This window comes from Pseudomonas fluorescens (genome assembly GCF_902497775.2).
GTDB classification, from domain to species: domain Bacteria; phylum Pseudomonadota; class Gammaproteobacteria; order Pseudomonadales; family Pseudomonadaceae; genus Aquipseudomonas; species Aquipseudomonas putida_F.
The window spans coordinates 4,974,127-5,030,835 of record NZ_OZ024668.1 but is presented as its reverse complement, the minus strand read 5'-3'; the positions used below and the strand labels follow the sequence as shown (position 1 = coordinate 5,030,835).

The following is a 56,709-nucleotide window of genomic DNA, read 5'->3' as shown; positions in this document are numbered from 1 at the left end:
AGCAACTCCGGCGGCAAGTCGCCGATATGCACTTCGCGCCCCGAGGCCATCACCGTGATCCAGCGGCAGGTGTTCTCCAGTTGGCGCACGTTGCCCGGCCATGGCAGGTTGCGGATGAACTCCTCGGTTTCGGCCTTGAGCAGTTTGGGCTCTACCGCCAGCTCCTGGGCGGCGCGGCCGAGAAAGTGCCGGGCCAGGGTCGGAATGTCTTCGCGACGATCGGCCAGGCGCGGGATGTGGATGCGGATCACGTTCAGGCGATGGAACAGGTCTTCGCGGAACTTGCCGGCCTGCACCAGGGTTTCCAGGTTCTGGTGGGTGGCGGCGATGATCCGCACATCGACCTTGACCGGCACATGGCCGCCCACCCGATAGAACTCGCCATCGGCCAGCACCCGCAGCAAGCGGGTCTGGGTGTCGGCTGGCATGTCGCCAATCTCGTCGAGGAACAGCGTGCCACCATCGGCCTGCTCGAAGCGGCCGCGGCGCAGGTTGGCGGCGCCGGTGAAGGCACCTTTCTCGTGGCCGAACAGTTCCGATTCCATCAGGTCCTTGGGAATCGCCGCCATGTTCAAGGCGATGAACGGCGACGCCGCCCGCGGGCTGTGGCGGTGCAGGGCGTGGGCGACCAGTTCTTTACCAGTACCGGACTCGCCGTTGATCAGCACGGTGATGTTGGAGTGGCTCAGGCGGCCGATGGCGCGGAACACCTCCTGCATCGCTGGCGCTTCGCCGATGATTTCCGGAGTGCGGGTCAGGCTGGGTGCGACGTCCAGGCCTTGCTGCTCCTGGGCGTGCTGGTTGGCGCGCTTGACCAACGATACCGCTTCGTCGACGTCGAACGGCTTGGGCAGGTATTCGAAGGCGCCACCCTGATAGGACGCCACCGCGCTGTCCAGGTCGGAATGGGCGGTCATGATGATCACCGGCAGGCGCGGGTGCTGCTCGCGGATCTGCGCAAGCAGATCCAGGCCACTGGCACCGGGCATGCGGATATCGGAAATGATCACGTCCGGCTGTTGCCGGGCCAGGCGGCTCATGACCCCGTCGGCGCTGTCGAAGCTCTGGGTGGTCATGCCTTCCTGTTGCAGGGCCTTTTCCAGCACCCAGCGGATGGAACGATCATCGTCGACGATCCAGACAGTTTCACTTCGGCTCATGAGGCGGTGGCTCCTTGTTCCAGCGGCAGGAAGATCGAGAAGGTGGTGTGGCCAGGGTGGCTGTCACATTCGATCAGGCCCTGGTGCTGGCTGATGATGTTCTGGGTAATGGCCAGGCCCAGCCCGGTACCGTCGGGGCGGCCGCTGACCATGGGGTAGAAGATGGTTTCCTGCAGCTCGGCAGGAATGCCGGGGCCGTTGTCGATGATTTCGATGCGGGCCACCAGGCGATGTCGGGTGTGGCCAATGGTGAACTGGCGCATGGCCCGGGTGCGCAGGCTGATGCGGCCCAGGCGCAGTTCGTTCTGGCCGCTGATGGCCTGCATGGCATTGCGCACGATGTTCAGTACCGCCTGGATCATCTGTTCGCGGTCGATCAGTACGTCCGGCAGGCTCGGGTCGTAATCGCGCACCAGGGTGATGCCGCCCTGGCTTTCGGCCTCGACCAGGCTGCAGACCCGCTCCAGTACTTCGTGAATGTTGGTCAGGGCCAGCGATGGCAGCTTGTTCGAGCCGAGCATGCGGTCGACCAGGTTGCGCAGGCGGTCGGCCTCTTCAATGATCACATTGGTGTAATCCTTCAGGCCTTCTTCCGGCAGCTCACGGGCCAACAACTGGGCGGCGCCGCGAATGCCACCGAGCGGGTTCTTGATCTCGTGGGCCAGGCCGCGCACCAGCATCTTGGTAGTTTCCTGCTTGGACAGCTGCGCTTCTTCCTTGGTGATGCGCAGCAAGCGGTCGCGCGGATGCACTTCAAGCAGCAGCAGGGTCGCGCCCTTGCTGAGGATCGGTGTCACCGCGTAGTCGACGGTCTGGGTCTGGCCGGTCAGCGAGGTCAGTTGGGCCTCACGCTTGGTAAACGGGTGCGCGTGTTCTACCGCCTGGCGCAGGGAGTTCAATGCCTCGGGCGATTCGGTGAACAGCTCGCTGATGAATTGCCCATGGCTGCGCTGGCCGCTGATGGCCAGGAGCATCTCCGCCGCCGGGTTCATGTACTCAAGGCGCAGTTCGGCGTCGAGCAGGATGGTGGCGGTGGTCAGGTTGTCCAGTAGCAGTCGGTGCAGTGCATCGCTGATGGTCATGGGGCGTCGTTGACCTCTTTTGGCTCATACAACCTTGGCGCAGGGCAAGATCGCGGGCGCTGGTAATCCGCTGGTACAAATGAAAATGCAAAAAACAAACCAAGGCTCCGAAAAGAAGCGGAATTTCCGGATTAAGACCTGTATTTGCACGAAAAAGGCCTGGAAAGTCCTGAGTCGGTGCTTTTCATGAACCAAAATGGGTTGAGTTGCTCAGCTGTACGCGCTGACGTGCACCAATATAGAGCATAGAGCAAGTATCAGTCGGCGCGGCACAATTGGCCGGTAGCGCGGATCAGCGCCAGGGTGCGAGGCGGGTTTTGCGTGCGATGGGTGATCGCCTGGGCCAGTAGTGTCCGGCAGTCTTGCGGTCGGCTTCGGTCGAATTCGGCCAGTTGGCTCAGCAATACGTGTTGCAGGCGGTCGAGTTGCGGGCGCAGCTGAGTCTGCAGATCGGTACGTGGCGTTGGCGGGGCATAGCCCTGCGCCTGCCAGCGTGACAGCGCGCTGTACTGGAGCAGCTTGTTGGCTTCGATCTGGTCGGCAAAGAAGTCGCCGGCCCGCTGCTCGCTCAGGCCAAAGCGGTCGGCCTGGCTTTGGGCCTTGGCAATGACTTGCTGTTCGCGGTCAGTGGCCTGTACCGCTTGGCCGGAGTCCCATTTGCTCAGGGCGACGGCCGTGGCGAGGTCCAGTCGCCGGTCGACGCTGTCGAGCAGTTGCGACAAGGGGCTGGGCGGAGCAATCGGGGTGCAGCCTTGTAGCAGCAGGGCGGGGGCAAGCAGCAAGGCTGAAAGACGTGTGCGCATGTCAGTGATCCACCGCAGGTAAGGGGATCAGTGTGCATATTCCTGAGACATTTGCCTGTCGGCAGATACGCACAATAGCGTCGGAAAAACAAAAGGCCTCCCGAAGGAGGCCTCTTGTCTGGTTACGCCGCTTGCGCGAGCGGCACTGGCTTAGCAGCTGTAGTACAGCTCGTATTCCAGTGGGTGTACGAAGGTGCGGACCTTGATTTCTTCTTCGCTTTTCAGCGCGATGTAGGCATCGATGAAGTCGTCGGAGAACACGCCACCCTTGGTCAGGAACGCACGGCCCTTGTCCAGCTCTTCCAGGGCTTCTTTCAGGCTGCCACACACCTGTGGGATCTCTTTCGCCTCTTCAGGCGGCAGGTCGTACAGGTTCTTGTCGGCGGCATCGCCTGGGTGGATCTTGTTCTGGATACCGTCCAGGCCGGCCATCATCAGTGCGGCGAAGCACAGGTACGGGTTGGCAGCCGGGTCCGGGAAGCGCGCTTCGATACGGCGGGCTTTCGGGCTGGAAACGTACGGGATGCGGATCGAGGCGGAACGGTTGCGCGCCGAGTAGGCCAGCATTACCGGTGCTTCGAAGCCTGGTACCAGACGCTTGTAGGAGTTGGTAGCCGGGTTGGTGAAGCCGTTCAGGGCCTTACCGTGCTTGATGATACCGCCGATGAAATACAGGGCGGTGTCGGACAGGCCGGCATAGCCTTCGCCAGAGAAGGTGTTCTTGCCATCTTTGGAGATGGACATGTGCACGTGCATGCCCGAGCCGTTGTCGCCGTACAGTGGCTTAGGCATGAAGGTAGCGGTGCGGCCGTAGGCGTCGGCAACGTTGTGCACGCAGTACTTGAGGGTCTGAACTTCGTCAGCCTTCTTCACCAGGGTGTTGAACTGCACGCCGATTTCGTTCTGGCCGGCAGTTGCCACTTCGTGGTGGTGTACTTCGATGACCAGGCCCATTTCTTCCATGGCGTTGCACATGGCAGTACGGATTTCGTGGTCGTGGTCGAACGGAGGTACTGGGAAGTAGCCGCCTTTGACGCCTGGACGGTGGCCTTTGTTGCCGCCTTCTACGTCCTGGTCGGACATCCACGAGCCTTGTTCGGAGTAGATCTTGAACATCGAGCCGGAGATATCGGACTTGAACTTCACTTCGTCGAAGATGAAGAATTCAGGCTCTGGACCGACGAAGACGGTGTCACCGATACCGGTGGTCTTCAGGTACTCTTCGGCGCGGCGGGCGATGGCGCGTGGGTCGCGGTCGTAGCCTTGCATGGTCGACGGTTCGATGATGTCGCAGACCAGGATCAGAGTCGGCTCTTCGGTGAACGGGTCGAGCACGGCGGAGGAATCGTCCGGCATCAGGATCATGTCGGAAGCTTCGATGCCTTTCCAGCCAGCGATGGAGGAACCGTCGAACATCTTGCCGGCTTCGAAGAAATCTTCATCCAGCGCATCACGAGCTGGCATGGTCACGTGGTGCTGAGTGCCTTTGGTGTCAGTGAAGCGCAGATCAATCCATTTAACGTCATGATCTTTGATGAGTTGAACCGACTTCGACATAGTGTCCTCCGGGTGGGGTAGAGCTTGCCTGTGCAGCCCTTTAATTTGGGTGATGCCGGGCGCGAATAGTCGGCCAAGGCAACCTGCCTCACAAGGGAGCAAATTGCATGCCAGTGCCCCGAGTTGGGATTTTTGCCCCAAACCCAAGCGTTTTCGACCGATTTGGCAAATCCACGGCTTTTTTCTGCACTCTAAAGATGCGCTGAGCGAGCATGGTGCATCATTTTGGTGCGAAGAAAACCTTCTGTACAAAAGTTGCTCAAAGCTTGAGCAATTTCCGCTATAATCCGCGCCCCACTTTTTTAGTCGGCACCTCGCGCGCTGTTTTTCATGAAACTAATCGTAAAAGTCTTCCCAGAGATCACCATCAAGAGCCGGCCGGTTCGCAAGCGCTTCATCCGCCAACTGGCCCGCAACATCCGCAACGTGCTCAAGGACCTTGATCCTGCGCTCGCGGTTAACGGTGTCTGGGATAACCTCGAAGTGATCACTCACATCGAGGACGAGAAAGTCCTGCGCGAGATGACCGAGCGTCTGACCTGCATGCCGGGCATTGCCCACTTCCTGCAGGTCGACGAATACCCGCTGGGTGATTTCGACGACATCGTCGCCAAGTGCAAGCAGCACTTCGGTCACCTGCTGGCCGGCAAGCGCTTCGCCGTACGCTGCAAGCGCGGCGGCCACCACGACTTCAGCTCGATGGACGTCGACCGATACGTCGGCAGCCAGCTGCGCCAGCAGTGCGGCGCCGCCGGTATCGACCTGCGTACGCCGGAAGTCGAGGTGCGCATCGAGGTGCGCGACAAGCGCCTGTACGTCATCCACAGCCAGCACAAAGGCATCGGCGGTTACCCGCTGGGCGCGCTGGAGCAGACCCTGGTGCTGATGTCCGGCGGTTTCGACTCCACCGTCGCCGCCTACCAGATGATGCGCCGTGGCCTGATGACCCACTTCTGCTTCTTCAACCTTGGCGGCCGCGCCCACGAACTGGGGGTGATGGAAGTCGCCCACTACCTGTGGAAGAAATACGGCAGCAGCCAGCGCGTGCTGTTCGTCAGCGTGCCGTTCGAAGAAGTGGTCGGCGAGATCCTCGGCAAGGTCGACAACAGCTACATGGGTGTGACCCTCAAGCGCATGATGCTGCGCGCGGCGACCAATATCGCCGACCGCCTGCAGATCGACGCCCTGGTGACCGGTGAAGCCATCTCCCAGGTGTCGAGCCAGACGCTGCCTAACCTTTCGGTGATCGACTCGGCCACCGAGAAACTGGTGTTGCGCCCCTTGCTGGCCAGCCACAAGCAGGACATCATCGACCAGGCCCAGCAGATCGGTACCGCCGAGTTCGCCAAGCACATGCCTGAATACTGCGGCGTGATCTCGGTGAACCCGACCACCTGCGCCAAGCGTCATCGTGTCGACTACGAAGAAAAGCAGTTCGACATGGCCGTGCTCGAGCGTGCCCTGGAGCGTGCCCGCCTGATCTCCATCGACCATGTGATCGATGAACTCAGCGAAGATATCCAGATCGAAGAAGTCAGCCAGGCGCTGGCCGGGCAGGTGGTGATCGACATTCGCCACCCTGATGCCCAGGAAGACCAGCCCCTGGAACTGGACGGCATCGAGGTCCAGGCCTTGCCGTTCTACGCCCTGAACAGTCGCTTCAAGGAGCTGGATGCCGCGCGCCAGTACTTGCTGTATTGCGACAAGGGAGTAATGAGTCGCCTGCATGCCCACCATCTGCTCAGTGAGGGACATGCCAATGTGCGCGTTTATCGTCCGACATAAGACGCCGGGGCTATATGGCGGGAGCATCCGCCATCGCCCTCCCGACCACCGGGCCGTTTGAGCGCCATTCATTCATATTCGCCGCCTAGACTGGGCGGCAACCCGAATCCTCTGATCGAGATACACACGTGATCGAAAATCTGCGTAACATCGCCATCATCGCCCACGTTGACCATGGTAAAACCACCCTGGTCGACAAACTCCTGCGTCAGTCCGGCACTTTGGAGCGTAACGAGCTCAACGACGAGCGCGTCATGGACTCCAACGACCAGGAAAAAGAGCGCGGTATTACCATTCTGGCGAAAAACACCGCCATCAACTGGAACGGCTACCACATCAACATCGTCGACACCCCCGGCCACGCCGACTTCGGTGGCGAGGTTGAGCGTGTAATGTCGATGGTTGACTCCGTGCTGCTGCTGGTCGACGCCCAAGACGGCCCTATGCCGCAAACCCGTTTCGTGACCAAGAAGGCTTTCGAAGCCGGCCTGCGTCCAATCGTGGTGATCAACAAGGTCGACCGTCCGGGCGCGCGTCCTGACTGGGTTCTGGACCAGATCTTCGATCTGTTCGACAACCTCGGTGCCACCGAAGAACAGCTGGACTTCAAAGTCGTCTACGCCTCGGCCCTGAACGGCATTGCCGGTCTGGACCACACCGAAATGGCCGAAGACATGACCCCGCTGTACCAGTCGATCATCGACAACGTACCAGCGCCGGCTGTTGACCGTGACGGTCCGTTCCAGATGCAGATCTCGGCTCTGGACTACAACAGCTTCCTCGGTGTTATCGGCGTTGGCCGTATCGCCCGTGGCCGCGTCAAGCCAAACACCCCGGTTGTCGCCATCGACACCGACGGCAAGAAGCGCAACGGTCGTATCCTCAAGCTGATGGGCCACCACGGCCTGCACCGCATCGACGTTGAAGAAGCCCAGGCTGGCGACATCGTCTGCATCAGCGGTTTCGACGAGCTGTTCATCTCCGACACCCTGTGCTCCCCGGACGCAGTTGAAGCGATGAAGCCGCTGACCGTTGACGAACCAACCGTTTCGATGACCTTCCAGGTCAACGACTCGCCGTTCTGCGGTAAAGAAGGCAAGTTCGTGACTTCCCGCAACATCAAGGAACGTCTGGACAAAGAGCTGCTGTACAACGTTGCACTGCGCGTTGAAGAAGGCGACTCGGCTGACAAGTTCAAGGTTTCCGGCCGTGGCGAGCTGCACCTGTCGGTTCTGATCGAAACCATGCGTCGCGAAGGCTTCGAAATGGGTGTTGGTCGTCCGGAAGTGATCATCCGTGAAGTCGACGGCGCCAAGCACGAGCCGTTCGAAAACGTCACCATCGACATCCCTGAAGATTCCCAGGGCAAGGTCATGGAAGAAATGGGTCTGCGTAAAGGCGACCTGACCAACATGGTTCCGGATGGCAAGGGCCGTGTACGTCTGGAATACAACATTCCAGCCCGTGGTCTGATCGGTTTCCGTAACCAGTTCCTGACCCTGACCAACGGTGCAGGCATCCTGACCTCGATCTTCGACCGTTACGCTCCGATGAAGTCCGGCCACATGTCCGGCCGTCAGAACGGCGTACTGGTTTCGGTTGAAACCGGCAAGGCCCTGACCTACTCCCTGGAAACTCTGCAGGCGCGCGGCAAGCTGTTCGTCGAGCACGGCCAGGAGATCTACAACGGTCAGATCGTTGGTCTGAACAGCCGCGACAACGACCTGGGCGTCAACCCTACCAAGGGCAAGAAGCTCGACAACATGCGTGCTTCGGGTAAAGACGAAACCATCGCCCTGGTTCCACCTGTTCGCTTCACCCTGGAACAGGCTCTGGAATTCATCCAGGACGACGAGCTGTGCGAAGTCACTCCTAAGTCGATCCGTCTGCGCAAGAAGATCCTCGACGAAGGCGAGCGTACCCGCGCTGCCAAGAAAGCCAAGAACTGAGTCTTAGTTCCGGCTGAATGAAAACGCCCCCGGTCGCAAGGCCGGGGGCGTTTTTGTTTGTGCGTGGAAAGTTTGAATCAGCCGGCGAGTTGCTGCCGGAGATGGCCAGCAGCATAGGGTTGACGGTTGCCACTTTGGCCAGGCGATTGCGCAGTTGTTCCAGTACATAGCCTTCGGGAAGGTTCATCTGGAAGATCGGATGAAGGTCCCTGGACACGTACTCCTCGCGGCGAGGAGGCATGGTCATGCTCACCGCAATGGAGGCCGAAGCGGTGTCGGCGTAGCGAAAGGCGTAGTCGCCGTTTGGGTGCTGGAAAATCTGGCCGCTGACGCCTTGCGGCGTTGCTACAAGACAGCTCGTCTGCCGCGCTCATCGGAACACGTCCTCAAGCTCATCCAGGGTGGGTAGGGACTTTGCCACGACCTTGACTTCACAGCCCAGGGCATCCAGTGCCCTGCTGTAAAACGAAATGGCGACGGTGCTTGAGCCCTGCTCGATCTCACTGAGCTTCTGCCGAGTGATGCCGATACGTTCCGCCAGTTGTACTTTGGTCAAGCCACGGCGCTTTCTCATCTGTTCGATGCTGTGGCCGATGCGCAGGGAAATCAGTGTGGTCTCCATGTTACGTATCCATAACATTAATTGACTAATGTCAGGTAAACATAACATGGCGCCATCGTCAAACGCCCAGTTCGCTTCAGTCGGGCGTGCCGATCAGTGGTTCTCGCTTAGCGCGAGCGCGCCGCAGGCTTGGGGATGTACGCGCAATACCCCGGTCGCGGACCGATCCGCGGATGGTTGCGACAGGTGTCCGGGCGCTTGTCATAAATGGTGCACATGCGACTTTTACGATCCAGGTACAGGCAATCGTCGTTGCTCATCTGCGCCAGGGTGAAAATTCCCGACTTCTGGTTGAATCGCTGGATGATCCCGTCCTTCTGCAAACGCTTGGCAATGTTCTTCGGCGGCTCACCCACCTCGAACTCATCCACCACGCCCATGCGGATCAGGTCTTTGATTTTCACTTCCGTCGGCAAGGTGCAGCAGGTGGAGTTGCAGCCTCCGCACATATGGCTTTGGTACTTCTGCCAGGTTTCCAGTCGGTCGACTTCGGCGGCGGCGATCAGGGTCGGTTTCATCAGGCTCAGGTTTTAGATGTTTTAGTGGGCGCGCGATCATACCGGAGTTGATCAAAATGTGAACAACCATTTGCCGCTTTATTCCGGGTTTGTTTGCCGCTTGCGACAAGAAAGTCGCGAACCAGAGCTTCCCCTCTGTGTCGAACGGTCTAGGCTGAGAAATCTCCATCCGCATTCGTCAACTTGCCCGAGGACGTCGTATGTCTCAGGAACCGCTCGCTCGTGACGCAGAGGTGGCCGCTTTTCGCACCGCTGTGCTGGATAAATTGACCTACGCGGTCGGCAAGGACCCGGAGCACGCCTTCGACCACGACTGGTTCGAAGCCATTGCCCTGGCTGCCCGGGATCACATGGTCGATCACTGGATGGACCATACCCGGCAGATCTACCGCAAGAGCCAGAAGCGGGTGTACTACCTGTCGCTGGAGTTTCTGATCGGCCGCCTGCTGTACGACAGCCTGAGCAACCTGGGCCTGCTGGATGTCGCCCGTGAGGCGCTGGACGGGCTCAACGTCGACCTTGAGCGGATTCGCCTGCTGGAGCCCGACGCGGCCCTGGGCAACGGCGGTCTCGGGCGCCTGGCGGCCTGTTTCATGGAGAGCATGTCGACCCTTGGCATCGCCGCCCATGGCTACGGCATACGTTACGAGCATGGCCTGTTCCGCCAGGCGGTGGTCGATGGCTGGCAGCAGGAGCAGACCGAGAACTGGCTGGATTTCGGCAACCCCTGGGAGTTCGAGCGGGCCGAGGTGATCTACCCGATCAGCTTTGGCGGTAGCGTCGAAACCGTGCACGACGCCGGTGGTCAGCAGCGCCAGGTGTGGTGGCCGGCCGAGACAGTGCGGGCGGTGGCCTATGACACACCGGTGGTCGGCTGGCGCGGCGCCAGCGTCAACACCTTGCGCCTGTGGCGGGCGCGGGCGCTGGAAGAGCTGCACCTGGAGCGCTTCAACGCCGGCGATCACCTTGGCGCCGTGGCGGAAGTGGCGCGGGCCGAGAGCATCTCGCGGGTGCTGTACCCGGCCGACAGTACCGAAGCCGGCCAGGAACTGCGCCTGCGCCAGGAGTACTTCTTTGTTTCCGCCTCGCTGCAGGACCTGCTGCGCCGGCACCTGAACATGCACGACAGCCTGCTCAACCTGCCGCAGCAGGCGGCGATCCAGCTCAACGATACCCACCCCTCGATTGCGGTCGCCGAGCTGATGCGCCTGCTGGTCGACCAGCACGAAGTGCCGTGGGATACGGCCTGGCAATTGACCGTCGAAACCCTGGCCTACACCAACCACACCTTGCTGCCCGAAGCCCTGGAAACCTGGCCGGTGGGCCTGATGGAGCGCATGCTGCCGCGGCACATGCAGATCATCTACTTGATCAACGCTTTCCATATCGACGCCTTGCGCGCCAAGGGCATCCACGATTTCGACGTGCTGCGCGCGGTGTCGCTGATCGAGGAAGACAACGGCCGCCGGGTGCGCATGGGCAACCTGGCGTTTCTCGGCTCGCACAGCGTCAACGGTGTGTCGGCGCTGCACAGCAAACTGATGCGCAGCACGGTGTTCGCCGAACTGCACAAGCTCTACCCGGAGCGAATCAACAACAAGACCAACGGCATCACCTTCCGTCGCTGGCTGTTCCAGGCCAACCCGCAACTGACCGGCATGCTGGTCGAGGCCCTCGGCGCCGACGTGCTCGATGACCCGCAAGGGCGCCTGCGCGACCTTGACCCGTTTGCCGACAAGGCGTCGTTCTGCAAGCAGTTCGCCGCCCAGCGCCTGCACAGCAAGAAGGCCCTGGCCGGCCTGATCCAGGAGCGCCTGGGCATCACCCTCAACCCCGAGGCGATGTTCGACGTGCAGGTCAAACGTATCCACGAGTACAAGCGCCAGTTGCTCAACCTGTTGCACACCGTGGCCCTGTACCAGGCCATCCGCGCCGAGCCCGGCACCGGCTGGGCGCCGCGGGTGAAAATCTTCGCCGGCAAGGCTGCCGCCAGCTATCACCAGGCCAAGCTGATCATCAAGCTGACCAATGACATCGCCAAGGTGGTCAACAACGACCCGACCGTGCGCGGCCTGCTCAAAGTGGTGTTTCTGCCCAACTACAACGTCAGCCTGGCCGAGAGCATCATCCCGGCGGCTGACCTCTCCGAGCAGATTTCCACCGCCGGCTACGAGGCCTCCGGCACCAGCAACATGAAGTTCGGCCTCAATGGCGCGTTGACCATCGGCACCCTGGACGGTGCCAACGTCGAGATGTGCGAGCAGGTCGGTGTCGAGAACATGTTCATCTTCGGCCTGACTGCCCAGCAGGTGGAGGCGCGTAAGCGCAGCGGCGACTTTGGCGCCAGTGCCGCGATCGGTGCCTCCCATCGGCTCAACGACGTGCTCCAGGCCATTCGCGGCGGGGTGTTTTCACCGGATGACCCGGCCCGCTATGTCGGCCTGGTCGACTCGCTGGTGGCCTATGACCGCTTTCTGGTATGCGCCGACTTCGACGCCTACTGGGAAGCGCAGTTGCGCGTCGAAGGGCTCTGGCATGAACCCAGGCAGTGGTGGCGCATGGCGGTGCTCAACACCGCGCGCATGGGCTGGTTCTCATCGGACCGGACCATCCGCGAGTACGCCACGGATATCTGGAAAGCCCTCGACTAAGCTGCAATGGCCGGCCCGGGGGCGGTGAACTCTCGGGCCGAAGTGCCGTCTGATCGGCCAAGCGTGTCTGATTGCTCGCTAGCGCTTCACTCTCCCTGTAAACTGCGTGGGTTTTTATTACCCCCTTCCTTCGGAGCCTTACATGTCCCGCGTTACCCTGAGTCGCTATTTGATTGAGCAGACCCGCAGCAACAGTACCCCTGCCGATCTGCGCTTCCTGATCGAAGTGGTGGCGCGTGCGTGCAAGGAAATCAGCCACAACGTCTCCAAAGGCGCGCTGGGTGGTGTTCTGGGCAGCATGGGCACCGAAAACGTGCAGGGCGAAGTCCAGAAGAAACTCGACGTGATCTCCAACGACATCCTGCTCGAAGCCAACGAGTGGGGCGGTCACCTGGCCGGCATGGCCTCCGAAGAGATGGACAATGCCTACCAGATCCCGGGTAAATACCCGAAAGGCGCCTACTTGCTGGTCTTCGACCCGCTGGACGGTTCGTCGAACATCGACGTCAACGTTTCGGTCGGCACCATCTTCTCGGTACTGCGCTGCCCGAACGAATACCTGAGCCAGAACGAAAGCCTCAACGAGCAGGCCTTCCTGCAGCCAGGCACCAAGCAGGTCGCCGCCGGTTACGCGATCTACGGCCCGCAGACCATGCTGATCCTGACCCTGGGCAACGGCGTCAAGGGCTTCACCCTGGACCGCGAGCTGGGCAGCTTCGTACTGACCCACGAGAACATCCAGGTGCCGGAAACCACCGCCGAGTTCGCCATCAACATGTCCAACCAGCGCCACTGGGAAGAGCCGGTGACCCGCTACGTGGGCGAGCTGCTGGCCGGTGAGACCGGTCCGCTGAAAAAGAACTACAACATGCGCTGGATTGCCTCGATGGTTGCCGACGTGCACCGCATCCTGACCCGTGGCGGCCTGTTCATGTACCCGCGCGATGCGCGTGAGCCGTCCAAGCCGGGCAAGCTGCGTCTGATGTACGAAGCCAACCCGATGTCCTTCATCATCGAACAGGCCGGCGGTGCCTCCACCGACGGCAAACAGCGCATTCTCGACATCCAGCCAGAGAGCCTGCACCAGCGCGTGGCAGTGTTCCTCGGCTCCAAGCAGGAAGTCGAGCGCGTTACCGGTTATCACAAGGAGTAAATCATGCTCGCACCTTGGCAGCCGTTGCTGGAGTGGTGGTTTGGCTGGGGCACCAGCCCCCAGGATGTGGCTGACGAGAAGAGCACCTTGTGGTTCGGCAAGCACCACGACGACGAAGCGCGCGAGCGCTTCGGCGACCTGGTCGAGCAGGCGCTGGCCGGTGGCCTCGATGAGTGGCTGCAAAGCCCGCAGGGCTGGCTGGGCCTGGTGTTGCTGCTCGACCAGCTGCCACGCATGATCCACCGCGACACGCCGCGCGCTTTTGATGGCGACCGACGTGCCCAGGTGCTGGTGATGCAGGGCCTGGACAAGGCCTGGGATTACCAGCTGCTGCCGATCCAGCGGGTGTTCATCCTGCTGGTGCTGGAGCATGCCGAAGTGCTGGACTGGCAGAACATCAGCGTCGAGCGTTACCAGTTGCTGCTCGATGCCCAGCCGGATACCGATCGGCGTTTGTTCGAGGGGTTCCTCGACTACGCCGAGCAGCACCAGCGGGTGATTGCCCGTTTTGGCCGCTTCCCGCATCGTAATCTGCTGCTGAATCGGCCGAGTACCGATGAAGAGATGGATTTTCTGCTGGAGCCGGGCTCAAGGTTTTGAGTTGAATTCAATCGCGGGGCAAGCCCGCTCCCACAGACTCTGTAGGAGCAGGCTTGACCCGCGATCAGCTTCAGATCAGATCCGGAAACTGCCCACCAGTTGCTTCAAGCGATTGGCCTGATTCTCCAGGTCATTGCAGGCGCGCAAGGTTGCCTGCAGGTTCTCAACCCCTTCCTGATTCAGCGTATTGATCTCGGTGATGTCGACATTGATCGACTCGACCACGGCTGTCTGCTCTTCGGTGGCGGTGGCCACCGACTGGTTCATGCCGTCGATCTCGCCGATACGCTGGGTCACGCCGCCCAGCCGTTCGCCGGCCTGGTTGGCGATGCCGACGCTGTGCTGGCTGTGGCTCTGGCTTTCGGTCATGGTGCTGACCGCCACCTGGGCGCCAGCCTGCAATTCTTCGATGATGCGCTGAACCTGCTGCGCCGAATCCTGGGTGCGGTGGGCGAGGTTGCGTACCTCGTCGGCCACCACGGCAAAACCACGTCCGGCCTCACCGGCGCGGGCCGCTTCAATCGCGGCGTTGAGCGCCAGCAGGTTGGTCTGCTGGGAGATGCCGCTGATCACTTCAAGAATCTGGCCGATGTTCACCGTGTTGGCGTTGAGTGTCTCGATGTTGCCACACGAGTCGCTGATCTTGGCTGACAACTGGTTCATCACCTCGATGGTCTGCTCGACCACCTGTTGGCCCTGTGCGGCCATATTGCGCGCGTCGCTGGAATGCTGCGAGGCGAGGGCGGCGTTCTGGGCGATTTCCTGAGCGGCGGCACCCAGTTGGTTGATCGCAGCGGCGACGCTGCTGGTGCGGCTCGATTGCTGGTCGGCATTGTGGATCGAGGCGTTCGAGGCACTGACCACGCGCAGCGCCACTTCGTTGACCTGCCCGGTGGCCGAGGCCACTTCGCGGATCGACTCGTGGATGCGCTCGACAAAACGGTTGAACGACTGGGCGAGGCTGCCGAACTCGTCCTGGCCATGGATGCGCAGGCGCCGGGTCAGGTCGCCTTCGCCTTCGGCGATGTCATGCATGGCCCGGCCCATCACGTGCAGCGGCTCCATCAGTACGCGAATCAGCACGCCGAGCAGGGCGATGATGATCAGTACCGCGATCACCGTGGCCACTACCGCCGAGGTGCGCAGTTCGCTGAGCATGGCAAAGGCGAAGTCCTGGTCGAGCTCCAGCGCCACGTACCAGTCCGCCGACGCTACGCCGTTGACCTTGGTGAAGGTGACGAACTGCTTGTGCCCGTCGCGCTCGGTCTCCTTCAGGCCGCTGCCGACCTGCAGGGTGTCTTGCGGGTAGGCGTCGCTGAGGTTTTTCAGCACCAGGTCGGCTTTCGGGTGGACGAGGATCTTGCCCGCGCCGTTAACGATGAAGGCCTGACCGTGACCGTCGAAGTTCAGGGCGTTGATGATTGCGCTGATGCTGTTCAGGTCGGTGTCGACGCCGTTGACGCCGATCAGCTGGCCTTGATGCTGCACCGGGGTAGCCAGGGTGATCACCAGCTTGTTGGCCGAGGCGGAGATGTACGGCTCGGTGATGATGGCCTGGCCGGCGCCGGTGGCGGCCTTATACCAGCCGCGCACCCGCGGGTCGTAGTCAGCGGCGCGGTTGCCCAGCGGTACCGATTGCATGTAGCCGTCCTGGCCGCCGAAGTAGGTCAGCAGGAAGTTGCTGCCATACACCGGCAGGTTCAGGCTGCGGGTCAGGCTGTCTTTGCTGGCGCCATCGATAGCGACCTGCTGGGACAGCGACTGCAGCAGCTGCATGCGGCTTTGCAGCCAGGTCTGGATGTTGCTGCTGGTCAGGCTGCCGAGTTCCTGCATCGAGGCTTCGGTGTTGCTGCGCAGGGTCTGGCGCTGGCGATAGTCGTTGAACAGGATGAAACAGGTGAAGGCGACAGCAACCACCAGGGCGGCGGCGAGCAGAATCTTGTGGCTGAACTTCAGGTTTTTTGTCATTGCGAGGTCTGTCTGCACAAGGCGGGTCAACGGGTGGGGCGCGGCAATCGGTCGCAGCGCCTTCCTGTGTCGTCCGTTCTGGGCAAAAGATTAATTGCAGAACTCACCAGTCGACCAATGGCGGGGCTTTGACGCCAACAAAACCTGGGCACTGGGGAACCGGATGGGCTTTTTCCCTTCTAAGCTGTCGGTAGGCCATCGCGCCTGCACCCTCATGTCCAGGAGTGACCCTTCATGTCGTTGCGTTCCCTCGCCCTGCTGTCCTTGTGCGTGTTCCTCACTGCGTGCAACAAGATCAACCAGGAAAACTATTCACAGCTAAAGTCCGGGATGACCAAGGTCGAGGTCGAAAAACTGCTCGGCGCACCGACCGATTGCTCGGGCGCATTGGGCATGTCCAGCTGCACCTGGGGCGACGAGAAGACCTTTATCAGCGTCCAGTACGCCGGTGACAAGGTGCTGATGTACTCCGGGCAGGGCCTCAAATGAAGCGGTTGCACCTGCTGTTGGCGCTGTGCGCCGGGTTGATTCTCGGCGGCTGCGCCAGCCCCGGCGCAGGCTCGCTTGAGCCGAAGACCGCCGCCAGCGTCGACCTCAAGCGTTACCAGGGCAAGTGGTATGAACTGGCGCGTTTGCCGATGTTCTTCCAGCGCGATTGCGCCCAGTCCGAGGCCCACTACAACCTCAAGCCGGACGGCAATGTCGGCGTGCTCAATCGTTGCCTGACCCTTGAAGGGGAATGGCAGGAAGCCAGTGGCACGGCCACCGTGCAGGTGCCGGGCAAGACCGACAAGCTCTGGGTGGAGTTCGACAACTGGTTCTCGACGCTGCTGCCGGGAGTCGCCAAGGGGGACTACTGGATCCTCTACGTCGACGACAAGTACCAGACCGCGCTGGTCGGCAACCCGGATCGCAAGTACCTGTGGATACTTTCCCGCACCCCGAGCGTGCCGGCGTTGCAGCGCGAAAGCCTGCTGGCCAAGGCGCGCCAGCAAGGGTATGACACTCAGCGGCTGATCTGGCGGGTGACGGACAAGGACATGGCTGCGCACAAGCCTTGATACCCTCATCGCGGGTCAAGCCCGCTCCTACATAGTTCTGGGAGCGGGCTTGACCCGCGATGGCGCCATCAGCCCAACAGGCTGCGCAGCACCCCGGCAAATTCCCGCGCACTGTCTTCTTCCTGGGCATGGCGCCCCTGGCGCACGACCCATTGGCCGTTGACCATCACATCGCGCACCTGACGGTCGCCGCCCGCAAACAGCCAGCGGTTGAGAATGCCGTCTTCACTGGCCGTCGCCAGGTATGGGTCGTTGCCGTCGAGTACCAGCCAGTCTGCGCGTTTGCCCACCGCCAGCTCGCCAATCGGCTGCCCCAGAGCCTGGGCGCCGCCGCTCAGGGCGGCATCGAACAGGGTACGCCCGACCATCGGCTGATCGCCACGGTACAGGCGGTTACGGCGCTGGTCGCGCAGGCGCTGGCCATACTCCAGCCAGCGCAGTTCTTCGACCACGCTCAATGACACATGGCTGTCCGAACCGATCCCCAGGCGTCCGCCGCGGGCCAGGTAGTCCACAGCCGGGAAGATGCCGTCGCCCAGGTTCGCTTCGGTGCTCAGGCACAGGCCGGCGACCGCGCCGCTGCGGGCCATCAGCTCGACTTCGTCAGGCTCGGCATGGGTGGCATGGACCAGGCACCAGCGCTGATCCACTTCGGTGTTCTCATACAGCCACTGCAGCGGCCGGCGACCGCTCCAGGCCAGGCAGTCATCGACTTCCTTTTGTTGCTCGGCGATATGGATGTGCACCGGGCAGGCCTTGTCGCTGGCGGCCAGGACCTGGGCGATCTGCTCCGGAGTAACCGCGCGCAGGGAGTGAAAGCACAGGCCCAGCGCTTGTGCGGGCTGCTCGGCGAGCAGTGGCGCCAGGCGCGCCTGTAGGTCCAGATACTGTTCAGTGCTGTTGATGAAGCGCCGCTGGCCTTCGTTCGGCGTTTGCCCGCCAAAGCCCGAGTGGCTGTACAGCACCGGCAGCAGGGTCAGGCCGATGCCGCTGGCGCGTGCTGCGGCGCTGATGCGCAAGGACAGCTCCGCCGGGTCGGCATAGGCCTGGCCCTGGGTGTCGTGGTGAACGTAGTGGAATTCGGCAACCGAGGTATAACCGGCCTTGAGCATTTCGATATACAGCTGGCGGGCGATGACCTGCAGCTGTTCAGGGCTGATCTTGCCGACCAGGCGATACATCAGCTCACGCCAGGTCCAGAAGCTGTCGTTGGGGTTGCCGGCCACTTCCGCAAGCCCGGCCATGGCGCGCTGGAAGGCGTGCGAGTGCAGGTTGGGCATGCCCGGCAGCAGCGGACCGGCCAGGCGTTCGGCGCCTGCGGCCGAAGCATTGGCCTGGATGCTGGTCAGCAGGCCGTCGGCGCCGACCTCGATTCGGACGTTTTCGGCCCAGCCCGTAGGCAGCAAAGCACGTTCGGCAAAGAAGACGGACATCGGCACGGCACCTCATTGTGATTATTTGTATATACATATACAGACGTTTGCCTGCTGGGTAAACTCCGGCAAGCTACCGTTCATTCAACCGAACAAGGATATCTTCCGTGCCGACACCTCCTGTCTCCGCGCTGGTTGCCCAGATGGGCGAGGGTCCGGCGCCGCTGTACGCCCGGGTCAAACAGATGATCGCCCAGCAGATCCAGAATGGCAGCTGGCCGCCGCATCACCGGGTGCCGTCTGAAAGCGAGCTGGTCAACCAGTTGGGCTTCAGCCGCATGACCATCAACCGCGCGTTGCGCGAGCTGACCGCCGAAGGTTTGCTGGTGCGCATGCAGGGCGTCGGCACCTTTGTCGCCGAGCCCAAGACCCGCTCGGCGCTGTTCGAGGTCAACAACATTGCCGACGAGATCGCCGCCCGCGGCCATGAACACACCTGCCAGGTGATCATCCTCGCCGAAGAGGCCGCCGGTTCCGAGCGCGCCCTGGCCCTGGACATGCGCGAAGGCCAGCGGGTGTTCCACTCGCTGATCGTGCACTACGAGAATGGCGTCGCCGTGCAGATCGAAGACCGCTTCGTCAACGCCGCAGTGGCGCCTGACTACCTCCTGCAGGACTTCACCCGGCAGACGCCCTACGCCTACCTGTCCCAGGTCGCACCCTTGACCGAAGGCGAGCACGTGGTCGAAGCGATCCTCGCCGAGCCGGAAGAATGCCGCTTGCTGCAAATCGAACAGGGCGAGCCGTGCCTGCTGATCCGCCGCCGCACCTGGTCGGGGCGCCAGCCAGTGACTGCCGCTCGTCTGATTCATCCCGGATCCCGTCATCGTCTGGAAGGACGCTTCAGCAAATGAGCCAGTTGCAGGTATTACGCGCCAAAGACTACCCCCGCATGCCGTGGAAAAACGGCGGCGGCAGTACCGAAGAAATCACCCGCGATGCCGGCGTCGGCCTGGACGGCTTCGGCTGGCGCCTGTCGATTGCCGATATCAGCGAGTCCGGGGGCTTTTCCAGCTTTGCCGGTTATCAGCGGATCATCACCGTGCTTGAAGGCGAGGGCATGCGCCTGCAGGTCGACGGCCAGCCGACGCGCCCGTTGCTGCCGTTCGATGCCTTTGCCTTCAGTGGCGAGAGCCAGGTCAGTTGCAGCCTGCTCGGCGGTTCGATTCGCGATTTCAACCTGATCTATTCCCCCGAGCGTTACCGCGCGCGCCTGCAGTGGCTCGATGGCAGCCAGCGGGTGTTCAGTTCTGCCGCGACCCTGCTGTTGTTCGCCGTGGCCTCCCAGGTCGAGGTGAGGCTGGATGCCGGTGAGCAACTGCTCGGGCGCTATGACTGCTTGCAACTGGACGGCAATCACGGCCTGCAGACCTTGAACATTCAGGGGCGCTGCTGCCTGATCGAGTTGAGTCCTCGCTGAGTTTGTTACGCCTCGGCCGGGTATCTCGGCCGGGGCTGTTACCGATTGACCCAAAGTGGTGCAACGCCACTGATTCGATTTGCTTGACCACTCATCTCCTCAAATTTTTTTTATTTCGCCACAGCTCCCGCACTGCGGCGCTCTAGCGCCTGCGTTGGTACCTGGAAAAGCGTCCTGGCGAGGAGTTGGCACTTCAATTGCCTATGCTTGTACATACAAGTAAAGATGTGTTTGTATAAGTGCCATGACCCACCCAATGCCTGGGTTGCTCTGGACCGATCGCTTAGGAGCCATTTCCGTGACTGACAACAACTTCAAGAAATTCCGTGACGTCGAAATCCGCGCAGCGCGCGGCAACAAGCTGACCGCCAAAAGCTGGCTGACCGAAGCGCCGTTGCGCATGCTGATGAACAACCTCGACCCGGAAGTCGCCGAGAACCCGAAAGAACTGGTGGTTTACGGCGGTATCGGCCGTGCCGCGCGTAACTGGGAGTGCTACGACAAGATCGTCGAGAGCCTGACCAACCTGAACGACGACGAGACCCTGCTGGTGCAGTCCGGCAAGCCGGTCGGCGTGTTCAAGACCCACAGCAACGCCCCGCGCGTACTGATCGCCAACTCCAACCTGGTACCGCACTGGGCCAACTGGGAACACTTCAACGAGCTGGATGCCAAGGGCCTGGCCATGTACGGCCAGATGACCGCCGGCAGCTGGATCTACATCGGCAGCCAGGGCATCGTCCAGGGCACCTACGAAACCTTCGTCGAAGCCGGCCGCCAGCACTACAACGGCAGCCTCAAGGGCAAGTGGGTACTGACCGCGGGCCTGGGCGGCATGGGCGGTGCCCAGCCACTGGCGGCGACCCTGGCCGGTGCCTGCTCGCTGAACATCGAATGCCAGCAGAGCCGCATCGACTTCCGCCTGAGCAGCCGCTACGTCGACGAGCAAGCCAAGGACCTGGATGACGCACTGGCGCGCATCGCCAAGTACACCGCCGAAGGCAAGGCCATCTCCATCGCCCTGCTGGGCAACGCCGCCGAAATCCTGCCTGAGCTGGTCAAGCGTGGCGTGCGCCCGGACATGGTCACCGACCAGACCAGCGCCCACGACCCGCTCAACGGCTACCTGCCTGCCGGCTGGACCTGGGAGCAGTACCGCGACCGTGCACAGACCGAACCTGCTGCCGTGGTCAAGGCCGCCAAGCAATCGATGGCCGTGCACGTACAGGCCATGCTCGACTTCCAGAAGCAGGGCATCCCGACTTTCGACTACGGCAACAACATCCGCCAGATGGCCAAGGAAGAGGGCGTTGCCAATGCCTTCGACTTCCCGGGCTTCGTACCGGCCTACATCCGTCCGCTGTTCTGCCGCGGTATCGGTCCGTTCCGCTGGGCTGCGCTGTCGGGTAACGCCGAAGACATCTACAAGACCGACGCCAAGGTCAAGGAACTGATCCCGGACGACGCCCACCTGCACAACTGGCTGGACATGGCCCGCGAGCGTATCAGCTTCCAGGGCCTGCCTGCACGTATCTGCTGGGTCGGCCTGGGCCAGCGTGCCAAGCTGGGCCTGGCGTTCAACGAAATGGTCCGCCGCGGCGAGCTGTCGGCGCCGATCGTTATCGGCCGCGACCACCTGGACTCCGGCTCGGTATCCAGCCCGAACCGTGAAACCGAATCGATGCAGGATGGCTCCGATGCCGTCTCCGACTGGCCGCTGCTCAACGCCCTGCTCAACACCGCCAGCGGCGCGACCTGGGTGTCTTTGCACCACGGTGGTGGCGTGGGCATGGGCTTCTCCCAGCACTCGGGCATGGTCATCGTCTGCGACGGTACCGACGAGGCTGCCGAGCGGATCGCCCGCGTACTGACCAACGACCCGGGTACCGGTGTCATGCGTCACGCCGATGCCGGTTATCAGATCGCCATCGACTGCGCCAAAGAACAAGGCTTGAACCTGCCGATGATCACGGGCTGATCTGCGGTAAATGGTTGATACTGATATCTATGCAGGCGCATACGCCTCACGAGTACGGAGCATTAACGTGACTGAATTGACCCTGAAGCCTGGCACCCTGACCTTGGCTCAGCTGCGTGCGATCTACCAGCAGCCGGTAAAACTCAAACTGGATTCCAGCGCTGACCAGCAGATCGACGCCAGCGTCGCCTGTGTCGAGCAGATTCTCGCGGAAAACCGCACCGCCTACGGCATCAACACCGGTTTCGGCCTGCTGGCCTCGACCCGTATTGCCAGCCACGACCTGGAAAACCTCCAGCGTTCGCTGGTGCTGTCCCACGCCGCAGGCGTCGGCCAGCCGATCGACGATGCCCTGGTGCGCCTGATCATGGTGCTCAAGGTCAACAGCCTGAGCCGTGGTTTCTCCGGGATCCGCCGCAAGGTAATCAACGCCCTGATCGCGCTGATCAACGCCGAAGTCTATCCGCACATTCCGCTCAAAGGTTCGGTCGGCGCTTCCGGCGACCTCGCCCCGCTGGCGCATATGTCGCTGGTGCTGCTGGGTGAAGGCAAGGCGCGCCATAACGGCCAATGGCTGTCGGCCACCGAAGCCCTGGCGGTTGCCGGCCTGGAACCGCTGACCCTGGCGGCCAAAGAAGGCCTGGCACTGCTCAACGGCACTCAGGCGTCCACCGCCTTTGCCCTGCGCGGCCTGTTCGAAGGTGAAGACCTGTTCGCCGCCGCCATGTCGGTCGGTGGCCTGACCGTCGAAGCGGTACTGGGTTCGCGTTCGCCGTTCGATGCGCGCATTCACGAAGCCCGCGGCCAGCGCGGCCAGATCGACGCTGCTGCGGTGTACCGCGACCTGCTGGGTGACGGCAGCGAAGTCTGCGCCTCCCACGAGAACTGCGGCAAGGTCCAGGACCCGTACTCGCTGCGCTGCCAGCCACAGGTCATGGGCGCCTGCCTGACCCAGTTCCGCCAGGCCGCAGAAGTGCTGGTGATCGAAGCCAACGCCGTGTCCGACAACCCGTTGGTGTTCGCCGCCGAAGGCGACGTGATCTCCGGTGGCAACTTCCACGCGGAGCCGGTGGCCATGGCTGCCGACAACATGGCCCTGGCCATCGCCGAAATCGGTTCGCTGAGCGAGCGCCGCATCTCGCTGATGATGGATAAGCACATGTCCCAGCTGCCGCCGTTCCTGGTGGCCAATGGCGGGGTCAACTCCGGCTTCATGATCGCCCAGGTCACCGCCGCCGCCCTGGCCAGTGAAAACAAGGCGCTGGCGCACCCGCACAGCGTCGACAGCCTGCCAACCTCGGCCAACCAGGAAGACCATGTGTCGATGGCGCCGGCTGCCGGCAAGCGTCTGTGGGAAATGAGCGACAACGTGCGCGGTATCCTCGCCGTCGAATGGCTGGCCGCCTGCCAGGGCCTGGACCTGCGCGAAGGCCTGAAGACCTCGCCGAAGCTGGAACAGGCGCGGCAAACCCTGCGCAGCAAAGTCGCCTACTACGACAAAGACCGCTTCTTCGCCCCGGACATCGAGGCGGCCATCGCCTTGCTGGCCGAAGGGCGCCTGACCGGCCTGCTGCCGGCCAAGGTCCTGCCTAGCCTGTAATTGCTCCCGGGACCCTTCGCGGGGCAAGCCCGCTCCCACCATGGGAGCGGGCTTGCCCCGCGATTGGCGCGCCCGTTCATTTTCACGACCAGAACAAGAATAAGGACGTGACATGCAAGAAGCTCAAGGTCTCAAGCGTGGGCTCACCGCGCGACATATTCGTTTCATGGCGCTGGGTTCGGCGATCGGTACCGGATTGTTTTACGGTTCCGCCTCGGCCATCCAGATGGCCGGGCCTGCGGTACTGCTGGCTTATCTGATTGGTGGTGCAGCGGTATTCATGGTCATGCGCGCGCTGGGTGAAATGGCCGTGCACAACCCGGTGTCCGGCTCCTTCGGTCACTATGCCAGCACCTACCTGGGGCCGATGTCGGGGTTCATCCTCGGCTGGACCTATGCCTTTGAAATGATCATCGTCTGCCTCGCCGACGTCACCGCCTTCGGCATCTATATGGGCTTCTGGTTTCCGGAGGTGGCCCGCTGGATCTGGGTGCTGGGCATCGTTTTCCTGATCGGCGGCCTGAACCTCTGTAACGTCAAGGTATTCGGCGAGATGGAATTCTGGCTGTCGTTGCTCAAGGTCGGCGCCATCGTCGCGATGATCCTTGCCGGCTTCGGCATCATGGCTTTCGGCCTGAGCAATGCCGCTGCCGATAACGCCGTGGGCATCAGCAACCTGTTCGAGCATGGCGGCTTCATGCCCAATGGCATTGGCGGCCTGATCGCCTCGTTCGCCGTGGTCATGTTCGCTTTCGGCGGTATCGAAATCATCGGCATCACCGCCGGTGAAGCCAAAGACCCGCAGCGCGTCATCCCCAAGGCCATCAACGCCGTGCCGATGCGCATCCTGCTGTTCTATGTGCTGACCCTGTTCGTATTGATGTGCCTGTACCCATGGCCGCAAATCGGCAGCCAGGGCAGCCCGTTCGTGCAGATCTTCAGCAACCTGGGCATTGGTTCGGCGGCGACCGTACTGAACATCGTGGTGATTTCCGCCGCGGTTTCGGCGATCAACAGCGACATCTTCGGCGCCGGTCGCATGATGTACGGCCTGGCCCAGCAAGGGCAGGCGCCTAAAGGCTTTGCCAAGATCTCCCGGCACGGCGTGCCGTGGATGACCGTGCTGGTCATGGGCGCAGCGCTGCTCGGCGGTGTGGTGCTCAACTACCTGATCCCGGAAAACGTGTTCTTGCTGATCGCCTCGATCGCCACCTTCGCGACCGTCTGGGTCTGGCTGATGATCCTGGTGACCCAGGTCGCCATGCGCCGCAGCATGAGCCGTGAAGAGGTCGCCCAACTGAAATTCCCGGTACCGTTCTGGCCGTATGGCCCGGCGGCGGCGATTGCCTTCATGCTGTTCGTCTTCGGTGTACTCGGGTACTTCCCTGATACTCAGGCAGCGCTGCTGGTGGGTGTGGTCTGGGTACTGTTCCTGGTGGTGGCCTATAAGCTCTGGTGCAAGCCGCAAGTGGTTGCCACCGAGCCGCCGCTGGTGCAGGAACCTTCTCAACTCTGATCAAGGAGACTCTGGATGAAAACCCTCTGGCAGCATTGCCATGTGGCAAGCATGGCGCAAGGTGTCTACTCGATCATCGAGGATGCGGCGATCGTTACCAGCGCCGGCCAAATCGAGTGGATCGGCCCGCGCCAGCAACTGCCGGCCCTGGTCGCTGACAGAAGCGTGGACCTGGGCGGCGCCTGGGTCACCCCGGGGTTGATCGACTGCCACACCCACACGGTGTTTGGCGGCAACCGCAGCGGCGAGTTCGAGCAGCGCCTGCAAGGGGTCAGCTATGCCGAGATCGCCGCCCAGGGCGGCGGTATCGCCAGTACCGTGCGGGCGACTCGTGCGGCCAGCGAGGATGAACTGTTCGTCAGCGCCCGCCAGCGTGTGCAGGCGCTGATGCGTGATGGCGTCACCACCCTGGAGATCAAGTCCGGCTACGGCCTGGACCTGGCCAGCGAGCGCAAATTGCTCAAGGTCATCCGTCGCCTGGGCGAGGAGCTGCCACTGACCGTGCGCAGCACCTGCCTGGCGGCCCATGCGTTGCCACCGGAATACAAGGACCGGGCTGACGACTACATCAGCCATATCTGCGATGAAATGCTCCCGGCCCTGGCCGCCGAGGGCCTGGTGGATGCGGTGGATGCGTTCTGTGAATACCTGGCGTTCTCCCCGGCCCAGGTCGAGCGGGTGTTCATCAAGGCCGGTGAACTGGGCTTGCCGGTCAAGCTGCATGCCGAGCAACTGTCGTCGCTGGCCGGTTCCAGCCTGGCGGCGCGTTACCAGGCGCTGTCGGCCGATCACCTGGAGTTCATGACCGAAGACGACGCCATCGCCATGGCGGCGGCCGGCACCGTGGCGGTCTTGTTGCCCGGCGCGTTCTATTTCCTGCGTGAAACCCAGTTGCCGCCGATGGATGCCCTGCGCAAGCATGGGGTCAAGATCGCCATTGCCAGCGACCTCAATCCGGGCACTTCGCCGGCGCTGTCGCTGCGCTTGATGCTGAACATGGCCTGTACTCTGTTTCGCATGACGCCGGAAGAAGCCCTGGCCGGAGTCACCTTGCACGCGGCAACGGCCCTGGGCCTGGGCCATAGCCATGGTTCGCTGGAAGTGGGCAAGGTGGCCGACTTCGTCGCCTGGCAGATCGAACGACCAGCCGACCTGGCCTACTGGCTTGGCGGCGACCTGCCCAAGCGGGTGGTGCGCCTGGGCCATGAAATTTCCAATTGAGAGAGGGTGTATGGACAAGGTACTGAATTTTCACCAGGGCACGCTGCCGCTGCTGATCAGCATGCCTCACGCCGGTTTGCGCCTGACCCAGGCGGTGCAGGACGGCCTGGTCGAGCAGGCGCAAAGCCTGCCCGACACCGACTGGCACATCCCGCAGCTGTACGACTTTGCCCAAGGCTTGGGCGCCAGTGTGGTGGCGGCCGAGTACTCGCGTTTCGTCATCGACCTGAACCGCCCGGACGACGACAAGCCCCTGTATGTCGGCGCTACCACCGGCTTGTACCCGGCGACCCTGTTCGAGGGCGAGCCATTGTTCAAGGATGGCAAGGTACCCTCGGCGCAGGAGCGGGCAGGCTACCTGGAAGCGATCTGGCGGCCCTACCACGACACCATCCGCAACGAACTGGCGCGCCTGCGCGAGCAGTTCGGCTATGCCTTGCTGTGGGATGCGCATTCGATCCGCTCGCACATCCCGCACCTGTTCGACGGCAAGCTGCCGGACTTCAACCTCGGCACCTTCAATGGCACCAGTTGTGATCCGCAGCTGGCTGAGCGGCTGCAGGGTGTCTGTGCAAAATTTGAGCAGTACAGCCATGTGCTCAATGGTCGCTTCAAGGGTGGCCATATCACCCGTCACTATGGTGACCCGGCCAAAGACATCCACGCGGTGCAGTTGGAGCTGGCGCAAAGCACCTATATGGAAGAGGTCGAGCCGTTCAAGTACCGCGAGGATCTGGCGGCGCCGACCCAGGTGGTGTTGAAGCAACTGCTCGAGACGGTGCTGGCGTGGGGCAAGGAGCGCTACTCGCGCTGATTGCGCGGCGCCTGCATCGCGGGGCAAGCCCGCTCCCACCAACCGGTAGGAGCGGGCTTGCCCCGCGATGAGGCCTCAAAGCCATCACAGGTACATGCTCAAAGCGCAATTCAGGTTTATGATGCCCAACGGCAGAATAATTCCCACACGGAGTGCGTAATGCAGACCTTGTACCCGCAGATCAAACCCTACGCCCGGCACGATCTGGCCGTGGAAGCACCGCATGTGCTGTACGTCGATGAAAGCGGTTCGCCGGAAGGTCTGCCGGTGGTGTTCATCCATGGTGGCCCGGGTGCCGGCTGCGATGCCCAGAGCCGCTGCTACTTCGACCCCAACCTGTACCGCATCATCACTTTCGACCAGCGCGGCTGCGGCCGTTCGACCCCCCATGCCAGCCTGGAAAACAACACCACCTGGCACCTGGTCGAAGACCTGGAGCGCATCCGCAAGCACCTGGGCATCGACAAATGGGTGCTGTTCGGCGGCTCCTGGGGCTCGACCCTGGCCCTGGCTTACGCCCAGACCTATCCCGAGCGCGTGCATGGCCTGATCCTGCGCGGCATCTTCCTGTGCCGCCCGCAAGAGATCGAGTGGTTCTACCAGGCGGGCGCCAGCCGTCTGTTCCCCGATTACTGGCAAGACTACATCGCACCGATTCCGGCCGAAGAGCGCGGCGACCTGGTCAAGGCCTTCCACAAGCGCCTGACCGGCAACGACCAGATCGCCCAGATGCACGCGGCCAAGGCCTGGTCGACCTGGGAAGGGCGTACTGCGACCCTGCGGCCTAACCCGCTGGTGGTCGATCGCTTCTCCGAGCCGCAGCGCGCGCTGTCGATTGCCCGCATCGAATGCCATTACTTCACCAACAATGCCTTCCTCGAGCCGGACCAGTTGATCCGCGACATGCCCAAGATCGCCCACCTGCCGGCGGTGATCGTGCACGGTCGCTACGACGTGATCTGTCCGCTGGACAACGCCTGGGAACTGCACCAGGCCTGGCCGAACAGTGAGTTGAAGGTGATTCGCGACGCCGGCCACGCGGCCTCCGAGCCGGGGATCACCGACGCCTTGGTGCGCGCCGCCGACCAGATGGCCCGGCGCCTGCTCGACCTGCCTCTGGAAGAAGCATGAAGGGGCTGCTGCAACGTGTGCGTGGTGCGCGGGTAGATGTCGAGGGCAAAACTGTTGGGGCCATTGACCAGGGTCTGCTGGTGCTGGTAGCGGTTGAGCCCGGCGATACCCGCGCGCATGCCGACAAGCTATTGCATAAACTGCTCAACTACCGGGTGTTCAGCGACCCTCAGGGCAAAATGAACCTGTCGCTCAAGGACATCGGCGGCGGCCTGCTACTGGTCTCGCAGTTCACCCTGGCCGCCGATACCCAGAGCGGCCTGCGCCCAAGCTTCTCGACGGCTGCGCCGCCCGCCCTGGGGGCCGAACTGTTCGACTATTTGCTGGCTCAGGCGCACACGCAACATGCGTCGGTTGCCAGTGGTCAGTTCGGGGCTGACATGCAGGTGCACCTGGTCAATGATGGCCCGGTAACATTTATGTTACAAATCTGATGGCAAAAAACCACTGTTTGCGGGAAAACAAGGGGTTTTGTTGCATAAATAGTTTGTTCAGCCTGATGCGTTGTAACGCAGCCTGCTGGATAATCGCGCGCTATGTGGGCCTGCGTTCGTGGGTTCGTTTCACTCTGACTTGAGACTGTCCGGAACCGTTTGGGGAATCATTGCGCCCTTTCGGAGTCCGAACAGTGCTCGCCAACCTGGCATATGTCGCTGGCCGTTGGTTTTTTGATCTGTTTTCGGCGAGGGTTGCTCGTGATTGTAAGTCCCTGTAATGCACCAAGAACTCCCGGCATTCGGCTGCGCAAGGCCCTGTTGGCAGGCGCAACGCTGGTAAGCCTGCTCGGCGCAGGCCAGCTCTGGGCGTTCAACCTTGACGATGTCGCGGCCAAGGCGAAAGATCTGGCCGGGCAAAAGTACGAAGCGCCGAAAAGCAATCTGCCGGCGGTGTTCCGTGACATGAAATACGCGGACTACCAGAAAATCCGCTTCCTCAATGAGAAAGCCGAGTGGGCCAAGGACAAGACGCCGTTCAAGCTGTCCTTCTACCATCAGGGCATGCATTTCGACACGCCGGTCAAGATCAACGAAGTCACCGCCAAGGTCGTGAAAGAGATCAAGTACGACCCGAGCCGCTTCGATTTCGGCGATCTGCAGTTCGATGCCAAGGCGACCGAAAAACTGGGTTACGCCGGTTTCCGCGTGCTCTACCCGATCAACAAGGCCGACAAGCAGGATGAAATCATGACCCTGCTTGGCGCCAGCTATTTCCGCGTGGTCGGCAAGGGCCATGTGTATGGCCTGTCCGCCCGTGGCCTGGCGATCGACACCGCGCTGCCGTCGGGCGAGGAGTTCCCGCGTTTCACCGAGTTCTGGGTTGAGCGTCCGAAACCCACCGACAAGCAACTGGTGATCTACGCGCTGCTCGATTCGCCGCGCTCCACCGGTGCCTACCGCCTGACCCTGCGTCCGGGCAGCGACACCATTGTCGACGTGCAGTCCAAGGTGTTCCTGCGTGACCACGTCAGCCGCCTGGGCATCGCCCCGCTGACCAGCATGTTCCTGTTCGGCGGCAACCAGCCGTCCAAGGTGCTCAACTACCGTCCGGCCCTGCACGACTCCGAAGGCCTGTCGATCCACGCTGGCAACGGCGAGTGGCTGTGGCGCCCGCTGAACAACCCGAAACACCTGGCCGTGAGCAACTTCAGTGTCGAGAACCCGCGTGGTTTTGGCCTGCTGCAGCGCCAACGTGAGTTCAGCCAGTTCGAAGACCTCGACGACAACTACCAGAAGCGTCCAAGCGCCTGGATCGAACCGGTCGGTGACTGGGGCAAGGGTACCGTCGACCTGGTCGAGATCCCGACTGCCGACGAGACCAACGACAACATCGTGGCCTTCTGGAGCCCGGAGAAACTGCCGGAGCCAGGCACCCCGTTCGAATACGCCTACCGCCTGCACTGGACCATCGACGAGTCCGAGTTCCACTCGCCGAACCTGGGCTGGGTCAAGCAGACCCTGCGTTCGACCGGTGACGTCAAGCAGTCCAACCTGATCCGCCAGCCCGATGGCAGCGTTGCCTTCCTGGTCGACTTCGTAGGCCCGGTGCTGGCCAAACTGCCGGAAGACACCGCAGTGCGTAGCCAGGTCAGCGTTGGCGACAATGCCGAAGTGGTCGAGAACAATCTGCGTTACAACCCGCAAATCAAAGGCTGGCGCCTGACCCTGCGGTTGAAGGTCAAGGATGCGAGCAAGTCCGTGGAAATGCGCGCGGCCCTGCTGCGTGACGTTCCGGTCGAGCCGGCCAAGCCTGCCAAACCAAGCAAGCAGGACAAAGCCGCGGCCAAACACGCCAAGGCCGACAAGCCTGCCGAGCAACCTGCCGCCGACGCGGCGTCCACCACCGGGGCACCGGCCACCACCGAACAGGTGTTGACCGAGACCTGGAGCTATCAGTTGCCTGCCGATGAGTAATGCCCATACCCGGCCAGAATCGCTTAGCGAGTACCTGGCCCACCTGCCCCTGAGCGACGAGCAGCGCGCGGAACTCGCCCGCTGCTCCTCGTTCAGCGAGTTGCATCAACGCCTGTCTGCCCAGCCGGGCGCCGACGCTGCCGAGGCCGTCCAGGCCTCGGTGGGCGAGCGCCTGCACGTGACCTGCGCCGAAGAGCTGCAAGACGCCGAGATGCTCGCGGTGGACGGCAGCGGCCGGGTGTGCCTGAAGGCCACGCCGCCGATTCGTCGCACCCGGGTAATCCCCGAGCCGTGGCGGACCAATATCCTGATCCGTGCCTGGCGCCGCCTGACCGGCCGTACCAACGCGCCGGCCCCGGAAAAACGCGAGCTGCCCAAGGCGCGCTGGCGCTGGGTCGGCTCGATGCGCCGCTACATCCTGCTGGCGCTGATGCTCGGTCAGACCATCGTCGCCGGCTGGTACATGAAGGGCATCCTGCCGTACCAGGGCTGGTCGTTCGTCGATCTCGACGAAGTCATGCACCAGCCGCTGCTGCAAACCGCCACGCAAGTCTGGCCGTATGCGCTGCAGACCAGCATCCTGATCCTCTTCGGGATCCTCTTCTGCTGGGTCTCGGCGGGTTTCTGGACCGCGCTGATGGGCTTCCTGGAGCTGCTCACCGGGCGTGACAAATACCGCATCTCCGGCAGCAGTGCCGGCAACGAGCCGATCGAAGCCGGTGCCCGCACCGCGATCGTCATGCCGATCTGCAACGAAGACGTGCCGCGAGTATTCGCCGGCCTGCGGGCGACCTTCGAGTCGGTGGCCGCCACCGGTGACCTCGACCGTTTCGACTTCTTCGTGCTCAGCGACACCAACGACACCGACATCGCCGTGGCCGAGCAGCAGGCCTGGCTGGAAGTCTGCCGTGAGTCCAAGGGCTTCGGGCGGATTTTCTACCGCCGCCGTCGCCGCCGGGTCAAACGCAAGAGCGGCAACCTAGACGACTTCTGTCGTCGCTGGGGCGGCGATTACCGCTACATGGTGGTGCTCGACGCCGACAGCGTGATGAGCGGCGAATGCCTGACCAGCCTGGTGCGCCTGATGGAAGCCAACCCGGACGCTGGGATCATCCAGACCGCGCCGAAAGCCTCGGGCATGGATACCCTGTATGCGCGCATGCAGCAGTTTGCCACCCGCGTCTACGGCCCGCTGTTTACTGCCGGCCTGCACTTCTGGCAGCTCGGTGAGTCGCACTATTGGGGGCACAACGCGATCATCCGCATGAAGCCCTTTATCGAGCACTGCGCCCTGGCGCCGTTGCCGGGCAAGGGCGCCTTTGCCGGTGCCATCCTCTCCCACGACTTTGTTGAAGCGGCGCTGATGCGTCGAGCCGGCTGGGGCGTGTGGATTGCTTACGACCTGCCGGGCAGCTACGAAGAGCTGCCGCCGAACCTGCTCGACGAGCTCAAGCGCGACCGGCGCTGGTGCCACGGCAACCTGATGAACTTCCGCCTGTTCCTGGTCAAGGGCATGCACCCGGTGCACCGTGCGGTGTTCCTCACCGGAGTGATGTCGTACCTGTCGGCGCCGTTGTGGTTCTTCTTCCTGGTGCTGTCGACCGCGTTGCTGGCGACCAATACCCTGATGGAACCGCAGTACTTCCTCGAGCCGCGCCAGCTTTACCCGTTGTGGCCGCAGTGGCACCCGGAGAAGGCCATTGCGCTGTTCTCCACCACCATCGTGCTGTTGTTCCTGCCCAAGCTGCTCAGCGTCATCCTGATCTGGGCCAAGGGTGCGAAAGAGTTCGGCGGGCGCTTCAAGGTGACTGTGTCGATGCTGCTGGAGATGCTCTTCTCCATGCTCTTGGCGCCGGTGCGGATGATTTTCCACACCCGCTTCGTGCTCGCCGCGTTCCTCGGCTGGGCTGCGACCTGGAACTCGCCGCAGCGTGACGACGACTCCACCCCGTGGAGCGAGGCGGTACGCCGCCATGGTCCGCAAACCTTGCTGGGTGTGGCCTGGGCGCTGCTGGTGGCCTGGCTTAACCCGAGCTTCCTGTGGTGGCTGGTGCCGATCGTCGGTTCGCTGATGCTGTCGATCCCGGTGTCGGTAATCTCCAGCCGCGTGCACCTGGGCCTGCGCGCCAAGGACGAAAGCCTGTTCCTGATCCCCGAGGAATACGCCACGCCGCAGGAGCTGCTGGCTACCGACCGGTACACCCACGAGAACCGCTGGCACGCCATGCACGACGGGTTTGTTCGTGCCGTGGTCGACCCGCAGCAGAATGCCCTGGCCTGTGCCCTGGCCACCGCACGCCACGGCGTTGCGGCACCGATCGAGGCACTGCGTGCCGAGCGTATCGCCAAGGCCCTGGAAGTCGGCCCGAGCGACCTGGACGGCAATACCCGCCTGGCCTTGCTCAGCGACCCGGTCGCCCTGGCACGCCTGCACACCGCGGTCTGGGATCAGCACAACGAGGCCTGGTTGAACGTCTGGCGCCAGTCGATCGCCAACGATCCGCACTCGCCGCTGCTGCCGCTGCATCCGGAGCCTGCGGCGCAGCCTTCGATGGCCAGTGCGTGACTGATCGCGGGTCAAGTCGGATCGCCGCACCGCCGCTCCGACTTGACCCGCGATTTGTTTCAGCCCTTTTTCCGATACCCACAACGCTGCCCATGCGTTAGCATCCCTCCCCGAATATCTCGCACCCGTCTGGATAGGACGGTGCGCGCCAAAAATAAAATTCGAGCTTTCCTGCTAGGGGATCTGGTGATGATTAAGAAGTATCTGTCGATGCTGCTGGTCGGCGTCACGGCGCTGGTCGCGGTGAGTGCGGCCCAGGCGGCCGGTGCCATCGATGACGCGGTCAAGCGCGGCACCCTGCGTGTCGGCATGGACCCTACCTACATGCCGTTCCAGATGACCAACAAGCGCGGCGAGATCATCGGCTTCGAGGTCGATATCCTCAAGGCCATGGCCAAGTCCATGGGCGTCAAGCTGGAGATGGTCTCCACTGCCTACGACGGCATCATCCCGGCGCTGATGACCGACAAGTTCGACATGATCGGCAGCGGCATGACCCTGACCCAGGAACGCAACCTCAAGCTCAACTTCAGCGAACCCTTCATCGTTGTCGGCCAGACCCTGCTGATCCGCAAGGAACTGGCTGACGAGATCAAGTCCTACAAAGACCTGAACAACGAGAAGTACCGCCTGACTTCCAAGCTCGGCACCACCGGCGAGATGGTCGCCAAGAAGCTGATCGGCAAGGCCAAGTACCATGGCTACGACAACGAGCAGGAAGCGGTGATGGACGTGGTCAACGGCAAGGCCGACGCCTTCGTCTATGACGCGCCGTACAACGTCGTGGCCGTGAACAAGGCCGGCGCCGGCAAGCTGCTGTTCCTCGACAAGCCGTTCACCTTCGAGCCGCTGGCCTTCGGCCTGAAGAAGGGCGACTACGACAGCCTCAACTTCATCAACAACTTTCTGCACCAGATCAAGCACGACGGTACCTACGATCGAATCCACGACAAGTGGTTCAAGGACACCGCCTGGCTCAAGGACATGGAATAAGGCCAAGGCCCCACGCCTGGCTTGAAACCCGACGCGCAGGCTGGCCCTGCGCGTTCGCTTTTACGGAAGTACCCTCGTGATCAAACACAAGAAAGCCCAGTGGCCCTGGCACGGGCTGACCGCGCTGGTCCTGATTGGCCTGGCGATCAGCCTGTATTACGCGACATCGCTGATGTCCTACGAGTGGCGCTGGAACCGGGTACCGCAATACTTCGCCTACCAGGCAGAAGTTGCCCAGCGCGTCAGCGAAAACGGCACCATCGAAGCCATCGTCAGCAAGGGCGACATGGCCAGCGTCACCGTCCGTGACGAGAGCGGTGGCGAGCAGGTCTTCGAGGTCGAGCAGGCCAGCGTGCAACTGTCGCGCGGCGACGATGTGGCTGAAGGCGACCTGATCGGCGTGACTCATCACTGGGCCGCCGGCCCGTTGGCCTGGGGCTTGTGGACCACGGTGTGGATCTCGGTCGCCTCCGGCGTGCTGGGGCTGTTGATTGGCCTGTTTGCCGGGCTCTGCCGGCTGTCGAACAACCCGACCCTGCGCGACCTGTCGACGGTCTACGTCGAACTGGTGCGCGGTACGCCGCTGCTGGTGCAGATTTTCATCTTCTACTTCTTTATCGGCACCGTGCTCAACCTGTCCCGGGAGTTTGCCGGCGTGGCGGCGCTGGCGCTGTTTACCGGCGCCTATGTCGCTGAGATCGTCCGCGCCGGTGTGCAGTCGATCACCAAGGGCCAAGGTGAGGCTGCCCGTTCGCTGGGCCTGAGCGCTGGCCAGTCGATGCGCCACGTGGTGTTGCCGCAAGCCTTCAAACGCGTGCTGCCGCCGCTGGCCGGGCAGTTCATCAGCCTGGTCAAGGACACCTCGCTGGTCTCGGTGATCGCCATCACCGAACTGACCAAAAGCGGTCGCGAGGCAATCACCACCTCGTTCTCGACGTTCGAGATCTGGTTCTGCGTCGCCGGCCTGTACCTGTTGATCAACCTGCCGCTGTCGCACATGGCCAGCCGGCTTGAGCGGAGGCTTGCGCAAAGTGATTGAAGTCCGTGACCTGGTAAAAGTCTTCGACACCCGTGGGCAGGTGGTGCGCGCGGTCGATCACGTCAGCACCGACGTGGCCAAGGGTGAAGTGCTGGTGGTGCTCGGCCCTTCGGGCTCGGGCAAGTCGACCTTCCTGCGCTGCCTCAACGGCCTGGAGTCGTTCGACGAAGGCACCGTGGCCATCGACGGTCTGCAACTGGCCGACCCCAAGACCGACGTTAACGCCTACCGCCGCGAAGTCGGCATGGTGTTCCAGCATTTCAACCTGTTCCCGCACATGACCGTGCTGGAGAACCTGTGCCTGGCGCAGAAGGTCGTGCGCAAGCGCGGCAAGGCCGAGCGCGAGGCCAAGGCCCGGGCGTTGCTGGAGAAGGTCGGTATCGCCCAGAAGGCCAACGAGTATCCATCACGCCTGTCTGGTGGTCAGCAGCAGCGGGTAGCGATTGCCCGCGCCCTGGCCATGGACCCCAAGGTAATGCTGTTCGATGAGCCAACCTCGGCGCTCGACCCGGAAATGGTCGGCGAAGTGCTCGATGTGATGAAGACCCTGGCCCTGGAAGGCATGACCATGGTTTGCGTGACCCACGAAATGGGCTTTGCCCGGGAAGTGGCAGATCGGGTGCTGTTCTTTGATCACGGCAAGCTGCTGGAAGATTCGCCGCCGGAGGCATTCTTCACCTCGCCCAAGGACCTGCGCGCCCAGGCGTTTTTGCGCCAGGTGCTTTAGGGCCCCATCGCGGGGCAAGCCCGCTCCCACCAGACCGGTAGGAGCGGGCTTGCCCCGCGATGCTTTCTACAGCTGGAACTTGCCGACCAGCGTCTGCAAATGCGTCCCCAACCGCGCCAGCTCAACGCTGGAGGCCGCGGTCTCTTCACTGGCGGCCGAGGTCTGGTCCGACACATCGCGCACATTCATCACGCTACGGTTGATCTCTTCGGCCACCGCGCTTTGCTGCTCGGCCGCTGCGGCGATCTGCTGGTTCATCGCCTGGATCGATGACACGGTGCGGGTGATGGTTTCCAGCGAGGTGCCGGCGCGGCGGGTCAGCTCGACGCTGCTGTCAGTCAGGCCGCGGCTGGCGTCCATGACCGAGGCCACCTGCTGGGTGCCGTTCTGCAGGCCGGCGATCAATTGCTCGATCTCTTCGGTGGACTGCTGGGTGCGCTGGGCCAGGCTGCGCACTTCATCGGCCACCACGGCGAAGCCACGCCCGGCTTCCCCGGCGCGAGCGGCTTCGATGGCGGCGTTGAGGGCCAGCAGGTTGGTCTGCTGGGCCACCGACTTGATCACATCGAGCACACTGCCGATCTTGTCGCTTTCAGCCTTGAGCTGGCCCATGGCTTCGCTGGAGTGGTTGACCTCGCTGGCCAGGCGCTCGATCTGGGCAATGGCTTCGCCGACCACCCGATCACCTTCGCGGGCCTGTTGATCGGCCATCACCGCCGCCTCAGAGGCTTCCTCGGCATTGCGCGCGACCTCTTGCACGGTAGCGGCCATTTCGTTCATGGCGGTGGCTACCTGGTCGGTCTCGACCTTTTGATTGTTGACCCCGGCGCTGGTCTGCTCGGTGACCGCCGACAGCTCTTCGGCGGCGCTGGCGATCTGGGTGACGCCGTCGCCGATGCCGCCAATCAATTCGCGCAGGCTTACGGTCATGCGCTGCATGCTGCGCTGCAATTGGCCCAACTCGTCGCGCCGATCCACCTTGAGGTCGTGGCGTAGATCGCCACTGGCGACGCGGTCGGCAGCGTTGAGGGTCTGGCGCAGGGGGATGACGATCTGCCGGGTAATGGCCCAGGCGGCCAGCAGGCCGAACAGCAGGGCCAGCACGGTGGCCAGGGTCAGCATCGACTTGGCATGCTCCGACTCGTCGTCGCGCAGGGCGGTCAGGGTGCTGGTCAGTTGCTGGCTGTGTTCGATCAGGGTCTGGCCCAGGGTCGCCGTTTGCTGTGCGGCCTGCTGGCTGGCGGTTTGCGCGTTGCCGAACTCGACCACGGCGCCGCGATAGCTGCCCAGGGCGCGGGCAGCCTGGTTGAAGTTGCTGGTGTAGCTGGCCGGCATGACTTCGGCGAGGGTTTTGAGTTGCGAACTGGCCTGGTCGATGGCTTCCAGCGCAGTCTGCTGGAATTCGGCCTTGCCGCTGTAGGTGTAGCCACGGACCTGGAAGCGCGCCTGTTGCAGCAGCTTGCTGGCGCCCACCACGCTGTTGAACAGGTTCAGGTCGCTGCCGCCGAGCAGTTGTTGCTCGACCTGGGCAATCAGCGCGGCGGCCTCGTCGGCGCTGCTACCGAGCACGGCGCGGGCAGCCTCGCGTTGCTGGGCGGCTTTGTTGGCGCTGTCCAGGGCCTGGCGGTACTGGCGTACGGCGTCGTGCTGCTGCTCGATTCGGCGGCGGTTTTGCGGGAGGACGATGCGTTTGTCGACGGCTTGCAGCTGGCGCTCCAGGGTCGACACGGCATTGTTGAGATTCTGTGCCGAGCTGTCGTCTGCCTTGAGTTGATAGCCCTGTTGGGCGATGCGCAGTTCGAGGGTAGCCTGCAGTACCTGGGATATACCGCCCAGGGTATCGCCGCGACTGGTCACGCCGTTGACGCCCTGCCAGCCAGTCAGGGTAATGGCCAGGGTCAGCAGCAGGACCAGGCCGAAGCCAATGCCGAGTTTGAGATTGACGCTCACGTTACCCAGGTGCTGGGCTAACCAACGGTACATGGTGGGACTCCATTGCGATCGGCAGAGGCGATTATTGTTCTGGTGCCAATACATCGGCGCCGGATCGCAAAACTGAAGTCAGAACAAGCGTGCCAACAGTGCGGTGACCGCCGTCTCCACGCGCAGGATGCGCTCGCCGAGTTGTACCGGGTTCAAGCCGGCCTTGCCCAGCAGGTCGATCTCGTAGGGTATCCAGCCGCCTTCCGGGCCGATGGCCAGGGTCACCGGCTCGTTCAGGCCGCGCGGGCAGGGCGGATACTGGCCTGGGTGGCCGACCAGGCCGAGGGTGCCGGCGCTGATGGCCGGCAGGCGGTCTTCGACAAAGGGCTTGAAGCGTTTCTCGATGATCACTTCAGGCAGCACGGTATCGCGAGTCTGCTCAAGGCCCAGGATCAGCTGTTCGCGAATGGCTTCGGGCTCAAGGAACGGGGTTTGCCAGAAACTCTTTTCGACTCGGTAGCTGTTGACCAGAATCACCTTTGGCACGCCCATGGTGGCGACGGTCTGGAACACCCGGCGCAGCATTTTCGGGCGTGGCAGGGCCAGCACCAGGGTCAGCGGCAGCTTGGCTGGAGGCGGCTGGTCGAAGCTGACCCCGAGCTCGGCTTCATGGCCTTCCAGGCGCAGTACTTCGGCCTGGCCCATCAGCCCGCCGATACGCCCGACGCGCAGGCTATCGCCCACCGCCACGCGATGGATTTCCTGCATGTGGGTAAAGCGCCGGTCAGCCAGCACCACACGGTCGGCCGTGATGAAATCGGCTTCTTCGAGTAACAGCAGGTTCACGGCTGGGTCGCTGGCGGCTGGTCGTTGTGGTCGTCGGCAGCATCTTGCGGGTGTTCGCTGCGCTTGCGGATCAACCCGCCAAACAGCACGCCGATCTCGAACAGCAGCCACATCGGCACCGCCAGCAGGGTCTGCGAGAAGATGTCCGGCGGGGTGAGGATCATGCCGACCACGAAGCAGCCGATGATCACGTACGGGCGGATCTTCCTCAGGTACTTCACATCGACCACGCCGATCCACACCAGCAGGACCACGGCCACCGGGATTTCGAAGGCCACGCCGAAGGCGAAGAACAGGGTCATGACGAAGTCCAGGTAGCTGGAAATGTCCGTCATCATCGACACCCCTTCCGGGGTAGCGCTGGCGAAGAAGCCGAAGATCAGCGGGAACACCAGGAAATAGGCGAAGGCCATGCCGGCGTAGAACAGGATGATGCTCGACACCAGCAGCGGAATGGCGATGCGCTTTTCATGGCGGTACAGGCCTGGCGCGATGAAGCCCCAGATCTGCTGCAGGATCAGCGGAATGGCCAGGAACAGCGAGACGATCATGGTCAGCTTGAACGGCGTCAGGAACGGCGAGGCGACGTCGGTGGCGATCATCGTCGCGTTGGCCGGCAGGTGTTCGCGCAACGGCGCCGAGACCAGGGTGTAGATCTGCTGCGCGAAGGAAAACAGCCCGGCGAAGATCAGGAAGATGGCCGCGACGCAGCGCAGCAGGCGTGTACGCAACTCGGTGAGGTGCGAAACCAGCGGCATCGGCTGGTCGTTTTCCGGAATATCGCTCATGGGGCTCGCGGGGGCTGTGTCGGTTCGGTGGGGGGCGGCGTGACCTCGGTGGCGACCGGGGCAGGCGCGGCAGCAGCTTCGCTACTGGCCACAGGGGCCACAGGCGGCGCGGGAGTTACGCTGTCGGGGTTGAGAATCTTGCGCGCTTCCTGCTCCATGGAGAGGATGTGCTCGTTGTGCAATTGACGGCGGATGTCGTCGGCGCCGATTTCGCGCTCGACCTCCTGCTTGATCGCATTGAAGCTGCGCTTGAGCCGGCCGATCCACAGCCCGGCGGTGCGCGCGGCACCCGGCAGGCGCTCGGGGCCGAGCACCAGCAGGGCCACCAGGCCCACGAGCAACAGTTCGCTGAAGCTGATCCCGAACATTGATCAATCTTTCCTGATCGGCTCTTCGACCTTGTGGGCCTGGCCGTCGATGGTCTGCGGCTGGTTCAGCGGCGAAGTGGCCTGGGGCTGGACGGGTTGCACCGGAGGGGGTGTCTGCTCGGCCGGCTTGGTCTCTTCTTCGTTCATGGCTTTCTTGAAACCCTTGATCGATTCGCCCAGGTCGCTGCCGAAGTTCTTCAGCTTCTTGGTACCAAACACCAGTACCACCACGACCAGCAGGACGATCCAGTGTTTCCAGTCAAAAATACCCATGGTGCAATCCCTCGAAATAATTCAGTTAGGCCGACGGCTGACGCGCTGCTTTCTCGGCGTGCCCGGACAGGCCGAAACGGCGGTCCAGCTCGTCCAGCACCGCCTGCGGGTGCTGGCCCAGTTGGGCGAGCATGACCAGGCTATGGAACCACAGATCGGCGGTCTCGTAGATGACATCGCTGCAGTCGCCGCTGTGGGCGGCGTCCTTGGCGGCGATGATGGTCTCGACCGACTCTTCGCCGAGCTTTTCCAGAATCTTGTTCAGGCCCTTGTGATACAGGCTGGCCACGTACGAGCTGTCGGGCTCGGCGCCTTTGCGCGCTTCCAGTACTTCGGCCAGGCGGGTCAGGGTGTCGCTCATGTCAGTGTCCTGCGCTGTAGATGGCATTCGGGTCCTTCAGGACCGGATCGACGGTCTTCCACTCACCGTGCTCGAAGACCCGGTAGAAGCAGCTTTCGCGGCCGGTATGGCAGGCGATATGACCCAGTTGTTCAACCATCAGGATGATCACGTCGGCGTCGCAGTCCAGGCGCATTTCATGCAGCTTCTGCACGTGGCCTGATTCTTCGCCCTTGCGCCACAGTTTGCCACGCGAACGTGACCAGTAGATGGCCCGCTGCTCAGCGGCGGTAAGCGCCAGCGATTCGCGGTTCATCCAGGCCATCATCAGCACGCGCCCGGTCTTGTGGTCCTGGGCGATAGCCGGTACCAGGCCATCGCTGTTCCAGTTGATCTCGTCCAGCCAGTCTTTCATTTTCGACTCCAAAGCCGGGCTCGATCCGTTGCCGAGCCCTTGCGCTAGTGTGCCAGCCAGCGGCCCGGCTGGCTATCGACGCACGATCAGGTAGAGGCCGGCGGCCAGCATCAGCCAGGCCGGCCAGGCAGCAGGGGCGCTGAGGCTTACCGCGCCGGCAGCCAGGGTAGCGCCACCGCCGAGCAGCCCGGCACCGAGCAGGCGCAGAGCCCAGTGATCGCTCTTCTGCTGCCAGGGCGCAGGCGGGTCGGACAGGTGTGGCTGCGACATGCGCTCGAGCAGGTCGCGGGTCATGCCGGCCAGGTGCGGGATCTGCTCGACCTGGCCATGCAGGTTCTGCAACAGGGTCTTGGGGCTGACGCGCTCGCGCATCCAGCGCTCGAGGAACGGCTGGGCGGTGCTCCACAGGTCGAGGTCCGGGTACAGCTGGCGGCCCAGGCCTTCGATGTTGAGCAGGGTCTTCTGCAACAGAACCAGCTGCGGCTGGACTTCCATGTTGAAGCGCCGCGCGGTCTGGAACAGGCGCATCAGCACCTGGCCGAAGGAAATATCCTTTAACGGTTTTTCGAAAATAGGCTCGCACACGGTACGGATCGCCGCTTCGAATTCATTCAGCTTGGTCTGTGCCGGTACCCAGCCCGAATCGATGTGCAACTGTGCCACACGGCGGTAATCGCGCTTGAAGAAGGCGAACAGGTTGCGCGCCAGGTAGTCCTGGTCCTCGGGGGTCAGGCTGCCGACGATACCGCAGTCGATGGCGATGTACTGCGGGCTCCACGGCTTGACCGTGCTGACGAAGATGTTGCCCGGGTGCATGTCGGCGTGGAAGAAGCTGTCACGAAACACCTGGGTGAAGAAAATCTCCACACCGCGCTCGGCGAGCATCTTCATGTCAGTGCGCTGGTCGGCCAGGGTCGCAAGGTCAGTGACCTGGATGCCGTAGATGCGCTCCATCACCAGCACTTTCGGCCGGCACCAGTCCCAGTAGACCTGGGGCACGTACATCATCTCCGAGCCTTCGAAGTTGCGCTTGAGCTGGCTGGCGTTGGCCGCCTCGCGCAACAGGTCGAGTTCGTCGTAGATGGTCTTTTCGTAGTCGTTGACCACTTCCACCGGGTGCAGCAGGCGCGCATCGGCCGAAACCCGTTCGGCACCGCGGGCGATCAGGAACAGCCAGGCCAGGTCCTGGGCGATGACCGGCTTGAGGCCCGGGCGCACCACCTTGACCACCACCTCTTCACCGCTCTTGAGCTTGGCCGCGTGCACCTGGGCCACCGAGGCCGAAGCCAGCGGCTCGACGTCAAAGCGGCTGAACACCTCGCTGATCTTCTTCCCGAGCTGTTCTTCGATCAGGGCGATGGCTTTTTGCGAATCGAACGGCGGTACCCGGTCCTGCAGCAGCATCAGCTCGTCGGCGATGTCTTCGGGCAGCAGGTCGCGGCGGGTCGAGAGCAACTGGCCGAACTTGATGAAGATCGGCCCCAGGTCCTGCAACGCCAGGCGCAGGCGCGCGCCACGGCTAAGCTCCAGCTCTTTGCGCGGCAGCCAGCGCCAGGGCATGGCATAGCGCAGGCCCATCAGCCACCAGGGCAGGGGCAGGGCGAACAGCAGGTCATCGAGACGGTAACGGATCACGACGCGCTGGATGCGCAACAGACGGCGGACGGCAAGCAGCTTCATGCGTTATCGCTGGTATCAAGGGATCGGGCAAGGCGCTCGATGCGCGCCTCAAGGCGTTCAATATCGACTTTGAGCGTGTCGAGTTCGCTGAAACGGGCTTCGGCTTCGCGCTGGCCTACCAGGGTCCGGGCCTCTTCGGCGAGGTACTCGGACAGGTTCTGGTTGAGCGCCGCCAGGCCCTGGCGGGTCCAGTTGGCGCGGCTGCGCAAGTGGCCGCTGAGCAGTTGCGTGGCGACAGGCCCGAGCCAGCGGGAGACTTCGTACTCCCAGTCGAGCTCCAGGTCCTGCAACACCGCTACCAGGTCGAGCAGCACCGCGCTGTCGCCTTCAAGCTCGACCTGCGGGCTATGCAGCACGGCGCTCTTGTCCTGGCTCAGGGCCAGGCGCACCAGGCTGCTGGCCGGCGCGCGCAGGGTGCAGTCGGCCTCATTGGCCCAGTGCGTGGCGAGCATCAGGCCTTCGTCGCTGGGCAGAATGAACAGCTGCAGGGCCGGCTGGCGGCAGTCGATGGCAATCACCTTGCCGTCGAGCGGGCGCAGGCGCGGCAGCGCTGTGCTGTCCAGGCGCAGGACACGGTTGAGGCCGTGTTCGACGCTGGCGAGCAGGCCGGCCAGGAGCATCAGGGCTTGATTCCCCGGTGCAGGGCAACGATGCCACTGGTCATGTTGTGGTAGGTGACGCGGTCGAAACCGGCCTCGACCATCATCGCCTTGAGGGTTTCCTGGTCAGGGTGCATGCGGATCGATTCGGCCAGGTAGCGATAGCTTTCCGAGTCGTTGGTGATCAGCTTGCCGGCCAGCGGCATGAAGGCGAACGAGTAGGCGTCGTAGACCTTGGACATCAACTTGTTGGTCGGCTTGGAGAATTCCAGCACCAGCAACCGGCCACCGGGCTTGAGTACCCGCAGCATGGAGCGGATGGCATCGTCCTTGTGGGTGACGTTGCGCAGGCCGAAGGCGATGGTCACGCAGTCGAAGTGGTTGTCCGGGAACGGCAGCTTTTCGGCGTCGGCCTGGACGAACTCGATGTTGCCGGCCACGCCGCGGTCGAGCAGGCGGTCGCGACCGACCTTGAGCATCGACTCGTTGATGTCGGCCAGCACTACCTGGCCGGTGGGGCCAACCAGTTGCGAGAACTTGGCGGCCAGATCGCCCGTACCGCCGGCGATGTCGAGCACCCGGTTACCCGGACGTACGCCCGACAGCTCGATGGTGAAGCGCTTCCACAGGCGGTGCATGCCGCCGGAGAGCACGTCGTTCATCAGGTCGTACTTGGCCGCCACCGAGTGGAACACCTCGGCGACTTTCTCGGCCTTCTGGCTTTCCGGCACGTCTTTGTAGCCGAAGTGGGTGGTGGGTTCGGCGTGGTCGCCTTTGCGCTGATCGTTCATATCGCTTCACCGGAAAAAATTACTGGCCATTCTAGGGCGTACGGTCGGATTTGTCTTGGCGGGGTGTGTCGCAGGTGGGGCGCGGGCATAATATAAGTATGCCTTCGAACCCAGGATTGAATGAATGACCCAGATCAGCGTTGAACGCAAACACAGCCTGGGCCGCGACGCGGCCCGGCAAAAGGCCGAGGCACTGGTCGACAAACTGGCCCGCGAATACGACCTCAAGGCCAGCTGGAACGGCGACCGGGTCGAGGTCAAGCGCAGCGGCGCCAATGGCAGCGTGCTGATTGGCGAAGACAGCATCAAGGTCGAGCTGAAGCTGGGCATGATGCTGTCGATGATGAGCGGGACCATCAAGAGCGAGATCGAGCGGGCGCTGGATAAGGCACTCGCCTAGCGGCTCAAGGGGGGAGCTTCAAGCTGCAAGTGGCTTGCGGTGAATGGGAAGGGGCGAGGGTTTCAAGATCATCGCTGCCCTTTCTTGCCGCTTGAAGCTTGCCGCTGCCCCTTTATTAGTGTGCCAATTCTAATTTTTCCCCCTACCTTGTGCTCAAGCCCAATTTCCCTGGGCAGTTCCTCCATTTCCGTTCAGAGCGTGAGGTGCAGAGCATGGCCAAAATTATCTTGAAGAAAAAAGACGACGCCCAGCGCACGTTGGGTGAGGTGCGCGGCTACGCGCGCAAGATCTGGCTGGCGGGCCTCGGGGCTTACACCCGGGTAGGCCAGGAAGGTGCCGACTACCTTAAAGAGCTGGTCAAGGCCGGCGAAACGGTAGAAAAACGCGGCAAGAAAAAACTCGATGCCAAGGTCGATGCCGCCAACTCCGAGATCGATTCGGTGAAGGGCGAGCTGACCAGCGTCAAGGGCAAGGTCGAGGTTCAACTCGACAAAATCGAAAAGGCTTTCGACACACGGGTCGCAAGCGCCTTGAATCGCATCGGCATTCCGTCTAAACATGACGTGGAGGCACTCTCTGCCAAGCTCGATGAGCTCACGGCATTGCTTGAACGTGTCGCACGTAAACAATAAGGAGAGCGGGATGGCTGGCAAGAAGAATACTGAGAAAGAAGGCAGCTCCTGGGTCGGGGGGATCGAGAAGTATTCCCGCAAGATCTGGCTGGCTGGTTTGGGTATCTACTCCAAGATCGATCAGGATGGCAGCAAGCTGTTCGACACCCTGGTCAAGGATGGTGAGAAAGCTGAGAAGCAAGCCAAGAGTTCGGTCGACTCGGCCAAGGCTACTGCCAAATCGGCGACCTCTCGGGTCAGTGATGTCAAAGATCGCGCGCTGGGTAAATGGGGCGAGCTCGAAGAGGCTTTCGACAAGCGCCTGAACAGTGCCATCTCGCGTCTGGGCGTGCCAAGCCGCAATGAAGTTGCTGCTCTGCACAAACAGGTCGACACCCTGACCAAGCAGATCGAGAAGCTGACCGGTGCATCGGTTACGCCGATCTCGAAAAAAGCACCCGCGAGCAAACCCGCAGCCAAGCCATTGGCCAAGGCTGCACCTAAACCTGCGGCAAAAACTGCAGCCAAGCCCGCGGCGAAAACCGCAGCGGCCAAACCTGCAGCCAAGCCGGCAGCGAAACCAGCAGCAGCCAAGCCCGCGGCAAAAACCGCCGCCGCTAAACCTGCAGCCAAGCCTGCTGCGGCGAAGAAGCCGGCAGTCAAGAAGCCAGCAGCCAAACCTGCAGTAGCGAAACCGGCAGTCCCTGCGGCCAGCGCTGCACCGGCGTCAAGCCCGGCACCGGTAGCCAGTGCTGCTCCGGCCGCACCGACGCCTTCGGCACCGGCAAGCCCGATCAGCCAGTCCTGATAGTGGCTTTATCGCGGGGCAAGTCGGGTCGCCGCACCGCCGCTCCCACAAAATCCTGTGGGAGCGGCGGTGCGGCGACCCGACTTGCCCCGCGATGCTTTCAGCCCTCCAGATACCTTAGCGCCAACTGCTCGGCCGCGTGCCGCGACCCCGTCTCCAGATGCGGCGCCACCAGCATCATCACCTGATACACCACCACCCCCACCTCACCTTCACGCGCCAGCACCCGCTGGTAATCGAGCGAGAACAGCAGCGTCAGGGTGATCTGTTCAACGAGCTGCCCCAATGCGCGGGTGTCGCTGAGTACCTGGCCCTGGGCCTTGAGGCTGGCCAGCAGCGCCGCCAGCGTGCGCTTGAGGGCGTTGAGCAGGTTGCGCATGCCACGGGCCAGCTTGGGCAGGCGCCCGGTCAGGTTCGACAGGTCCTGGAACAGGAAGCGGTACTGGGCCATGCGCTCGACGATCAGGTGCAGGAACAGCCAGTAGTCCTCGGCATCCAGGCGCACCTCCAGCGGCGGGTCGAGCAGCGGCGTGAGCTCGTCCTCGAAGCGTTCGAACAGCCCCAGCACCAGCGGCTCCTTGCCGTGGAAGTGGTAGTAGAGGTTGCCCGGGCTGATGCCCATCTCGTTGGCAATCTCCAGAGTCGAGACATTCGGCTCGCCCTGGCGGTTGAACAGTTGCAGGGCACACTCGAGGATACGGTCGCGGGTTTTCATCCGTTCTTCTTGTTCAGCGCGCCTGCACGTAGCTGCCGGGCGCGGGGTCCATGGGAGGGTAGTTCTGGTTGCCGAGGGCCATCAGGGTTTCGCGCTGGGTGCCGGAGCGTGCCTGAATCCACTCAAGCCACTGCGGCCACCAACTGCCGTCGACCTGCTTGCCATCGTAGAGCCAGGCCCGTGGGTCGCTGCTCAGGCGAGGGTTGTCGACATAGTGCGCCTTGGGGTTGCCAGGCGGGTTGATGATGCTTTGCACATGGCCGCTGTTGGCGAGGATGAAGCGCTTGTCGCCGCCGAGCAGCGCTGCCGAGCGGTATACCGCATCCCAGGGGGTGATGTGGTCGTTGCTGCCGGCGACGCTGAAGCTGTCGACGTTGACCTTCTGCAGGTCGATCGGCGTGCCGCACACCTCAAGGCCTGCGGCGCGGGCCAGCGGGTTGTGCTTGAAGAAGTCCAGCAGGTCGCCATGCAGCGCGGCCGGCAGGCGGGTGTTGTCGTTGTTCCAGTAGAGGATGTCGAATGCTGGTGGTGCCTTGCCCAGCAGGTAGTTGTTGACCCAGTAGTTCCAGATCAGGTCGTTGGGGCGCATCCAGGCGAACACCCGGGCGATCTCGCGGCCATCGAGCACGCCTTGTTGGTAAGAGCGGCGCTTGGCCGCTTCGAGGGTCTGCTCATCGGCGAACAGGCTGGCCGGGCTGTCGATCTGGCTGTCGAGCAGGCTGACCAGGTAGGTGGCGCTGCTGACCCGGCGCAGTTGGCGCTTGGCCTGCAAGTGGCCCTGCAGCGCCGCCATGGTCAGGCCACCGGCGCAGGCGCCCATGAGGTTGACCTCGCGGCTGCCGGTGATCGCCCGGCACACGTTCAGCGCTTCTTCCAGCGCCTCGACGTAGCTCGACAGGCCCCACTCACGGTGACGCGGGTCTGGGTTGCGCCAGCTGATCATGAAGGTCTGCAGGCCGTTCTTGAGCATGTACTGAACAAAGCTGTTGGCCGGGCTCAGGTCGAAAATGTAGAACTTGTTGATCTGCGGCGGTACCACCAGCAATGGCTTGGCGTACTGTTTTTCGCTCATCGGCTTGTACTGGATCAGCTCCAGCAGCTCGTTGCGAAACACCACCGAGCCCGGCGTGGTGGCCAGGTTGCGACCGACTTCGAAAGCCTGCGGGTTGACCTGTCGCGGCAGGCCGTCGTTGTGACGCAGATCATCGAACAGGTGGTTGATGCCGCGCACCAGGCTCAGACCGCCGGAGTTGAACAGCTCCTTGACCGCGAGGGGGTTGAGCAGCGAGTTGCTGGGCGACACGGCATCGTTGAGCAGGGTGAACAGAAAGTGCGCGCGGGCGCGGTCGTCCGGCGCCAGCTGGCTTTCGTCGATCCACAGACGGGTCTGCTTCTGCCATGCCAGGTAAGCCTGCAGGCCGCGGCTGTACAACGGGTTCTGGCTCCAGGCCGGGTCCTTGAAGCGGTTGTCGCGGGGGCTGGGCTGGTAGGGCGTTTCGCCGAGCAGCACTTTGCCCAGCTGATTGCCCAGGGCGAGCATGTGCTTGGCGGTATGCAGCGGGTGGCGCAGGCCATGACGGCTGACACTGCGCAAGGTCGAGAGCAGGTCGCGACCGCGCAGACCGCTGATAGCGCTCTGCACGTTCATATAGGTGGCGGGGACCGGTAGCGATCCCTTAGTGGGTTTGTCTTTCATCAGGCAACACTCCCTCGTCAGGCCATCAACAAACACATCAATGCAAGAGCGACACCAACCTCACGCCGCGCACCCGGGTTGCCTGGCATCCTGCCATGGGCTCGGGTGTGGCAGGCGTCTCAGCTGCTGGGAGCGGGCCGAGGGTGCATGACGGCGCGTTGGCGCTCTTGCTGGAGGAACTTCATGATGATCGGTGCGACGGCCTCGGCCCGGGTGATCAGGAACAAGTGACCGTCGTCGATTATGTGTAGCTGGGCATTGGGAATTCGCCAGGCCAGCAGGCGCATGTTGATCAAGGGAATCAACGGATCATCGTCACCGGCCAGCACCAGGGTTGGCTGCTGGATCTTGTGCAGCCAGTGAATGCTGGTCCAGCCAAGCCCGGCGAACAGTTGCCAGTAGTAACCGAGCTTGCCCCCGGAGCGCACCTTGGCCGCGTGCGACAGGGCGAGGTCCGGGTCACGGCGAAAGCCGCCGCCATAGATCTGCGGGGCGATGCGGATCACATGGGACGGTTGCACATAGCGCCTGGGGCTGGCCATCAACCACAGCACCTTGGGCTTGCCCGGGACCATCACCGCACCAGCGGCGGTGGCGGCCAGCACCAGCTTCTTGCAGCGCTCGGGGTAGTCATGGGCGAACTGCTGGGCCAGCGCGCCGCCCCAGGACACACCAATGACATTGACCTGGCCATAGTCGAGGTAGTCGAGCATGCGTGCGGTGAGCTTGGCCAGGCCCGGGAAGCGATAGGGGTGGCGCGGGGTCGATGAACCGCCGACACCCGGCACATCAAAGGCAATCACCTCCAGGTCTGGGTCCAGGGCCTGGATGAAGGGGAACACCAGCTCCAGGTTGGCGCCGATGCCGTTGAAGATCAGCAAGGGCGTCAAGTGCGGCTTGCCGGGTCGGACGGCGGTGCGGATGGTCTGGCCATCCAGGTCGACAGTCCTGAAAATATACGGTTGCGGCATGCGCGAAGCCCTGTGGTTTGTAAACGCCGCAGCCCTTGCGAGCTGCGGCGGTGTTCGCTGTCAACGCTCGTGAACGTAGGTCCCTGGCGCTGCGGCACCGGCCACATGGGCCTTGTTGCCGAGGTTGGCCGGGGCTTTCTTGAGCTTGCCCGAACGCTCGGCCAGCCAGGTCTGCCAGTACAGCCACCAGGAGTCGGTGTGCTTGGTCGAGTTCTCTTGCCAGTCGAGGGCGCTGGCGGGCATTTCACTGTTGGTCATGTACCGCGCCTTGGGGTTGCCCGGCGGGTTGAGGATGCTCTGGATGTGCCCGCTGTTGGATAGCAGGAACTCGACCTTGCCACCGAACAGCTGCGCCGACTTGTAGCATGACTGCCACGGCGTGATGTGATCGGCGGTACCGGCGACGCTGAAGATATCGGTGGTCACCTGCTTGAGGTCGATCGGCGTGCCGCACACTTCCAGTGCATCGGGGCGCAGCAGTGGGTTGTTTTTGAACATTTCAATCAGGTCGCCGTGGAAGGCGGCCGGCAGGCGCGTGGTGTCGTTGTTCCAGAACAGAATGTCGAATACCGGCGGCTCGTTACCCAGCAGGTAGTTGTTGACCCAGTAGTTCCAGATCAGGTCGTTGGGCCGCATCCAGGCGAACACCTTGGCCATGTCGCGGCCTTCGAGCACGCCGGCCTGGTACGAGTGGCGCTTGGCGGCTTCGAGGGTCTGCTCGTCGACGAACAGCGCCACCTGGGTGTCGAGGGTGGTGTCGAGGACGCTGACCAGCAGGGTCAGGGCGTTGACCTTCTTCTCGCCCAGCGCCGCGTAGTGGCCCACCAGCGCGGTGCAGGTGATGCCGCCGGAGCAGGCACCGAGCATGTTCAGGTCTTTGCTGCCGGTAATCGCCAGGACCACGTCGACTGCTTCCTTGAGTGCATCGATGTAGGTCGACAGGCCCCATTCGCGCTGGGACTTGGTCGGGTTGCGCCAGCTGACAATGAAGGTCTGCACGTTGGAGCGCAGGCAAAAGCGCGCCAGGCTCTTTTCCGGGCTGAGGTCGAAGACGTAGAACTTGTTGATCTGTGGCGGCACTACCAGCAGCGGCTTTTCCAGCACCTGCTCGGTGATCGGCCGGTACTGGATCAGCTCCAGCACGTCGTTGCGAAACACCACCGCGCCTTCGCTGGTGCCCAGGTTCTTGCCGACCTCGAAGGCGTCCATGTTCACCTGGCTGGGCATGCCGCCATTGTTGACCATGTCCTTGGCCAGGTTCGACAGGCCGTCGAGCAGGCTCTTGCCGCCGGTTTCGAAGAAGCGCTTGACCGCCGCCGGGTTGGCTGCGGTGTTGGTCGGTGCCATGGCCTCGGTCATCAGGTTGATGACAAAGTGACCGCGGCTGATGTCCTGGTCGGAGAGGTTGCTGGTGTCGATCCAGTCGTGCAGTTCCTTGCGCCAGGCCAGGTAGGTCTGCAGGTAGCGGCGATACAGCGGGTTCTGGCTCCAGGCCGGATCGTGAAAACGGCGGTCGTCACCCTCGGGCTGCAAGCTCGACTTGCCGAAGATCACGTCCTTGAGTTCCATGCCGAAATGGGCGACATGCTTGGCACTGTGCAGCGGTTGACGAATGGCCTGACGCAGCACCATTCGAGCAGAAGTCAGCAAATCCTTGCGGCGCAAGCCGATCACCGGGTTCAGACCCAGGGTGTTTTCCGAAGCTTGGCGCTGCAGGTCATCGTTATTCTTGTTACTCATCTACGACGCTCCGTTGTCCTGAGACGAGTACCGGTTTGGCTGTGCGCGTTACACAGACGAACGCCCGGTACTGCTGCTCGGGTGACCAGTGATAACGAACTGCGGTCCTGCGGCCGGATGCAAACGACGATGAGCCCTGCGGGTTTTTTCTGCGTGAGAAGACTGCCTGCTTTCGCTCGCGACCTCTACATACCAGCCCGACCCTGCATTAAATCCGATGCAGGGAGCTTGCCAGATCCATTGGTTACCCGACTTTTTGGTATTGCGCAAGACGGCCACTCATTGGCCGTGGTGCAGGCATTCAAGCAAATAGAATTAGAAAATGCGCTCTAAACCCTGGAGGGCCCGGGCTAGAGCATCAGCTTGACGATCGACTCGTTGGGGTCGCGGGATTTTCCGGCCTTGGCCAGCTCATCGAGATAGTCTGCCCAGAGTTCGTCCTGGCGCAGGCACAGCTGCTCGAGGTATTCCCAGGTGAACAGGCCGCTGTCGTGGCCGTCGTCGAAGGTCAGTTTCAGTGCGTACTGGCCGGCAGGTTCCAGCCCGCTCAGGCCAACGCCGAGCTTGCCGTACTGCAGGATCGGATTGCCGTGGCCCTGGACCTCGGCGGAGGGGGAGTGCACGCGCAGGAATTCGGCGGGCAGGTGGTACACCTCGTCTGGCCCGTAGGTCAGGGTGAGGGTCTTGGAGGCTTTGTGCAGGTTGATGCCGCTAGGGAGTCTGGCCATGTGGTTCAGGGCCGCTAGGCGGCCCTGCCTGTAAGAGAGTGAGGCTTACAGAATATAACGAGAAAGGTCTTCGTTCTGCGCCAATTCGCCCAGGTGGCTGTTGACGTAGTCGGCGTCGATGCGGATCGGCGCTTCGCTGTGGGCGCTGGCCAGGTCGCCGGCGCTGAACGACACCTCTTCGAGCAGACGCTCGAGCAGGGTGTGCAGGCGACGGGCACCGATGTTCTCGGTTTTTTCGTTAACCTGCCAGGCAATCTCGGCCAGGCGCTTGATACCGTCGGCGAGGAACTCGATGTTCAGGCCTTCGGTTTTCAGCAGTTCACGGTACTGCTCGGTGAGCGAGGCGTGCGGTTCGCTGAGGATGCGCTCGAAGTCTTCCGGGCTCAGGGCCTTGAGTTCGACGCGAATCGGCAGGCGGCCTTGCAGCTCGGGCACCAGGTCGCTCGGCTTGCTCAGGTGGAAGGCACCAGAGGCGATGAACAGGATGTGGTCGGTCTTGACCATGCCCAGCTTGGTGTTCACCGTGCAGCCTTCGATCAGCGGCAGCAGGTCGCGCTGTACGCCTTCACGGGACACATCGGCACCGCCGACGTTGCCGCGCTTGGCGACCTTGTCGATTTCGTCGATGAACACGATGCCGTGCTGCTCGACCGCTTCCAGGGCCTTGGCCTTGAGCTCGTCTTCGTTGACCAGGCGCCCGGCTTCTTCGTCACGCACCAGCTTGAGTGCTTCCTTGACCTTGAGCTTGCGGCTCTTGCGCTTGCCCTTGCCCATGTTGGCGAACAGGTTCTGCAGCTGGTTGGTCATCTCTTCCATGCCCGGCGGCGCAGAAATGTCGACACCCACGGCCTCGGCCACTTCGATCTCGATCTCTTTGTCATCCAGCTGGCCTTCGCGCAGGCGCTTGCGGAACAGCTGACGGGTGTTGGAGTCCTGGCTGGTCACCTGGTCTTCATTGAAACCGGTACGCGCAGGCGGCAGCAGGGCATCGAGGATGCGCTCTTCTGCGGCATCTTCGGCGCGGTGGCCGACACGGATGATTTCCTGCTCGCGGAGCATCTTGATCGCGGCATCGGCCAGGTCGCGGATGATCGACTCGACGTCACGGCCGACATAGCCGACTTCGGTGAACTTGGTCGCTTCTACCTTGATGAACGGCGCGTTGGCCAGTTTGGCCAGACGGCGTGCGATCTCGGTCTTGCCGACACCGGTCGGGCCGATCATCAGGATGTTCTTCGGCGTGACTTCAACGCGCAGCTCGGCCGGCAGTTGCATGCGCCGCCAGCGGTTGCGCAGGGCGATGGCGACGGCGCGCTTGGCGTCGTCCTGGCCGATGATGTGGCGATTGAGTTCGTGGACGATCTCGCGGGGGGTCATGGACATGATAGTGATGGTCCTTGGCTCGATAAGTCAGCGTGGAAAAGCCCGGCCACCGTGGCCGGGCGCCAGAACAGCTGAATTACTCGGCCAGGTCCTGCTCCTCGATGGTCAGGTTATGGTTGGTGAACACGCAGATGTCACCGGCGATGTTCAGCGCGGCTTCGGTGATTTCGCGGGCCGAGAGGTCGGTCTTTTGCAGCAGGGCGCGGGCGGCGGCCTGGGCGTAACCGCCACCGGAACCCATGGCGATCAGGCCGTCTTCGGGTTCGACCACGTCACCGTTGCCGGTGATGATCAAGGATGCGTCCTTGTTGGCCACGGCGAGCATGGCTTCCAGGCGGCTCAGGGAACGGTCGGTACGCCATTCCTTGGCCAGCTCCACGGCGGCGCGGATCAGATGGCCCTGGTGTTTTTCCAGTTGCCCTTCAAAGCGTTCGAACAGGGTGAAAGCGTCGGCGGTGGCACCGGCGAAACCGGCGATGACCTGGCCGTGGTACAGGCGGCGGACCTTCTTGGCGTTGCCTTTCATCACGGTGTTGCCGAGGGAAACCTGGCCGTCGCCGCCCATGACGACTTTGCCGTGGCGGCGAACTGAAACGATGGTGGTCAAGGGAGAGTCTCCACGCAGCGGGGCGAAAATGCCTGATGCAGACTCATATGGGGGTGGTAGGAAAGATTTCAACCTTGAAGGATGAGTGGTAGTGACTATCGCGGGGCAAGCCCGCTCCTACAGGAGTGCGTAGGAGTGGGCTTGCCCCGCGATGATCAGGCCTCGTGGCTGATATGCCCATCGACCAAGGTATAACGCACCGCGCCCGGCAGGCAGTGGCCGATGAACGGGCAATTGTCGCCCTTGGAACGCCACTGCTCGCCAGCAACGGTCGAGGCCTTGGCGTCGAACAGCACCAGGTCGGCCGCACTGCCAACCTTGAGCTCGCCCGCTGGCAGGCGCAGCGCAGCTGCAGGGCCGGCAGACAAACGTTGCAACAAAGTCGGGAGATCCAGCAGGCCATCTTCCACCAGGGTCATGGCCAGCGGCAGCAACAGTTCGACACTGCTGATGCCCGGCTCAGTGGCACCGAACGGCGCCAGCTTGGCATCACGCTCATGGGGCTGGTGGTGGCTGGAAATCGCCTGGATCACCCCGGACTTCACCGCCCAGCGCAGGCCGTCACGGTCGGCGCAGGTGCGCAGCGGCGGTTGCACGTGGTACAGGCTGGAGAAGTCGCGCAGCGCTTCGTCGGTGAGGATCAGCTGGTACAAGGCAACGTCGGCAGTGACCGGCAGACCCAGTTCCTGGGCCTGGGCGATCAGCCGCGCGCCGCGGGCGCTGGTCAGCTGGCTGAAGTGGGCACGCACGCCGGTCTGTTCGACCAGCAGCAGGTTGCGCGCCAGCGCCACGGTTTCGGCGGTTTCCGGAATGCCCGGCAGGCCGAGGAAGCTGGCCATGGCGCCTTCGTGGGCCAGGCCACCCTGGGCCAGGTCGCGGTCCTGGGAGTGGAAGATCACCGTCAGGTCGAAGGTCGCCGCGTATTCCAGGGCACGGGCCAGGGTGCGGTTGTTGCCAAAGGCATTGAGGCCGTTGCCGAAGGCCACGCAGCCGGCGTCGCGCAGGGCAATCAGCTCGGCAAGCTGCTCGCCTTCCAGGCCTTTGCTCAGGGCGCCGATCGGGTAGACCTTGCTGTGCCCGGCTTCGCGGGCGCGGTCGAGAATCAGTTCGGCCACTGCCGAGGTGTCCAGCACCGGCTTGGTCTGCGGTGGGCAGCACAGGCTGGTGACGCCACCGGCAGCGGCGGCGCGGGTTTCGCTGGCGATGCTGCCTTTGCGGCTGTAGCCGGGCTCGCGCAGGGCGACGTTGAGGTCGACCAGGCCAGGCGCGGCCACCAGGCCCTGGGCGTCGATGCTGCGTGACGGCTTGAAGCCTGCCGGGGCGGCGCCGATGGCGATGATCTTGCCGGCATCGATGTGCAGGTCAGTGGTCTGGTCCAGGCCGCTCAGGGGGTCGATGACCCGGGCGCCGAGAATACTGAGGGTCACTGGGCGTTCTCCTGCTCGAATTGACGTTGTGCGGTCTGCCCGCTCATGGCCATGGACAGCACCGCCATACGTACGGCTATGCCGTAGGTGACCTGGTTGAGGATCACCGAGTGGGCGCCGTCGGCCACTGCCGATTCGATCTCCACGCCACGGTTGATCGGGCCCGGGTGCATGACGATGGCATCCGGCTTGGCGCCGGCCAGGCGCGCGGTGGTCAGGCCGAACAGGCGGTAGAACTCGCCTTCGCTGGGCAGCAGGCCGCCGGCCATGCGCTCACGCTGCAGGCGCAGCATGATCACCACGTCGACGTCCTTGAGGCCTTGCTCCAGGTCGGTGTAGACCTTGACGCCATACTGCTCGATACCGATCGGTAGCAAGGTTTTCGGGCCGATTACGCGGATGTCCGGGCAGCCCAGGGTTTTCAGGGCGAGCATGTTCGAGCGCGCCACCCGCGAGTGCAGGATGTCGCCGACGATGGCCACCGAGAGGTTCTCGAAACCACCCTTGTGCCGACGAATGGTGAGCATGTCGAGCATGCCCTGGGTCGGGTGGGCATGGCGGCCGTCGCCGCCGTTGATGATCGCCACCTCCGGGCACACGTGCTCGGCGATGAAGTGCGCGGCGCCCGAGTCGCCATGGCGCACGACGAACATATCGGCGGCCATGGCCTCGAGGTTGCGCAGGGTGTCGAACAGGGTTTCGCCCTTGCTGGTCGAGGAAGTCGACACATTCAGGGTAATGACGTCTGCCGACAACCGCTGGGCGGCCAGTTCGAAGGTGGTGCGGGTACGGGTGGAGTTCTCGAAGAACACGTTGCAGACGGTCTTGCCGCGCAGCAACGGGACCTTCTTGACGGCCCGGGCGCCGACTTCGAGGAACGAGTCGGCGGTGTCGAGGATTTCGGTCAGCAGTTCGCGGGGCAAACCGTCGAGCGAGAGAAAGTGGCGCAGCTGGCCCTGGTCATTGAGCTGCAGCGGGCGCTTGGCGTCGATTGGCGTCATCGCGGGGGACTCTTAAAGGGCGGAAGCGGAGGCGAGGTCCTGGCGCTCGAGGGCGAGCGGTGCGGGTCCGGTCAATTTTACCCGTTCATGGGCGGCCAGCGACAGGGTGGCGCCGACCACATTCGGCCGGATCGGCAATTCGCCGGCATCCAGGTCGAGCAGGCAGACCAGGGTCACGCTGGCCGGACGGCCATAGTCGAACAGTTCGTTGAGGGCGGCGCGGATGGTGCGCCCGCTCATCAACACGTCGTCGATCAGCACCAGGTGCTGGCCTTCGATTTCGAACGGCAGGTCGGACGGGCGCACCTGCGGGTGCAGGCCGTTCTGGCTGAAGTCGTCACGGTAGAAAGAAACGTCGAGCGTGCCCAGGGCGGCGTCGCTGCCCAGCTCTTCAAGCAGTGCCTGGGCGACCCAGACACCACCGGTGCGGATGCCGATGAAACGCGGCTCGGCAATGGCGCGCCGGGTCAGATGGGCGCGAAGGTCGACGGCCATCTGCCGGATCAGTTCGGCGGGATTGGGTAGGCTCATGCTTGCTCCTCAAGAGGCCGGGGAGCGGTGCGCTGGCCCGGCTTGAATGCGATGATCGGGTCTCAGGCCCCGGTGTTGGCCTCCAGCCAGCCCTGCAACAGCAAGGCGGCGGCAATGGCATCTACCGGGTTGTCGCGGTAACTGCCGCGCTGGCCGCCACGGGCCATGCGCTCGCCCTTGGCTTCAAAAGTGGTCAGGCGTTCGTCGTGGGTGTGTACCGGCAGGTTGAAACGGCCATTGAGGCGGCGGGCGAATTTTTCGGCGCGCTCGCTCATCTCGCTGGGGCTGCCGTCCATGTTCAAGGGCAGGC

General features: G+C 62.9%; 53 protein-coding genes and 3 pseudogenes (2 of these 56 cut by a window edge). 24 read left to right on the top strand and 32 right to left on the bottom strand.

All coding sequences use genetic code 11. The features are described from left to right. The 4 genes from ntrC to glnA all read right to left on the bottom strand — a co-directional run. On the bottom strand, window positions 1-1,160 hold the 5' portion of the coding sequence (ntrC, locus tag F8N82_RS23165) for a nitrogen regulation protein NR(I) (RefSeq protein WP_038997587.1). Its footprint begins 277 nt before the window's first position; the window shows 1,160 of its 1,437 coding nt (coding positions 1-1,160); its start codon is at window positions 1,158-1,160; its stop codon lies beyond the left edge, outside the window. Continuing rightward, entirely contained in the window at window positions 1,157-2,242 is a 1,086-nt protein-coding gene (gene glnL, locus F8N82_RS23160) for a nitrogen regulation protein NR(II) (RefSeq protein WP_038997586.1), read from the bottom strand. The genes ntrC and glnL overlap by 4 nt, the downstream gene beginning before the upstream one ends. 257 nt (window positions 2,243-2,499) lie before the next feature. Then, window positions 2,500-3,045 carry a chorismate mutase gene (locus tag F8N82_RS23155; RefSeq protein ID WP_038997585.1) on the bottom strand — a complete coding sequence of 182 codons (546 nt, stop codon included), beginning with the start codon at window positions 3,043-3,045 and terminating at the stop codon, window positions 2,500-2,502. A 150-nt stretch (window positions 3,046-3,195) separates the two neighbouring features. Then, window positions 3,196-4,602, bottom strand: a complete 1,407-nt coding sequence (glnA, locus tag F8N82_RS23150; protein ID WP_038997584.1) for a glutamate--ammonia ligase — start codon at window positions 4,600-4,602, stop codon at window positions 3,196-3,198. 330 nt (window positions 4,603-4,932) lie between these two features. On the opposite strand from glnA, the gene thiI reads away from it, so the two are divergent. Beyond that, entirely contained in the window at window positions 4,933-6,387 is a 1,455-nt protein-coding gene (gene thiI, locus F8N82_RS23145; protein ID WP_038997583.1) for a tRNA uracil 4-sulfurtransferase ThiI, read from the top strand. Window positions 6,388-6,515: 128 nt separating this feature from the next. Further along, window positions 6,516-8,336 carry a translational GTPase TypA gene (gene typA / locus F8N82_RS23140; RefSeq protein ID WP_038997582.1) on the top strand — a complete coding sequence of 607 codons (1,821 nt, stop codon included), beginning with the start codon at window positions 6,516-6,518 and terminating at the stop codon, window positions 8,334-8,336. Window positions 8,337-8,418: 82 nt separating this feature from the next. Here the strand turns inward: typA and F8N82_RS23135 are convergent. From F8N82_RS23135 to F8N82_RS23125, 3 genes and pseudogenes are all read right to left on the bottom strand, one after another. Next, window positions 8,419-8,697 (bottom strand): annotated as a pseudogene (locus tag F8N82_RS23135) (HipA N-terminal domain-containing protein); the annotation flags it as partial. Window positions 8,698-8,706: 9 nt separating this feature from the next. Further along, complete coding sequence (locus F8N82_RS23130; protein WP_038997581.1) at window positions 8,707-8,958, bottom strand: helix-turn-helix domain-containing protein; 252 nt, start codon at window positions 8,956-8,958, stop codon at window positions 8,707-8,709. Window positions 8,959-9,065: 107 nt separating this feature from the next. Continuing rightward, the gene (locus F8N82_RS23125) at window positions 9,066-9,476 is read right to left on the bottom strand and encodes a YkgJ family cysteine cluster protein (protein ID WP_038997580.1); all 411 of its coding nucleotides are present in this window, start codon (window positions 9,474-9,476) and stop codon (window positions 9,066-9,068) included. A gap of 200 nt (window positions 9,477-9,676) precedes the next feature. Between F8N82_RS23125 and F8N82_RS23120 the strand changes: the two genes are divergently transcribed. From F8N82_RS23120 to F8N82_RS23110, 3 genes are all read left to right on the top strand, one after another. Beyond that, a complete protein-coding gene (locus F8N82_RS23120; protein ID WP_038997579.1) occupies window positions 9,677-12,127 on the top strand; it encodes a glycogen/starch/alpha-glucan phosphorylase in 2,451 nt (816 codons plus the stop codon). A gap of 142 nt (window positions 12,128-12,269) precedes the next feature. Next, window positions 12,270-13,280 (top strand): class 1 fructose-bisphosphatase, encoded by a 1,011-nt coding sequence (locus tag F8N82_RS23115; RefSeq protein ID WP_038997578.1) that lies wholly within the window; start codon window positions 12,270-12,272, stop codon window positions 13,278-13,280. A 3-nt stretch (window positions 13,281-13,283) separates the two neighbouring features. Next, window positions 13,284-13,880 carry a DUF924 family protein gene (locus tag F8N82_RS23110; protein WP_038997577.1) on the top strand — a complete coding sequence of 199 codons (597 nt, stop codon included), beginning with the start codon at window positions 13,284-13,286 and terminating at the stop codon, window positions 13,878-13,880. Between the two features lie 75 nt (window positions 13,881-13,955). On the opposite strand, the gene F8N82_RS27740 is transcribed toward F8N82_RS23110, so the two are convergent. Further along, window positions 13,956-14,744, bottom strand: a complete 789-nt coding sequence (locus F8N82_RS27740) for a methyl-accepting chemotaxis protein (protein WP_371857251.1) — start codon at window positions 14,742-14,744, stop codon at window positions 13,956-13,958. A 66-nt stretch (window positions 14,745-14,810) separates the two neighbouring features. Continuing rightward, window positions 14,811-15,848 (bottom strand): annotated as a pseudogene (locus F8N82_RS27735) (HAMP domain-containing protein); the annotation flags it as partial. Between the two features lie 234 nt (window positions 15,849-16,082). Between F8N82_RS27735 and bamE the strand changes: the two are divergent. Then, entirely contained in the window at window positions 16,083-16,337 is a 255-nt protein-coding gene (gene bamE, locus F8N82_RS23100) for an outer membrane protein assembly factor BamE domain-containing protein (RefSeq protein WP_038997575.1), read from the top strand. Then, the gene (locus F8N82_RS23095; RefSeq protein WP_038997574.1) at window positions 16,334-16,909 is read left to right on the top strand and encodes a lipocalin family protein; all 576 of its coding nucleotides are present in this window, start codon (window positions 16,334-16,336) and stop codon (window positions 16,907-16,909) included. The genes bamE and F8N82_RS23095 overlap by 4 nt, the downstream gene beginning before the upstream one ends. A 68-nt stretch (window positions 16,910-16,977) precedes the next feature. On the opposite strand, the gene F8N82_RS23090 is transcribed toward F8N82_RS23095, so the two are convergent. Further along, a complete protein-coding gene (locus tag F8N82_RS23090; protein WP_095162113.1) occupies window positions 16,978-18,342 on the bottom strand; it encodes a formimidoylglutamate deiminase in 1,365 nt (454 codons plus the stop codon). 143 nt (window positions 18,343-18,485) lie between these two features. Here F8N82_RS23090 and hutC point away from each other — a divergent pair, with 143 nt between their 5' ends. The 14 genes from hutC (at window position 18,486) to F8N82_RS23020 (ending at window position 35,758) form a co-directional block, all read left to right on the top strand. Further along, window positions 18,486-19,196: a histidine utilization repressor gene (hutC, locus tag F8N82_RS23085; protein WP_162195927.1), complete on the top strand. Its 711-nt coding sequence runs from the start codon at window positions 18,486-18,488 to the stop codon at window positions 19,194-19,196. Continuing rightward, on the top strand, window positions 19,193-19,762 hold the full coding sequence (locus tag F8N82_RS23080) for a HutD/Ves family protein (protein WP_038997572.1): 570 nt from the start codon (window positions 19,193-19,195) through the stop codon (window positions 19,760-19,762). The genes hutC and F8N82_RS23080 overlap by 4 nt, the downstream gene beginning before the upstream one ends. A 298-nt stretch (window positions 19,763-20,060) precedes the next feature. Continuing rightward, a complete protein-coding gene (gene hutU / locus F8N82_RS23075; RefSeq protein WP_038997571.1) occupies window positions 20,061-21,740 on the top strand; it encodes a urocanate hydratase in 1,680 nt (559 codons plus the stop codon). A 67-nt stretch (window positions 21,741-21,807) separates the two neighbouring features. Further along, entirely contained in the window at window positions 21,808-23,340 is a 1,533-nt protein-coding gene (hutH, locus tag F8N82_RS23070; protein ID WP_038997570.1) for a histidine ammonia-lyase, read from the top strand. A gap of 112 nt (window positions 23,341-23,452) precedes the next feature. Then, on the top strand, window positions 23,453-24,856 hold the full coding sequence (locus F8N82_RS23065; RefSeq protein WP_038997569.1) for an amino acid permease: 1,404 nt from the start codon (window positions 23,453-23,455) through the stop codon (window positions 24,854-24,856). 15 nt (window positions 24,857-24,871) lie between these two features. Continuing rightward, on the top strand, window positions 24,872-26,077 hold the full coding sequence (hutI, locus tag F8N82_RS23060) for an imidazolonepropionase (RefSeq protein WP_038997568.1): 1,206 nt from the start codon (window positions 24,872-24,874) through the stop codon (window positions 26,075-26,077). A 10-nt stretch (window positions 26,078-26,087) separates the two neighbouring features. Next, entirely contained in the window at window positions 26,088-26,891 is an 804-nt protein-coding gene (gene hutG, locus F8N82_RS23055; RefSeq protein WP_095162111.1) for an N-formylglutamate deformylase, read from the top strand. A gap of 159 nt (window positions 26,892-27,050) precedes the next feature. Further along, window positions 27,051-28,022, top strand: coding sequence for a prolyl aminopeptidase (pip, locus tag F8N82_RS23050; RefSeq protein WP_038997566.1), 972 nt, complete (start codon window positions 27,051-27,053; stop codon window positions 28,020-28,022). Next, window positions 28,019-28,456 (top strand): D-aminoacyl-tRNA deacylase, encoded by a 438-nt coding sequence (gene dtd, locus F8N82_RS23045; protein ID WP_038997565.1) that lies wholly within the window; start codon window positions 28,019-28,021, stop codon window positions 28,454-28,456. Before pip ends, dtd begins: the two co-directional genes overlap by 4 nt. A 261-nt stretch (window positions 28,457-28,717) precedes the next feature. After that, a complete protein-coding gene (locus tag F8N82_RS23040) occupies window positions 28,718-30,433 on the top strand; it encodes a glucan biosynthesis protein G (protein WP_052251669.1) in 1,716 nt (571 codons plus the stop codon). Further along, a complete protein-coding gene (gene mdoH, locus F8N82_RS23035; RefSeq protein WP_038997563.1) occupies window positions 30,426-32,999 on the top strand; it encodes a glucans biosynthesis glucosyltransferase MdoH in 2,574 nt (857 codons plus the stop codon). Before F8N82_RS23040 ends, mdoH begins: the two co-directional genes overlap by 8 nt. A gap of 192 nt (window positions 33,000-33,191) precedes the next feature. After that, window positions 33,192-33,992 (top strand): transporter substrate-binding domain-containing protein, encoded by an 801-nt coding sequence (locus F8N82_RS23030; RefSeq protein ID WP_162195926.1) that lies wholly within the window; start codon window positions 33,192-33,194, stop codon window positions 33,990-33,992. Between the two features lie 76 nt (window positions 33,993-34,068). Next, the gene (locus F8N82_RS23025) at window positions 34,069-35,031 is read left to right on the top strand and encodes an amino acid ABC transporter permease (RefSeq protein WP_038997561.1); all 963 of its coding nucleotides are present in this window, start codon (window positions 34,069-34,071) and stop codon (window positions 35,029-35,031) included. Beyond that, window positions 35,024-35,758 (top strand): amino acid ABC transporter ATP-binding protein, encoded by a 735-nt coding sequence (locus tag F8N82_RS23020; RefSeq protein ID WP_038999651.1) that lies wholly within the window; start codon window positions 35,024-35,026, stop codon window positions 35,756-35,758. The genes F8N82_RS23025 and F8N82_RS23020 overlap by 8 nt, the downstream gene beginning before the upstream one ends. A gap of 66 nt (window positions 35,759-35,824) precedes the next feature. Here F8N82_RS23020 and F8N82_RS27730 read toward each other — a convergent pair whose 3' ends face one another. The 11 genes and pseudogenes from F8N82_RS27730 to ubiE all read right to left on the bottom strand — a co-directional run bounded on the left by F8N82_RS27730 (window position 35,825) and on the right by ubiE (window position 43,781). Next, the gene (locus tag F8N82_RS27730) at window positions 35,825-36,538 is read right to left on the bottom strand and encodes a methyl-accepting chemotaxis protein (protein WP_371857250.1); all 714 of its coding nucleotides are present in this window, start codon (window positions 36,536-36,538) and stop codon (window positions 35,825-35,827) included. Between the two features lie 141 nt (window positions 36,539-36,679). Then, window positions 36,680-37,741, bottom strand: a pseudogene (locus F8N82_RS27725) (methyl-accepting chemotaxis protein); the annotation flags it as partial. A 78-nt stretch (window positions 37,742-37,819) separates the two neighbouring features. Further along, window positions 37,820-38,527, bottom strand: coding sequence for a 16S rRNA (uracil(1498)-N(3))-methyltransferase (locus tag F8N82_RS23010; protein WP_038997559.1), 708 nt, complete (start codon window positions 38,525-38,527; stop codon window positions 37,820-37,822). Next, the gene (gene tatC / locus F8N82_RS23005) at window positions 38,524-39,315 is read right to left on the bottom strand and encodes a twin-arginine translocase subunit TatC (RefSeq protein WP_038997558.1); all 792 of its coding nucleotides are present in this window, start codon (window positions 39,313-39,315) and stop codon (window positions 38,524-38,526) included. The genes F8N82_RS23010 and tatC overlap by 4 nt, the downstream gene beginning before the upstream one ends. Continuing rightward, window positions 39,312-39,683 (bottom strand): Sec-independent protein translocase protein TatB, encoded by a 372-nt coding sequence (gene tatB / locus F8N82_RS23000; protein ID WP_038997557.1) that lies wholly within the window; start codon window positions 39,681-39,683, stop codon window positions 39,312-39,314. Before tatB ends, tatC begins: the two co-directional genes overlap by 4 nt. Before the next feature lie 3 nt (window positions 39,684-39,686). Further along, window positions 39,687-39,956, bottom strand: coding sequence for a twin-arginine translocase TatA/TatE family subunit (locus tag F8N82_RS22995; RefSeq protein WP_010222335.1), 270 nt, complete (start codon window positions 39,954-39,956; stop codon window positions 39,687-39,689). Between the two features lie 25 nt (window positions 39,957-39,981). Further along, window positions 39,982-40,317 carry a phosphoribosyl-ATP diphosphatase gene (locus F8N82_RS22990; protein WP_010222337.1) on the bottom strand — a complete coding sequence of 112 codons (336 nt, stop codon included), beginning with the start codon at window positions 40,315-40,317 and terminating at the stop codon, window positions 39,982-39,984. Window position 40,318: 1 nt separating this feature from the next. After that, on the bottom strand, window positions 40,319-40,711 hold the full coding sequence (gene hisI, locus F8N82_RS22985) for a phosphoribosyl-AMP cyclohydrolase (protein WP_038997556.1): 393 nt from the start codon (window positions 40,709-40,711) through the stop codon (window positions 40,319-40,321). 72 nt (window positions 40,712-40,783) lie between these two features. Beyond that, entirely contained in the window at window positions 40,784-42,391 is a 1,608-nt protein-coding gene (gene ubiB, locus F8N82_RS22980; RefSeq protein WP_038997555.1) for a ubiquinone biosynthesis regulatory protein kinase UbiB, read from the bottom strand. After that, window positions 42,388-43,011 carry a ubiquinone biosynthesis accessory factor UbiJ gene (locus F8N82_RS22975; RefSeq protein ID WP_038997554.1) on the bottom strand — a complete coding sequence of 208 codons (624 nt, stop codon included), beginning with the start codon at window positions 43,009-43,011 and terminating at the stop codon, window positions 42,388-42,390. Before F8N82_RS22975 ends, ubiB begins: the two co-directional genes overlap by 4 nt. Continuing rightward, on the bottom strand, window positions 43,011-43,781 hold the full coding sequence (gene ubiE / locus F8N82_RS22970) for a bifunctional demethylmenaquinone methyltransferase/2-methoxy-6-polyprenyl-1,4-benzoquinol methylase UbiE (RefSeq protein WP_038997553.1): 771 nt from the start codon (window positions 43,779-43,781) through the stop codon (window positions 43,011-43,013). Before ubiE ends, F8N82_RS22975 begins: the two co-directional genes overlap by 1 nt. A 124-nt stretch (window positions 43,782-43,905) precedes the next feature. On the opposite strand from ubiE, the gene F8N82_RS22965 reads away from it, so the two are divergent. The 3 genes from F8N82_RS22965 to F8N82_RS22955 all read left to right on the top strand — a co-directional run bounded on the left by F8N82_RS22965 (window position 43,906) and on the right by F8N82_RS22955 (window position 45,600). After that, window positions 43,906-44,181, top strand: a complete 276-nt coding sequence (locus F8N82_RS22965; protein ID WP_010222342.1) for a polyhydroxyalkanoic acid system family protein — start codon at window positions 43,906-43,908, stop codon at window positions 44,179-44,181. 212 nt (window positions 44,182-44,393) lie between these two features. Further along, window positions 44,394-44,813 carry a phasin family protein gene (locus tag F8N82_RS22960; RefSeq protein WP_038997552.1) on the top strand — a complete coding sequence of 140 codons (420 nt, stop codon included), beginning with the start codon at window positions 44,394-44,396 and terminating at the stop codon, window positions 44,811-44,813. 10 nt (window positions 44,814-44,823) lie between these two features. Next, window positions 44,824-45,600 carry a phasin family protein gene (locus F8N82_RS22955; protein ID WP_038997551.1) on the top strand — a complete coding sequence of 259 codons (777 nt, stop codon included), beginning with the start codon at window positions 44,824-44,826 and terminating at the stop codon, window positions 45,598-45,600. Window positions 45,601-45,700: 100 nt separating this feature from the next. Here F8N82_RS22955 and F8N82_RS22950 read toward each other — a convergent pair whose 3' ends face one another. The 11 genes from F8N82_RS22950 to ruvX form a co-directional block, all read right to left on the bottom strand. Continuing rightward, window positions 45,701-46,315 carry a TetR/AcrR family transcriptional regulator gene (locus F8N82_RS22950; protein WP_038997550.1) on the bottom strand — a complete coding sequence of 205 codons (615 nt, stop codon included), beginning with the start codon at window positions 46,313-46,315 and terminating at the stop codon, window positions 45,701-45,703. Window positions 46,316-46,328: 13 nt separating this feature from the next. After that, window positions 46,329-48,011 carry a class II poly(R)-hydroxyalkanoic acid synthase gene (gene phaC / locus F8N82_RS22945; protein ID WP_038997549.1) on the bottom strand — a complete coding sequence of 561 codons (1,683 nt, stop codon included), beginning with the start codon at window positions 48,009-48,011 and terminating at the stop codon, window positions 46,329-46,331. A 119-nt stretch (window positions 48,012-48,130) separates the two neighbouring features. Next, entirely contained in the window at window positions 48,131-48,982 is an 852-nt protein-coding gene (gene phaZ / locus F8N82_RS22940) for a poly(3-hydroxyalkanoate) depolymerase (protein ID WP_038997548.1), read from the bottom strand. Window positions 48,983-49,042: 60 nt separating this feature from the next. Then, entirely contained in the window at window positions 49,043-50,722 is a 1,680-nt protein-coding gene (gene phaC, locus F8N82_RS22935; protein WP_038997547.1) for a class II poly(R)-hydroxyalkanoic acid synthase, read from the bottom strand. Window positions 50,723-51,072: 350 nt separating this feature from the next. Then, window positions 51,073-51,450 carry a gamma-butyrobetaine hydroxylase-like domain-containing protein gene (locus F8N82_RS22930; protein WP_038997546.1) on the bottom strand — a complete coding sequence of 126 codons (378 nt, stop codon included), beginning with the start codon at window positions 51,448-51,450 and terminating at the stop codon, window positions 51,073-51,075. A gap of 45 nt (window positions 51,451-51,495) precedes the next feature. Continuing rightward, on the bottom strand, window positions 51,496-52,833 hold the full coding sequence (gene hslU, locus F8N82_RS22925) for an ATP-dependent protease ATPase subunit HslU (protein WP_038997545.1): 1,338 nt from the start codon (window positions 52,831-52,833) through the stop codon (window positions 51,496-51,498). A 76-nt stretch (window positions 52,834-52,909) separates the two neighbouring features. Further along, entirely contained in the window at window positions 52,910-53,440 is a 531-nt protein-coding gene (hslV, locus tag F8N82_RS22920; protein WP_038997544.1) for an ATP-dependent protease subunit HslV, read from the bottom strand. Window positions 53,441-53,595: 155 nt separating this feature from the next. Then, the gene (locus F8N82_RS22915; protein ID WP_038997543.1) at window positions 53,596-54,867 is read right to left on the bottom strand and encodes a dihydroorotase; all 1,272 of its coding nucleotides are present in this window, start codon (window positions 54,865-54,867) and stop codon (window positions 53,596-53,598) included. Beyond that, a complete protein-coding gene (locus F8N82_RS22910) occupies window positions 54,864-55,868 on the bottom strand; it encodes an aspartate carbamoyltransferase catalytic subunit (RefSeq protein ID WP_038997542.1) in 1,005 nt (334 codons plus the stop codon). The genes F8N82_RS22915 and F8N82_RS22910 overlap by 4 nt, the downstream gene beginning before the upstream one ends. Before the next feature lie 12 nt (window positions 55,869-55,880). Continuing rightward, a complete protein-coding gene (pyrR, locus tag F8N82_RS22905) occupies window positions 55,881-56,399 on the bottom strand; it encodes a bifunctional pyr operon transcriptional regulator/uracil phosphoribosyltransferase PyrR (protein ID WP_038997541.1) in 519 nt (172 codons plus the stop codon). 62 nt (window positions 56,400-56,461) lie between these two features. Further along, window positions 56,462-56,709, bottom strand: partial view of a Holliday junction resolvase RuvX gene (gene ruvX / locus F8N82_RS22900; protein WP_038997540.1) — the 3' portion only. It continues 184 nt past the right edge of the window; only the last 248 of its 432 coding nucleotides appear in the window; its start codon lies off the right edge, out of view; the stop codon is at window positions 56,462-56,464.

Bases quoted from the DNA above. Each gene is read 5' to 3' on its own strand.
- ubiB (WP_038997555.1), bottom strand. From the start codon at position 42,391: ATGAAGCTGCTTGCCGTCCGCCGTCTGTTGCGCATCCAGCGCGTCGTG.
- hisI (WP_038997556.1), bottom strand. From the start codon at position 40,711: ATGAAAGACTGGCTGGACGAGATCAACTGGAACAGCGATGGCCTGGTA.
- phaZ (WP_038997548.1), bottom strand. From the start codon at position 48,982: ATGCCGCAACCGTATATTTTCAGGACTGTCGACCTGGATGGCCAGACC.
- hutG (WP_095162111.1), top strand. From the start codon at position 26,088: ATGGACAAGGTACTGAATTTTCACCAGGGCACGCTGCCGCTGCTGATC.
- F8N82_RS23090 (WP_095162113.1), bottom strand. From the start codon at position 18,342: ATGTCCGTCTTCTTTGCCGAACGTGCTTTGCTGCCTACGGGCTGGGCC.
- glnL (WP_038997586.1), bottom strand. From the start codon at position 2,242: ATGACCATCAGCGATGCACTGCACCGACTGCTACTGGACAACCTGACC.
- ubiE (WP_038997553.1), bottom strand. From the start codon at position 43,781: ATGAACGATCAGCGCAAAGGCGACCACGCCGAACCCACCACCCACTTC.
- F8N82_RS23130 (WP_038997581.1), bottom strand. From the start codon at position 8,958: ATGGAGACCACACTGATTTCCCTGCGCATCGGCCACAGCATCGAACAG.
- F8N82_RS23080 (WP_038997572.1), top strand. From the start codon at position 19,193: ATGAGCCAGTTGCAGGTATTACGCGCCAAAGACTACCCCCGCATGCCG.
- phaC (WP_038997547.1), bottom strand. From the start codon at position 50,722: ATGAGTAACAAGAATAACGATGACCTGCAGCGCCAAGCTTCGGAAAAC.
- F8N82_RS23120 (WP_038997579.1), top strand. From the start codon at position 9,677: ATGTCTCAGGAACCGCTCGCTCGTGACGCAGAGGTGGCCGCTTTTCGC.
- F8N82_RS23095 (WP_038997574.1), top strand. From the start codon at position 16,334: ATGAAGCGGTTGCACCTGCTGTTGGCGCTGTGCGCCGGGTTGATTCTC.
- F8N82_RS23065 (WP_038997569.1), top strand. From the start codon at position 23,453: ATGCAAGAAGCTCAAGGTCTCAAGCGTGGGCTCACCGCGCGACATATT.
- bamE (WP_038997575.1), top strand. From the start codon at position 16,083: ATGTCGTTGCGTTCCCTCGCCCTGCTGTCCTTGTGCGTGTTCCTCACT.
- thiI (WP_038997583.1), top strand. From the start codon at position 4,933: ATGAAACTAATCGTAAAAGTCTTCCCAGAGATCACCATCAAGAGCCGG.
- F8N82_RS22910 (WP_038997542.1), bottom strand. From the start codon at position 55,868: ATGACGCCAATCGACGCCAAGCGCCCGCTGCAGCTCAATGACCAGGGC.
- mdoH (WP_038997563.1), top strand. From the start codon at position 30,426: ATGAGTAATGCCCATACCCGGCCAGAATCGCTTAGCGAGTACCTGGCC.
- F8N82_RS22955 (WP_038997551.1), top strand. From the start codon at position 44,824: ATGGCTGGCAAGAAGAATACTGAGAAAGAAGGCAGCTCCTGGGTCGGG.
- glnA (WP_038997584.1), bottom strand. From the start codon at position 4,602: ATGTCGAAGTCGGTTCAACTCATCAAAGATCATGACGTTAAATGGATT.
- hutI (WP_038997568.1), top strand. From the start codon at position 24,872: ATGAAAACCCTCTGGCAGCATTGCCATGTGGCAAGCATGGCGCAAGGT.
- F8N82_RS22990 (WP_010222337.1), bottom strand. From the start codon at position 40,317: ATGAGCGACACCCTGACCCGCCTGGCCGAAGTACTGGAAGCGCGCAAA.
- phaC (WP_038997549.1), bottom strand. From the start codon at position 48,011: ATGAAAGACAAACCCACTAAGGGATCGCTACCGGTCCCCGCCACCTAT.
- F8N82_RS23155 (WP_038997585.1), bottom strand. From the start codon at position 3,045: ATGCGCACACGTCTTTCAGCCTTGCTGCTTGCCCCCGCCCTGCTGCTA.
- F8N82_RS22950 (WP_038997550.1), bottom strand. From the start codon at position 46,315: ATGAAAACCCGCGACCGTATCCTCGAGTGTGCCCTGCAACTGTTCAAC.
- F8N82_RS23115 (WP_038997578.1), top strand. From the start codon at position 12,270: ATGTCCCGCGTTACCCTGAGTCGCTATTTGATTGAGCAGACCCGCAGC.
- pip (WP_038997566.1), top strand. From the start codon at position 27,051: ATGCAGACCTTGTACCCGCAGATCAAACCCTACGCCCGGCACGATCTG.
- tatC (WP_038997558.1), bottom strand. From the start codon at position 39,315: ATGAGCGATATTCCGGAAAACGACCAGCCGATGCCGCTGGTTTCGCAC.
- F8N82_RS23125 (WP_038997580.1), bottom strand. From the start codon at position 9,476: ATGAAACCGACCCTGATCGCCGCCGCCGAAGTCGACCGACTGGAAACC.
- dtd (WP_038997565.1), top strand. From the start codon at position 28,019: ATGAAGGGGCTGCTGCAACGTGTGCGTGGTGCGCGGGTAGATGTCGAG.
- hslU (WP_038997545.1), bottom strand. From the start codon at position 52,833: ATGTCCATGACCCCCCGCGAGATCGTCCACGAACTCAATCGCCACATC.
- tatB (WP_038997557.1), bottom strand. From the start codon at position 39,683: ATGTTCGGGATCAGCTTCAGCGAACTGTTGCTCGTGGGCCTGGTGGCC.
- F8N82_RS22930 (WP_038997546.1), bottom strand. From the start codon at position 51,450: ATGGCCAGACTCCCTAGCGGCATCAACCTGCACAAAGCCTCCAAGACC.
- F8N82_RS27730 (WP_371857250.1), bottom strand. From the start codon at position 36,538: ATGAACGAAATGGCCGCTACCGTGCAAGAGGTCGCGCGCAATGCCGAG.
- F8N82_RS22965 (WP_010222342.1), top strand. From the start codon at position 43,906: ATGACCCAGATCAGCGTTGAACGCAAACACAGCCTGGGCCGCGACGCG.
- hutC (WP_162195927.1), top strand. From the start codon at position 18,486: ATGGGCGAGGGTCCGGCGCCGCTGTACGCCCGGGTCAAACAGATGATC.
- pyrR (WP_038997541.1), bottom strand. From the start codon at position 56,399: ATGAGCCTACCCAATCCCGCCGAACTGATCCGGCAGATGGCCGTCGAC.
- F8N82_RS22960 (WP_038997552.1), top strand. From the start codon at position 44,394: ATGGCCAAAATTATCTTGAAGAAAAAAGACGACGCCCAGCGCACGTTG.
- F8N82_RS23110 (WP_038997577.1), top strand. From the start codon at position 13,284: ATGCTCGCACCTTGGCAGCCGTTGCTGGAGTGGTGGTTTGGCTGGGGC.
- F8N82_RS22995 (WP_010222335.1), bottom strand. From the start codon at position 39,956: ATGGGTATTTTTGACTGGAAACACTGGATCGTCCTGCTGGTCGTGGTG.
- F8N82_RS22975 (WP_038997554.1), bottom strand. From the start codon at position 43,011: ATGCTCCTGGCCGGCCTGCTCGCCAGCGTCGAACACGGCCTCAACCGT.